The sequence below is a fragment of the Pelotomaculum sp. FP genome (assembly GCF_004369245.1).
Lineage (GTDB): Bacteria > Bacillota > Desulfotomaculia > Desulfotomaculales > Pelotomaculaceae > Pelotomaculum_C > Pelotomaculum_C schinkii.
On sequence record NZ_QFGB01000002.1, the window covers coordinates 115,344 to 173,014 of the forward strand.

The window sequence follows — 57,671 nt, forward strand, 5'->3', positions numbered from 1 at the left end:
TATGGCTGGTCTACCTGTCTTCCCGGTACAATATCGGTATTATCATTGTACCGGCATCTTTTCTCCTGGTCTTTCTGTTGTTTTACCCGGCCATCTACGTCTTAAAAAGCCTTCATTGGGAATGGAAAGTGACACCTCACCTGTGGCTGCACTGCCCCCAACCGGCCTGGATGCTGTTGTCGTCCAAGCTGGCTGTCGCCCTGCTGCAAATGCTGGCCATCATGCTGATAGCAGCGGCGCTGTTGTTGCTGGGGTTTTCCGTCAGCCCTATCCCGGAAGACGTGGGAGGCATTACTCTTTCGTCATGGCTTCCCTTTATTATCGAAGTAGGTTTTTACGCTGCTGTTTTCACATTCGCCGTGAGCATTTACATCGGGGCCTGGGCAACCCTGATCTCTGTGGTAAATGCCCTGGCCGGGAATATCCTGGGCAGGTTCCGCTGGCTGGCCGGCGCAGCTGCTTTTGTAGTCGCTGTAGTGGGCTTCGGACAGCTGCAGGAAACCCGGCTTTATGAACTGATTACCCGCTGGGGACTGATCAATATTCCACTGCAGAGCCTTCCGGAACTACCTGATTTTGGAACGCGCCTGTCAGTTAATGCCGCCATAGGTCGGCTCTATGCCGGTGAAATACTATTCTACCTGCTTCTGACCGCGGCTTTATATGCCCTGTCGGCCTGGCTCATCGACCACAAGGTGGAGGTTTAGCAATATGAGTCAAACCTTCAACAACACCCAACCGATTTACCTGCAAATTATGCGGCGCCTCTGCCGTCAGGTGGTGCGGGGCGAACTGAAAGCCGGGGCCAAGTTGCCGTCAGTACGGGAAATGGCCTTACAAACCGGGGTGAACCCCAATACCATCCAGCGGGTTTACACGGAACTGGAACGCCTGTCGATTGCCGAAACCAGGCGAGGGCTCGGCTCTTATATTACGGAAGATACCTTCCGGCTGAAGCAGTTGCGGGAAGACTTAAAATGTGAGCAGATCGGCAGCTTTATCGCAGACATGAGGGAAACGGGCTTTAGCCCGGAGGAAATTGTGGACGGTGTGCGTAAAGAGCTGTCCAACCCTAAAGCTTAGGAGAGGAGTTTCATTATGTCCAAACATATTGCAAGCTTTTCCAATGTGACCAAAAAATATTTGGGGCAGATAGCCTTAAACAACGTGAGCTTCGACCTGCCTCGCGGGAAAATAATCGCCCTGGTGGGCCCGAACGGCAGCGGCAAATCGACAATTTTAAAACTGACGGCAGGCTTGGTCCATCCCAGCCAGGGTTCGGTAACTGTTAACGGAAAAACTGCCGAACGACGTATAGCCGCGGAGGTGGCCTACCTTTCAGAATTGGACGTTCTTTATCCTTTTTTTACCGTAGCGGAAACTATCAAGTTCAACGCCGGTCTCTTTGCTGACTTCGATGAACAAAAAGCACAGGAGATCCTAAGCTTTATGCAGCTTGACCCGAATAAAAAGGTCAGGCACCTTTCCAAGGGCAACCGCGGCCGGTTAAAAATCCTGCTGGCTCTCTCACGCCGGGCGCCGCTCATCCTTCTGGACGAACCCCTGGCCGGGCTGGATCCTGTGGTGCGGGATTCCATTATAAAATCCATGATCTCCTACCTGAATCTGCAGGAGCAAACGGTGTTCCTATCGACACATGAAGTGTCCGAGGTAGAACCGGTGCTGGATCTGGTCATCTCAGTACATGAAGGGCAGATTAAGGGTATGGACGAAGTGGATCACATCCGGGAACAGTACGGGCTGAGCCTGGTGGAATGGATGAAAGAAACATTGGCAAAATAGCATGCCTATGTTGAAACCAGCCCATGTGCAATGCAAATCAAAATGTGTATAAATGTGATATACTAAAACAAAATGAAAGGAGTTGAATTTTTATGTTTATAACATATAGCGCCGAGTCGGCATCATGCGGGGAGGTGCTTGCAGAGTAGAATATACCCTCTGCCCTCCCCGCTAGTTCACCACAAAAATATGGGAGGACAGCAAAAAATGGCTAAAGCCAATTTATATAAAGTAGGACTGACCGGCCGCTTTGAGCAGGAAGCAACCATGTATGAAGGTTTGCACCTGGCCAGGGTATCGGTACAACATAAAAATTTATACAAGGTAGTTACAGAAAACAGCGAGATACAGGCCGAGGTTTCCGGCAAGATAGACTTTAGCGCGAGGGACAGCTCGGATTATCCCGTTGTCGGCGACTGGGTCATGGTCGACCGGATCGATGACAGCGGCGGCAATGCCATCATTCACCGCATCCTGCGGCGCCAAAGCGCTTTTGAACGCAAGGCGGCAGGCACGTCCAATCAAACGCAAGTAGTAGCCGCTAATATTGATACTGTTTTTATCTGCATGTCCCTTAATAACAACTTTAATCTGCGCCGCCTGGAAAGATACCTGGCAATCGCGTGGGACAGTATGGCGACCCCTGTTGTCATACTGACAAAATCAGACCTCTGCGATGATATCTCGGCCAGACTATCGGAAGCGCATTCTGTTGCCCCGGGTGTTGATGTACTGGTGACCACGAGCATGGGCGATGAGGGGTATGCCGCGGTAAACAGATATCTCGGCCAAGGCAAAACAGCAGCCTTCATCGGTTCCTCCGGCGTCGGGAAATCCACCTTGATCAACCGCCTGATGGGGGAAGAAATACTTGTGACCTATGAAACCGGTGATGACGACAAAGGCAGGCATACCACCACCCACAGGCAGCTGATCGCTCTTCCAAACGGCGGTGTGGTCATAGACACTCCCGGTATGCGTGAGCTGCAATTAGAAAATGCCGACCTGTCCAAGTCATTTGCCGACATAGAGGACCTGGCAAATTACTGCCGCTTCAATGATTGTAAACATCAGAACGAGCCGGGCTGCGCAGTAAAAACAGCGATTGAAAAAGGGATTCTCTCAGCAGAACGTCTTGGCAGCTACCAAAAGCTACAGACCGAGCTGAGCTATCAAGGGTTGAACTCCCGCCAGCTTGAGCATGAAAAGATCAACCGGATGTTTGGCGGCACGGGCGGCATGAAGCAAGCAAGATCGTTTTTCAAGGAAAAGAACAGGCAGAGGTAGAAAAAGACGAGGATTACTGAGGCATAAAGCTTGTCAAAGAAAGCATATCTGCCCTTGGCAACAAACTCCTGCAAGAGTTTCCCTAAACCTTTGCAGGAGTTTTACTTATGTCCGATATAATTTCGTTATTCAGACTCAATGCTTACGGTCATCGTGTCCTGATTCCAGTCAACTTCAGCCCCCAGTGACTCGGCCACGTACCTTACAGGCAGCATGGTGCGGTCATTGCGAATGACCGGGCAGGTATCCATCGAGACCCTCACTCCGCTAAAGACCGCCGTATTGCTGTCGATCGTAAAGAGGCTTTCCTTATCGTCCCTCCGGATGGTAACAACCCTGGTTTGACCGTTCCAACCCACTTCGGCGCCCAACGCTTCCGCGATCGCCCGCAGGGGAACCATGGTACGGTCATGCTCGTCAATATACGGGGCGGAATCAAATGGGATTACCCTGGCGTTGACCACGATCTTGATCTCTTCTCTGTTTTTATCAGGAAGCAAGCTGTCTCCGTCTCCATAAATAAGGTATTGCTTGCGTTCTTCAATAAAGCGTTGCAAGTCTGGTTCGTACGCCGCCTTGATCTGCTGGGGGGACAACCCCTGCTCCAAAAATTGGCCGATTTTATCCGTACCCATTATCTTATCAAACATCACTACCGTTTCACCACTTTTGGGAACCTCGAATCCGTTTAAGCCATGGGCATAGGTAAGGGCGTAAATCCCGGTCAGGGCCGGGTTAAACCTGTGATAATCAGTAATCTTCAGCCGCACCCCGCCGGACGCTCCTCTGTCTTCGGGAATAAAGGTCACGCCAGGCAGACCGGAACCGTTCAGTAAACCGGCAAAACTTTGAGAATCCACACCTTTTCCGCCAATCCATTTAAAGTTGTCCGCCTGAGAAATCCCCGTACCCTCCCCCAAACCGGTGGCCATATAGCCAAAAACTGCATCCAGGTCAGGGATATGCGGCGACGTGGGAACCCACTGGAGTCCGGTATCCTGGAAGACCATCGACCGGTTGTAACCATCCATGGGGACCACGGTGAGTTGGGCGCCGATTTTGCGGTTAAAAAATTGCGCCAGTTCCCCAGCGGTCATTCCGTGCGCCATGGGCAGGTTATCCACCCCGACAAAAGTGCGATATGCCTCTTCCAAAACAGGCCCCTCAGCGATTACCCCCCCGACCGGGTTTGGCCGGTCCAGGACAATGATGGCTTTACCGTATTTTTGGGCCGCGACCATACAGTAATTAAGGGTGGACATGTAGGTGTAAGACCTGGCTCCGATGTCCTGCACGTCAAACAGGAGGACATCGACGCCTTCCAGCATCTCCTCCGTTGGCATCCTGGTCTGGCCGTACAGGCTGTACACCGGAATCCCCAATGCCGGGTGGACATATGACTCCACATACTCACCTGCCGGGGCTTGCCCGTCAATGCCATGCTCCGGCCCGTAAAGGGCTGCGAGCTGAATGGTTTGATCCCGTGACAGTACCTCAATCGTGCTTTCACCCCGGCTGTTCACACCGCTTTGATTGGTAACCAGGCCCACTCTTTTCCCTTCAATTAAGTCATGTTGAGAGCTCATCAGGACTTCACTGCCGAGCTTCACCGGAGCAGCTTCCAGCGGAGCGGTAAATTGCAAAACCAGCAGCGGTATCACCACCAGCAGCATCAGGGTAATCTTTTTTACCACAACATCAGCTCCCCTTTTTACCCAAAATCTGGTCCGCCACAAATTATGCGCATGAAATTTTCACTAATCCAGCGGACAAGTTTGGCCCAGATTACCACACAACCTACCTTTAATCAAGCTCCAGAAATGTCCAAGACTCTGCAATATGAGGAGCATTGTTGGGCCGGCGTCTTTTCTCTGTACGACAGGCAGGTTATATAAAATATATGTCTCTATTGTCCTTGACTTGTACAATTATACTCGATTTCTTTGATCTCAGCCCTGGCATAACAGTAATCACCCTCGGGGAAAGACCATATGGCTTCTCCGCCAGCTGAAATCTTTATCCCGTTATAGTCTTTATACTCTTTGACCGGAGTTGACCATCTAACCTTTTGATAGGATTTTCCAGTCGGCGAATAATACCTGTCGTCTGAAACAAAGTTTACTAACGCACCTTTTTCATTGAAATACAATAACGCAGATATTTTGCAGCCGTTGTTATTGAAGGTTGCTTTCACTGTCGACGGATCAACGGTTTCCCATTCTATTCTCTTATCGATGAGACTGGCGGGCGCCAGTATACACATGTCATTGAATACCGTCACTGTTTCACCTTGATTCATTTCCTCGCCCCTGCCATCGGCAACTGTAATCAGGCCTGCCAATTTAACCAGCATCGTAGCTTTTGCATCGGCGTATTTATGCAAGCCAATAACCGGGAGCCCAAACATTCTCATCTGTAAAAAATAAAGTCGTGTAGTATGATCCAACTCACTAAACTGCATGGCGGCCATCTTAGCCCAACTTTTCTTCGGGTCGGTTTTAAACTCTCCATCAAATGCAACCCTGAAATTCCTTACTTTTTCCTTACCTATCGCCCCGACATATATAAGGTATTTTTGAACAGGCGCAGGCAAGTGTTTTATATCCTGGTGAGTTAGAATACTGCTGCTTGTTTCCGAAGCACCTATTAAAGCCTTTGACGCCTCTGCTTTATACATTCTCTTGAGATCCTGTGCTTTATAGATTAGAAATGAGATAACCAAAATTAGGAAGAATAATATTATTGTAAAAACATACTTTTTGGCCATTAAATATACCCCTTACAATCATATAGTTTGGATTCTATGAATTAGCGGGTTGAACCGTAATACTACACCCATTAAGCGCTGAAACGCAGGTATCCGCATCGACCACTCCGTTAACTGCAATTGCCACTTGTGAGCCGACACCGGCAGTCATGTTGACATTATAATCTATCATATAAACACCTGTGGTATCAACTGTAAGAGTGGCGGTCCCCGCAGTGTGGCTGACGCCGGTTAATGAACCGTTATTGCTAAAAAGTATGTCGGCTCCCCCAAGGACGGTAGCATCCAGTACGGTGGCAAGTTGATAGGATCGAATAATTTATATATTTCAAAGCAAAAAGCCATCGTTTTCTTACGATAGCTCAGTGGAAATCAACATTTATTTTTGGCTAGAATGAAGGAATGTCCTGCGATTATACTTAGTCCTGTTTCCCCGGTGCCATTCTCGGTGCCAGGACTAGAACAAAATCTCGAATTGCTTTTGCGCTGTTTAGTGCTTGCCACATATCTTGCTCTTCCAGCATCATCTCCATTGGATACCTCGAATGGACACCATATGCAGTCAGGTCGGAGCAGTTGTCGGCTATATTTTTAAAGGTTTCGGACAATCGCGTACAAAGCTTGCACAATTCGTCTAGATCATGTATCTTAGGCGGGTTTTGGCCGCATAAAACAAGATATCCTTTTAGATACTTTTCAGCAGATTGCTGGCAGTGATAACAAATGATTTCAATTGGAACAGGATGCATTTTGAGAAGATATTCGGCACTGTCTAAATCCATTGCAGCAAATCTCTGCCATTCCTGTGCTTGTGTTACGTTATCCATACAGCATCATCCCCTCCCTCACAATTTGCCGCTCAATACTAGGGGTAGATTTGAGCTGATTAAACTTATCTTTTTTGCCTACCATAACATCCACAGGCATTGTTTTTTTATCCCGAATCGCTTTGCGAATTAGTCTCATCGCATCAATTTCTCTAATGTTAACATTATCCGACATTACAACATAAAGGTCTAAGTCCGAATCAGCATGCGGCGTACCGCCTGCATAGGAACCAAACAGGAATATCTGTTCTACAGGAACAGTTTCTACTATGATATCTTTTAGGATATTCAACTCATCCTGTATTCGTTTTTCCATATTGGCACCTCCATCTATTTCAGCAATATCTTTGTCTTTTAATAAGTAATTATATCATAAAATTTTCCATCTAGCTATAACATTCACCAGTCAAAATCCGTCAGATAATCAACCGGCTGCGTGATATCATCTTCAATCTCTTTTGAGCACTCAAGGGTTACCCAAGAACAGCAAATTAATAAAGAGCAGCAAACCCTCTATCCATCAGCCTTTCGCCCTCTCCAATTTCACAACTGCCTCTACATGGTGCGTATGCGGAAACATATCTTACAAAAAACGCCGTTACTTGTGGTACGGTTCACCCCTGGAAATCTTGAACCAGCGGTAAATCTGCTCCAAGAGGATTACCCGCATCAGTTGGTGGGGAAAGGTGAATCTGGAGAAAGCAAGCTTCAGGTCGGCCCGTTCCAGCACTGCCTTGGCCAGGCCCAGGCTGCCACCGATAACAAAGAGCAACTCGCCCCGGCCTTCCAATGCCAGCTTGTCCAGCATTTTGATAGAATTTTTATCTGGTAAATAATACCTGTCGTCTGAAACGAAGTTTATTAATTCCGCCATAAAATACCGTATTACAACTTTTTGCCGTATTTCTCAATGTCAACCCGCCTTAAGGGGTGTGCTCTGTATTTTGCGCCGGGGTTGCTTGCGCATAAAAAAAGAGCTGCAAGGTTATCGCCTCACACCTCGTTTCCCCTGGTTTGTCTGCTAAACAACTGAAAAAATATATCCGTCAAAATTAATGGGATTCCATTCTGGATACCCGATGTTGCCTTATAAAGAAAAGCAGGAATATAAAGGGTGCTGCTTCTTTGTGATGGAATATGAAACATTCCCTTCTACCTCGTATTGATATTCGGAAATAAGCTCTCCGGTTTTAAAATCAAACAAGTAATTATATTTTTTTTGCTCTTGCTGAACCAATGCATACCAGCATATTTGATTCAATTCCTTGTTGTTTATCGCCAGGTATAAGTCTGTGACATCCTCCCGTTTAACTCCCTTTTCCTGTAAGATTGCATAAATTTTCTCCTCCGAAACTCCATCCTGCAGAAGCACAGAACCGTCCACTTCTATAGTTTCTAAATAAGGGTCCTTAGATAGCCATACAGCTTTGCTATTGCCCTCCCAATCATATCCTGTAACCATCGTGTCCGCTGGTCCATATTCAGCAAAGCGAATATAAACGACGCGAATATTCTCGGCATATTTTAAAAGGTTTTGTTGCAAAACGTATTGTTTGGCTTCTTCGGGAGAGCAGTAATCTTGTCCTCCTACTTTAACATCAAATAATTTATAATATTTTTCGGTTGATTGAAAGCTGTCAGAAAAATTCCCCTCCGATAGTATCAATACCGTTTGGTTTGCTTCGTCCCAATCCACTTTTGCCCCCAGTGCCGGAGCGACGAAACGGACGGGCACAAATGTGCGGCCGTTCAGAAGGACCGGCACCTGGTCCCAAATACCATAACATTTATGGTAACAGGTATTCCGAAATTGGAGCGTCATTGCTAATTTTTATTACTTTATGCAATTTGTAGTAAAAATGTTCAATTTTTATTTAGTAGTAAATGTTGACGGCGAAAGCAGCAAAAAGCTGACGGAATTTTCTGACCGGTGCTGCCGGAATAGATGACCGCTGTTCCAGAAATGCAAAAATGGTAAGATGACTGTAAGATGCCGGAACATCAGAGGAAGCTGTGGAGAAATACAGAAAAATTGACGGGAAGATCGGTCAGGGGTACTTCAAAGCGGCCAAACAGTGAGGGGCTGCGATATATTGCTGGATGCCTGGGAAGATATTAAGGACGTTATGGCGGATAACAATATTAAAGATTTACCTGCACTGGAACAGAAATATAAGTGGACCGAATTTGTAATGAATTATGTACAGACAATATAATAGCGAAGTATCGAACCGGCAAGTTTACCTGGTCTGCGGCAGCACCGACTTAAGAAGATCCATTGACGGGCTGGCGGTATTGATTAAAGAAGCATTCTCGTTGAACCGTTACTTGTGGTACGGTTCACCCCTGGAAATCTTGAACCAGCGGTAAATCTGCTCCAAGAGGATTACCCGCATCAGTTGGTGGGGGAAGGTGAACCTGGAAAAAGACAGCTTCAGATCGGCCCGCTCCAGCACAGCCTTGGCCAGACCCAGGCTGCCGCCGATCACAAAGATCAGTTCTCCCCTGCCTTCCAGCGCCAGCTTGTCCAGGATTTCCGCCATCTCTTCGGAGGTCTTTGCGCTCCCCCCCGGATCCAGGACAATCACAAAGGCGCCCGGACGCAGGCGGCTTACAATACGCTCGCCCTCTTTCTGCTTAACTTTTTCCAGGCCATGCCCGGTCAGGTTTTCACTAAAACCCTCGTCTTCCACTTCAACGACGTTGATGCGGGCATAAACGGACAGCCTTTTTAAGTATTCGGCTGCCGCCTCGGTCAGGTACCTCTCCTTCAGCCGGCCTACGGCCAGGATGGTAATATGAAACATGATTTCCCTCCAAAAGAACTAATTCGCGCCTGGTGACCTATAGGCTTACGTTAGCAATGATTTTGAGTCCCAATTAAAGAGTAAGTGAATCCGAAGCAAGGCTCGGGAACTGTTCGAGTGACGGAGTGCCGGTAAGTCCCCCGGCTTAAGGGGGAATTCGCTCATACAATTATAAGGGTCGGACATGAGCCGCTGGCATAAGCTCACAGAGCACTCATGCAGAACATAAATTTATTACCAAAAAACAAAAAGCGTGTTGCCACGCTTTATTTTCTCCAGATTGTCGCTCCCAGTGAGGTTAATTTTTTTTCCAGGTCGTAATAGCCCCGGTCAATGTAGCCGGCGTTGCCGATTTCCGTTTCCCCGTTGGCCATCAGGCCGGCCACAATCAGGGCTGCCCCGGCCCGCAGGTCGGTGGCCTTGACCTGCGCCCCCTGCAGGGAGGGCACTCCCTCGATGACCGCCATGCGGCCTTCCACTTTGATCCGTGCACCCATGCGCTTGAGTTCGTCGGCAACCATAAAGCGGTTCTCAAAAATATTTTCAACCACTACGCTGGTCCCCGGCACCGTGGAAAGCATGGCCATCAACTGCGACTGCAGGTCCGTGGGGAAACCGGGGTAAGGCATCGTTTTAATGTCAATGGAACGCAAGGGCTGGTTCGCGCATACCCGGATGGTATCCTCCTCCTCATACACTTCGACTCTTGCCTCCCGGAGCTTGGCGGTCAAGGGCTGGAGGTGAATTGGAATGAGGTTTTCCAGTACGACGTCACCGCCTGTGGCCGCCGCCGCGACCATAAAGGTCCCGGCCTCGATCCGGTCCGGTATGACGGAGTAGCGGGCGCCCCCCTCCAGAAAGGGTACCCCGTCTATCTTAATCACATCCGTACCGGCGCCCCGTACTTTAGCTCCCATGGTGTTAAGAAAGTTGGCCAGGTCGACTATCTCGGGCTCCTTGGCCGCGTTTTCAATCAGTGTCTGCCCCTCGGCCAGGCAGGCGGCCATCATGATATTTTCAGTGGCTCCGACGCTGGGAAAATCAAGGTAAACCCTGGCCCCCCTGAGCCGTCCGGGGGCATTACCGCGGATGCAGCCGTGTTCCAGGGACAGTTCCGCGCCAAGCCCGGACAGTCCCTTAAAATGCAAATCCATAGGACGGATGCCGATATTGCAGCCGCCCGGCAGCGCCACTTCAGCCTCGGAGAAACGGGCCAGCAGAGGACCCAAAAGAAGGTTGGAGGCCCGCAGTTTCTTGACCAGCTGGTAGGGCGCCTCGTCATTAACCTGTTCCGGAGGAGTTACCCGCAGGGTATCCGGCCCGTCCCAGCCGGCGGAGGCCCCCAGGCTCTTGATAATGCCAAGCATAAACCGCACATCACTGATGTTCGGAATATTTTCGAGCACAACTTCATTTTTACATAGAAAGGTGGCGCACAAAACAGCCAAAGAAGCGTTTTTGGCGCCGCAAATTTTCAAGCGGCCACGGAGGGGCCTGCCTCCGGCTATGACTATACTGTCCATGAAGTCCTCCTGTTTATGTTGCTGCCTTTCAACCACTTATTTAACTATTCGTCTCAACTGCCGTTATTCCTGCGCCGCTTCAGGAGGAGGGCATCAAAATAAATCCCGCCGGGGCGCCTTAGTCATAGCCCAATCCTGCCAGCCGGCTTCAAACTGGGCCTCATCGAGACGCAACACCTTAGCGGCCGCCTGGTTGAAATCCAGGCACTGCCCCAGTTCAGCTATGAGCTGGTGAAGAGCTGGTTCCCCGGCATAGCTCACAATAAAACGCACCGCTGCCAGTGACTCCCCGTAGGCCTTGGTTTGATTGGGCAACTGGTCAAAACGCCCGGTAAGATCGCGCATACTGTAAAAAGGCGGCTTCAGAGAGCTGGTCGCGTCTTGTAATTCAAAGCCGGTTAGCTTGTATTCCTCATACTGAGCGACTCCTTCAGTAAACCAGCGGGGGTAGTTGCCCCCGGTCAGGTAATCCACCACCAGGTGGGTCAATTCGTGGGCCATAGGTCCGGCAGTTTTAAAGACTTCAGCAATACGCCCGGCCTCTTGTTGTTCCACCCAGACCCCCGGCGACAGGACCCGGATCGCCCCGGCCCAGTAAACACCCATGGCGCTTTCGTCAGCTTCCCAGCCAAAGCTTTTGTTTAAAGCTTCGCGGGATGAATAAAGGATAATAGGGATCCTGCCGCGCGGGGTAAAGTTAAACTCCTCCGTAACCGGCCGGTAAAAAAACTCCGCCGTGTCCAGGACTAACTCAGCCTCGACACGGTCCTCCGGCCTGAACTTTATATAATAGTGCTCGGAAGTTAATTTTTCCAAATGCCAGGTCCCGAGGATGGTATGGACCTTGACCAGCTCGCGGATAGCGGCATAACTGTAAGATTTTATACCGGCCGGTATATTCCAGAAAAGAGCGGCCAGTAAAATAAAAGCTGCAGCCAGAGCCCTCATCACTCGAAACCAGGACGCTCCCCAGGGGCGGCCGGAAGCACGATCGATATTATCCTGCGCTGCAAGTTTCATAGCCGGCCTCCTAATTAGTCATTTAATCAGTCTAATTATAAAGCCGGGGGATAAGCCCGTCCAAGCGGAAAATACTTCATAATGCAGGGAGTACCGCGGCAACGGCATGATTGTCTAATAAATAATTACGGCCTGACCCACTTGTTTTTAAGTAACGGGTCGAAAATTTCGTAAAAAAATCACGGCAGAGAGCGTTGGGCCAACCCTGCCGTGGTCGGTTACATAGTGAAACTTACTGGGCCGGTGCGGTTTTCCATTCATTGATAATCTGTTTGGCTTTCTCTACATCGGGACCTTCCTTCGCCAGCTCAATAAATTTCTCAAGCTCCTGTATGCCGCTTTGATAATCTTTGACTCCCGTACCCAGGACGATCCCGTAGAAATAGCGGGCGTCTTTGTTGTCCGGTTCATTTTTCAACAACTCCTGCAGTTGCGCTACAGCAAGGTCATATTCGCTGCTGTAATAGTAAATAGTTGCCATATCGTAACGGGCTTCGCTATTCTGGGCATCCAGCGCCAGCACCTGTTCGTAGGTCTTCGTGGCCTGGTCGGGAGCACCGACGTAAAAATAGGCCTGGGCCAGTTCCAGCAGAACATTTACATCCCCCGGATTTTCCTGGGCCTGTTTTTCCAGCTCGGACAACCTCTCCTGAAGCGTCTGGTGTGCAGTGTCGGCGCCCTGTACACCGCTATAATCAGGCTGACTGGAAAATAGTCCCGCGAGTGGTATGACCAGACCAATGGCGATAAGTATGGTTACGAACAGAAAAATCCCTTTGTGGAATTTTTTTCTAAATGTTTTTTTATTAAACAATTCCATCACCTTACTAACATTATAGCATTGACGCATTTAAAGACAAGTATTTTTGGTTGGAAACCAATTTCCCGGAAGGATACTGGAGCTTTCCAATTTTAAACCGCCAGAGCAACCCCCTGGCGGTTTAAGCTTAACATATTTTAAGGCAAGTAATTGACCGGGTTGCGTGGCTGTCCAGCCATCAGCACCTCAAAGTGCAAATGCGGCCCTTCGGAACTTCCGGTTGACCCCACCAAACCTATCAACTCACCTCGTTCAACCGTCTGTCCATTGCTGACCTCAATTGAAGAAAGGTGGGCATAATGTGTGACCAGGCCTCCCCCGTGGGAAATTTGCACGGCCTTGCCATAGCCGCCCTCCCAACCGGTGGAAATCACTGTTCCTCCGGCTGCAGCCACCACCTTGTACCCGTAGCCGGCGCCGATATCAATGCCTTCATGCATTCTACCCCACCGCATGCCGAAGGGGGAGGTAATGCCGCCGGAACAAGGCCAACTAAGCCTCCCGCCGCCACGTGACGCCAGCATGGTTACGGAGCCCATGGCTACCACCTCAGTTGTGGCCTCACGTATGATTTTTTGATCGAGCACCTGTCGCCCTGTCTCAAACCCGTTTTCCCTTGTAATCAAGTATGTAACTGTACGCTCACCCGGTTCACCCGCCGTGAGCACTTTCTTCTCACCCAGCAGCAGCTGGTCGTCCTTTTTCACCTCGACCTCATATGGTATCTCTTCGTTCACGGTTACCTGCCGGGTGGCCACCACCGTAAGCAGGGGCGCCGCCTTGCTGAGATAAAGCGACTGTCCGATGCTGATATTATCGATGTCGATGCCCGGGTTTGCCATCGCAATCTGGTCCACATCGATATTGACCGCGCGGGCAATATCCCACAGGGTATCCCCGTCTTTGATAACGTACTGCTCGATCTTATTGGTTCCCAGTAAGACCGTTTTTTTGGCTGTCTCGAGGTCCAGGACGCTGTCTATCGCAGAGCTCGTTTTAACCAGCTCGACATTTTCTTTGATGGACGGATGTTCACCTGCTTCCACCGGGTATAGCGTCTGCAACCAGGCCAGCAAAGTTTCGGCATCTTCCTTTTCTTTGATGAAAATCTTTTCCTCGCCGTTAATGACTATGGCCGTGCATTCGGTGCTGAAAGTAAGCGTCTCGTTCAGCCTTGCTTGCAAGGTTTCCCGCTCAAGCAACTCTTCAGGTTGAACTTTAATTGCCTTATATGATATCTTGCCGGCTACCTTGACGGATCCACCGATCTCACCGGACTTCTGTTTAAGCACTTCACCCAGGGCTTGCCTTGCGGTTTTTTCGTTTGCAGCCACTGCAACGGTCTTGCCGTCCACCATCACAGCGCAAGCGTTACCTCCAAAGATGGCATAGGCGATGAGCGCCAGTACCAGGTAGCCCGCCACACCCATTACCACCCGGCGAAATATGCTTTGCCTTGCTAACCACTGCCTAAAAACACCGCTAAAAGCTTTATTATTTAGCCCCGGAAGGCGCCGCAATCCTTCAAACCTTGGCGGCAAATCGGTCAGCTCCTTTCTGCGCAATTAGTAGCATATATTGTAAAAAATTGCAGATTATAGCGACTACATGAGGAAAAAAGATGTTTCATTATAACATGGTAACGGCGCCAGCGTAAAACATCTTTCTTTATAGCAAACGGCTCAATCAACACAATATTGCAGGGAAACATGTTGTATTTGGTCTAATTGGCAAATAAACCGTCCAGCAGGAAAAGGCTGCATATTTCTCAGCCCGCCTGACTGCTTTCCATGACTTTCAAATACAGAGCGCACTCAAGTCGTTTCTTCATTAATGCGCAGCCCAGGCGGTAAGGCTGGAAAATAGAGCCGTTAAAAAGCTCGGCGTTGGCATGACAACCCCCGCTGCAGTAAAACTTAGCCCAACAATCTGCGCAGTCTTCCATGTTATATACATGGGCGTTTCTGAAAACGGCTTCAATGTCGCTGTTAACCAGTCCCTCCCTGACGTTTCCCATAAGAAAGCCTGGCCTTCCGACAAACTGGTGGCAGGGGTACAGGTCGCCGTTCGGAGCCACTGCCAGGTACTCATACCCCGCCCCGCATCCGGTCAGACGCTTGGGTAAGCAAGGACCGCCTTCCAGGTCGATGTTGAAGTGAAAAAAATCCACAGGCCTGCCTTCTTTCCGGCGCAGCAGGAGTTCTCGCGCCAGCTGCTCATACTGGCTGAAAAGGGCAGGCAGGTCCTCTTCACGGATAGCGTAGTCTGCTTCACCGGTCGCTACCACCGGTTCCACCGACAGATTTTTGTAGCCGAGGTCGGCCATGTGCAGAACGTCAGCGCAAAAATCAAGGTTGAAACCGGTAAAGGTACCGCGGATGATATAGTTTAAACCATCCCGCGAATTCACGAAACTCCGGATCCGTTTCAGCACCAGCTCATATGAGCCTCCTCCAGCGGGCGTCGGGCGCATTTTATCATGTACCTCACGCCGTCCGTCCAGGCTCAGTACCGCGCTGATCCCTTCCTGGTTGAGGTAATGGGAGATTTCACTATTGAGCGGCAGGGTATTGGTAGTCACCGTGAACTGTATTTCCTTGCCTTTTTCCCGGCCACGCAGCCTCCCGTAAGCAACCAGTTCCTTCAACACCTGAAAATTCAATAAAGGCTCTCCACCAAAAAAATCTATGTTCAGGTTCTTACGGCTGCCCGACCTGCCGATTAGAAAATCTATGGCGGACCGCCCGATCCCGGCCGGCATCAGCTCATCAGCCCCACCAAAACGCCCTTGCCCGGCAAAGCAGTAGCGGCAGCTCAGGTTGCAGGAATGTGCCAGATGCAGACAGAGGGCCTTGGTAATGCCTCCCGCCGGCGGGTTATATTTACCTTCGTAGGGGTCCGGGCTGAACAGCAAGCCGCTCCGTTCCAGCTGTTCAATTTCTGCAACCGCCATATCAACTTCATCACTATCGTAACGCCTGCAAAATTTTTCTAAAAACTCCGGCCTGGCCAGTGCCTTGTATTCATCCAGCATCAGCCAGGCCAGTTCATCCACTTCATGGACAGCGCCGCTATGCACATCCAGCACTATCTTCGTTCCGTCAAATTCAAACTTATGCAGCAAAAATTTCAAACCTCCCAAAAAAAAGCCTTATCCCCGGGGACAAGGCTTTTTAGCTACTTATCTGTTTTCTTCGCACATGCCTGATTTCCCACCGTACACGAGGTCTTGCAGGCGGACTGGCAGGAAGTCTGGCATTCACCGCAACCGCGACCGGCAACATCAGCCGCGAGCCTGGCGCTGTTGATTGTCCTGATATGCTTGCCCAATTTTACCTATCCCTCCTTCCTAAACATTATAATGGATCGGGTTGGCCTGCGCAACAGGGTGAAAAAGTAAAATAACCACAGATGCAGGTAAGAAATTCAAATTTTCCAGCGAATATTGTATATGCCTGTAAGAAATGATAAAATAATAGCGGGTGGTAGTAATGGTAATTTTTAGAATCGGCAACCTGAAACTGGTTAACAAACTGCATTTCTATCTGGGCTACCTGGTTTCCGGGTTTGTCAACGGAGGCAGTTGGAAACTGGAAAGGATCACGGAGTTAACCGCCAAGGAAAAAAGAAGGATATTAATCCGCAACATGTCTACCTACGAAGAGCTGTTCTCAAGGCAGGAACAGCGTTTAAACGCCAACCCTTAAGCCTCCTGAAACAGCTTCTGATCTCCAGCCCCGGGGCAGGCAGTTCCGGGTTAATCTTGTCCCCGGCAACCTTAACCCCAAAAGCATAAAAACTAGAAAAAATCTTAAAGGCGTATCTATGGTACGGCTTTTTCTTCATTTCCACTTAGTTATTATACGGTTTTAATAATGAAACCTGGCACTGTTGCTTTTTAAAAATTCACCCCGGCAAATTCCATTTTAAATGGATATGTGAAATAAATAATCATCTCAAAAACATTACATGGTGCTATAGTTTGACTAAACCTTATCAAACATGGTTTACTAGATCAAAGTGTTTTTTAAAAGGAGTCATGCGACATGCCCCTGCAAAAAGATAGCATAGTTAAGAACTGTGCCGATAGCCTGGTCAATATCCTGTCATCTCTGGAAGATTTACCCATTCTCAAGCTCGACGGGCTTGAACCGCAAAAAACAGCGCTGGTGGTAGTAGATATGATCAACGCCTTTGCCAGAGAGGGGCCGCTCCAGAGTCCCCGGGTTAACGCTCTAATCCCTGCCGTAGCAAAGCTGGTAAGGCTGTGCCGGAGCCGAGGGATTACGGTCCTGTCCTTTGCTGACTGCCATACCACTGAATCGCCCGAATACGATGCCTTTCCAGTCCATGCCCTGACTGGAACTTCAGAATGCGAAATTGTCGACGAGATTAAGGAAATCGGAGACTATACCCTGATTCATAAAAACTCGACCAACGGCTTTTTGGAGGAATCATTTCAGGAATGGCTGATAGATAACCGGCAGATAGAAAATTTTATCATTGTGGGCGACTGTACCGACATCTGCATCCAGCAGTTCGCCACCTCACTGAAAGCAGATTTCAACCGTAAAAACCAGCGCAGGCTGGTGGCTGTCCCCGTGGACGCTGTGGATACCTATGACCTGGGACCTCACAATGGTGATCTGACACACATGATGGCGCTTTATTTTATGCAGGAGAGCGGCGTGAAACTCTATAGTTCAGTTGAGGATTGAACCATCGGCTGCATATTTTTGATGATTGTGGAGGGGGGAATGGAACTTGCAGTACGATAACATGTCTCTTCACACCGATAAGTACCAGGTCAATATGATGTACGCTTACTGGAAACATGGTACGGAGAACAGAAAGTGTGTCTTTGAAGCTTTTTTCAGAAAGTTGCCTTTCGGCAACGGCTTTGCGGTTTTCGCAGGTCTGGAAAGGATTATCAGCTACATCAACAATCTCAGGTTCACCGAAGAGGATATCGCCTATTTGGCCGAGCAGGAGGAAAATTACGAGCCCGGTTTTTTCGACGAGCTGAGAAAATTCAGGTTCAGCGGCAATTTGAAAGCGGTCAGGGAGGGCACGCTGGTCTTTCCCAACGAACCGCTGGTCCAGGTGGAGGCGAGGATTTTTGAGGCTCAGCTGGTAGAAACCGCCATCCTGAATTTTATTAATTTCCAGACCCTGGTTGCAACCAAAGCCGCCAGGATCAGACAGGCGGCCCCCAACGACGTCCTGATGGAGTTCGGCACCAGGCGGGCACAGGAAGCCGACGCCGCTATCTGGGGAACCAGGGCCGCCTATATCGGCGGCTTTGACTCCACCTCCAACCTCCTGGCCGGGAAGATGTTCGGCATTCCCAGCAAGGGCACTCACGCCCACGCCTGGGTCCAGGCTCACGGCACAGAGGCAGAGTCCTTTATCAACTACGCCAAGGCTTTACCTGATAACGTTATTCTGCTTGTGGATACCTACGACACCCTGAAATCAGGCCTCCCCAACGCGATTAAAACCGCCAAATACATGGAGTCTGTGGGCAAGAGGATGAAAGGAATCCGCCTCGACAGCGGAGATCTGGCCTTCCTTTCTATCGAATGCCGCAGGATGCTGGACGAGGCCGGCCTGAATTACGTCCAAATCGTTGCGTCCAACGACCTGGACGAAAATAAAATATGCTATTTAAAAGCCCAGGGAGCCAAAATAGACAGCTGGGGAGTTGGCACCAGGCTGATTACCTGCGCGGACGACCCGGCGCTAACCGGCATCTACAAGCTGGCCGCCAAGGAAGAGCGCGGAGTTTATGTCCCGACCATCAAGATCTCGAGCAACCCTGAAAAAGTTACCATACCCGGTTATAAGACAGTGTACAGGATTATCAAGAAGGATACGGGCAAGACTGGGGGCGATTACATCGCCATGGCGGATGAGGACGTACGGAGCCTGGGCCGCATTAAAATGTTTGACCCTGTACACACCTGGCTCTATAAATATGTAACCGGTTTCGAGGCGGTTGAACTGCTCGAACCTATATTTATTGACGGGGAGCAGGTGTTTGACCCGCCGTCCCTGAAAGAGATTAAAAACCATCACAAAAGCCAACTGTCCCTCTTCTGGCCGGAGTACCTGCGCAGTCTCAACCCCGAGGTTTATCCCGTCGACCTGAGCGAAAAGGTCTGGAATACCAGAATGGAACTGATTAAACAGTACACCAAACAGAGAAATTAAGTTATTAGCTGCGGCCGGAGGTCGACCAGGCTGCCAGGTGACCCAAAATACAATGTAAAGATGATGTTTTTAGTTCTTAAGTCAGACGAAAATGATGCTCAGGCGTAAAAAAACCCTCACAAAGATTAAATAATCTTTATGAGGGTTAAATTTTCTTGGAGCGGGTGACGAGGATCGAACTCGCAACCCTCAGCTTGGGAATTTGAGGAAACAAGAAAAATGTAAGAGTCACAAACAGAAGACACCTTAAATAACGCGGTTTTACGGGTTCTATGAACGCAATGTACAACTCATTATAAAAGCAAAAATTAAATCGCGTTGTCGTCACAGTTGTTGTCAGAACATTTGTTTGCATATTTAAATTCATCATGAACGAGTAAAAAAATCATTTGGAGACAAGTTCTAATTTAGTGTCCAGAGCATCGGCGATTTTAACCAGGTTTTTGTAATTCGGAGGGTATTCTCTTTTTTCTATACGGGATACCATCTGTTGGGTCAAGCCGGATTTATCAGCAACGTCTTTCTGCGTCAATCCTTTTGCTTTCCTGGTTTTAATTATTTGAGCAATTAAATCAAGCTCTGCACTTGCTTCCCGGAACGCTTCTTTAAATTCCGGGTCTTTCTCGCTTTTTTCTTTTATTATTCTGCTAATGTCTATTTCCTTGAACGGCATCACAACCACTCCTTTAATATTTCTAACTTAATACTTCCTTCATCCTTTTTTCAGCCGTTTCAATCTCGAATAACTCTGCTTTTCCTTTCTGTTTTTTGCAAGCGTGAAGCAGATAAACGCTTCCCTGTTCAACCACAACGTAAAAAATCCGGTTTTTCGTGCGGAACTTAATCTCCCATAACTTGACTTTAATTTGCCTTGTAGTTAGGCCCTCCAGAGCGTCAAATCCTTGATTTGAAAGCCTTTTGATTATAGCATATCCGAGCGCTGATTCGTCCTTGGGTAAGCTGTCCAGGTATTCTAGGATTAAATCTTTACCTCCGCTTGTGTGGTAGGTAAATACTCTCATTGGGTAGCCTCACAATATATTATATTTTCAATCTAAGAAAAGTATACATCATCCATGATGTATACTCAATAAATATTGCGCTAATTATATGAACTATTTCGCTAAAAAGGCTTTGGCCCGGTCCGGATCGTACCGGTCTGGTCTGCACCGGCCTGTTTTGGAACCAAAACCGTGATTAGAAAACAGGATAAAAAAACCACTTACGGAAAACCGTAAATGACTGTTTTTATTTGGGGTAGGGATAATAATTTTTCTCTCTTTTATCGTAGATTCCTTATCTTAAATTAAACGGTAAACTTTTATGATAAAGTACATCTGGATCTAGCGTAGCTCCGTCAGGCCATTCTATGGTCCTGCCCGACACGTACACCTGTTTAAATAACCCAGGGTCGTTTGCTATTCCCTCAAAAACGCTTCCTACTTTAAAAAGTTGACTCATGTCCATTTTTTCGCATTTTACCTATTTATCCGGTTATTGAAAAAGCAGATGGCCTTGTTAAGCTTTTATTGATCCCAGGCCATCTGCTCTGAGTTATTGAATTAAATTTTAGTAAACCTTTGTTTTTTGGTTTACAATTGTCTTACCAGTCTTTGAACTTTTAATTAACAGGGAATACACATCCGGAACTGTTTTTGCTGCATTGACAGGTTTTAATGCCTTATCTGTCCATGCATGCATAGTTTCGCCCGTGGCTAAAAGCTTATGATTTACGGCATTTACCACCTGATACGAAAAATACAAACGAACGCGGGAAATTTGCTTAAGGCTTGTGAGAACCATAATTTCATCTTCATATTTTGCGGGACTTTTAAATTGACAATTCATTTCATACAAAGGAAGAAGAATACCCTTCGCCTCGATGTTTGTATTGGAAACCCCGGCCTTTTTTAAAAAGTCCGTTCGCCCGGCTTCAAACCATACCACATAATTGGAATGATGAATAATCCCCATCTGGTCCGTTTCCGCATATCTTGCTATAAATCTGGTTTCTGTCTGCATTACCTGGCGCCTCCTCCCAGATAGTTCTGATAAAGTTGGATAGAATCGGGTTAAACTCTCCGACCATGCCGAATATATTCGATTCGTGAAGCGTAAAAGCATTTAATACGTTTCCAGTATCCCAATTTTTTCCCGGATCGTTTATTACGGCATTGGCAGCGGCAAGCCCGATCGCAGCTTTAAGCCGGTCACTTTCCTTTGCCCACGGTATGATTTTATCAGCGTTCATTCCGATAAGATTGCCGGCAACGTCCAGAATCACGCAACAGCTTCCGAGTTCATTCCTAAAAGTATACGCAAGCCCGCAGGCACCGCCTTCGAGCATAACGCAGGTATATCCCCATCTATAACCTTTCTGCTTTGAACCATAGCAAGAGCTTGATCAATTCACTCATCAACAATCATGATTTATTCCTTGCTGGTTGCATAAACATATTTACAACCGTTTAAAGAAATTTTATCTGCGAAAAATCAATATTACCTTCAATGTCCGTAAGCTTTGCATCAGCATGAACATATTCAATTCTGCCAATGAACATTTCATGCGAACCTGTTACAATGGAATCAACCACTTTGCATTCGATATTAACAGGGCAATCGGGCAGGATAGGGGCATTGACTTTCTTGCCATCCTGGAGCCGAACATTCATAGCTGACAATTTATCCCCGTCCCGCTTGCTGTGGCTTCCTAGATAATCAAAGGTTTTCTGATAGCTTTTGTCAACAAGGTTTACTACAAAGCATCCGGATTCTTTGATCATCTGATAGGAATACCTTGTCGGAACAATGCCAACCATGACCATAGGCGGGGCATAGCTGCAATTACCGCAATATCCCACTGCCAATACATTGTTTTCTCCGTTTAAACCCCGGCAGGAAACGAGCACCTTCGGCATTGGCTGGAGGCAGGATTTCATATTGGCCTGTTTTTTCGTCATTTTACAAGAATCCTTTCTAAAAGATGTTTTTTATGTAATTAATAATTTAAAACCGCTTAATTTTTAATCAAGCTTCTTCAAGCTTTGATGTCCGGGCATGATATTTTTCAATTGCGTTTTTCAGCGCCGTCGACCCAAGCACGGAACAATGCATCTTGTGCTCAGGAAGCCCGCCAAGGGCGTCTGCAATATCGGTATCAGTGATCTTCAATGCTTCTTCCAAAGTTTTCCCTTTTGCAAGCTCCGTTGTCATACTGCTTGTTGCTATAGCTGCGACACATCCAAACACTAAAAAGCTAATATCCGTAATCACGTTATCTTTCACTTTAATATAAATCGTAAGACTGTCGCCGCAGCCGGGGTCTCCGCAGGTTCCTTCACTGTCCGCGTCAGGCATGCTTCCAACATTCCTCGGGCACATAAAATGCTCCATTACCAAATCTGTAAATACATCGCAACACATATCACGTCCTTTCGTAAAAAGTTAAATGGCCTTATCGCCCTTTAATACCTGTATCATAATTGCACATTCAATCCTTTTCTTTTGGAGAATACAGGAAAGCTCATTGGGCTCTGAAATACTGCTGTTAGAAAAATATGCGTTTGCGTGACATCCACCAGAACAAAACAGCTTCGCCCAGCAATCCCTGCATTTTTCTTTGCTAAGGATATTATTTTTCATGAATTCATTGCACTTTTTACTGTTATTGATACCGGAATACACATTCCCGATAACAAACTTATCCTGTCCGACAAACTGGTGACATGGATACAAATTCCCCTCGGGGGACACTGCCAGATACTCATATCCGGCTCCGCAGGCGGTTACTCTTTTAAACAAACATGGTCCGTCGTAAAGGTCGATATTAAAATGATAAAAGCGGAACTTACGATCATCGGATAACCGCCCGATATATTGAAATGCCAGATTTTCGTATTCTTTTAAGATTTCCGGGATATCGGATTCCTTGAAATATAAATCTTCCGCTGAGCCTACCACAGGTTCGACGGATATCTCCTTAAAACCCATATCTGCAAGATGCATGACATCTTTTGAGAAGTCTTTATTCCTTGCCGTAAAGGTGCCGCGAATAAAATAGCTTTTACCGTTTCTTCCGGCAACAAGCTCTTTGGCCAGTGGCATAACCTTATCGTAGCTCCCACGGCATGCCCGGTCGTGGCGAACCGCATCATGGACCTCTTTTCGCCCGTCAATGCTTATTACAACGTTATCCATGTTCTCATTGATATAATTAATTTTTTCTTTGTCGAGTAAGGTGCCGTTTGTTGTAATCGTAAAATAGAAATGCTTACCGGTGATCTTTTCAACCTTCCTGCCATAGGCGACGGTTTCTTTCACCACATCGAAATTCATCAACGGTTCACCGCCGAAAAAATCAATCTCTATGTTACGTCTGCCTTTTGAATTCCGGGCAAGATAGTCTAGGGCTTTCAGCGCGACGTCTTTGCTCATTAACATGCGCCCGCTGTTATAATCTCCGCTTGATGCAAAGCAGTATTCGCATCGTAAGTTACAGTCATGGGATACATGCAGGCAAAGGGCCTTCAAACAGTTATTCATCTGCTTTGAGCCTACAGCCTCTTCCAGACTTTTTATAGAAGAAAAAAGCATACCCTGTTCATTCAGGGATTTTATTTCATTGTAAGCTTCGCTGATTTCATTGACGGTGTATTTCTTTCTAAGTTTTTCTTGTACGTTTACCAGCGAAGGCATTTCATTTGTATCTTTCAGCATATGATAGGTTATATCGTCAAGCATATGAATGCTTCCACTGTTTCCGTCTATTGCAATGTTATATCCGTTAAGCGAATAAGTATGAACCACAAAAATCCGATCTCCTTTACAACTCCAAAGAATCACCCGCACACAAGGGAAGGCACCGATCGCCCAAAAACCGTTTCATTTCACAGATAGCGAATATGCCCGTACAGTGCAAGGGGATAATCCTTTGTATATTTAAATCAAGCATTGCTTGCATAGTCATTTGCAGGCGCAGCGGGCTTACGCTGTTCAAATGCATCCCGGCCACCAATGTATCAATTTTTTTGCCGGGAAACTGCTTTATAGCGTAATTCAAGCAGTTTACAACACCGGGATGACTGCACCCGAGAAATATACAAAGCCCTTTACCGGTATCAAAGATAAGCATCTGTTCATCTTTCATCATATCAACAGACTTATCCACATCATCCCCGGTATAAAATCCTTCAGGAACTCCTTCAAAAGCTAGGGTGCTTGGTATTTCTCCACAGAGATTAACACCGGGAGCTATCTGCAAATTCTTTCGGGTAAACACTATATTGTTTTTTATAAAGCTATAATCATCAAACGACCAGGGGATGCCAACCTCTCGACAGCTCTTTCCGTCAGCGTTTTGTGCATACCTTTTTGCGAAGACAAACTCATGCACATAAACCTTCGGGAACCTATCTGTCTTCGGAAAATGAATCAAGCCGCCGCAATGGTCATAATGGCCGTGGCTGAGCACAATACAGTCGGTTTTATTGAAATCCATATCCATTTGTGCAGCGTTACGGCAATACACATCGGACTGGCCTGTATCAAACAAAATATTGGCTTTTTCATGCTCAATATAGATGGACAAACCATGCTCCGCAAGAAAGCCGCGTTTATTCGTCCTATTATCCGTAAGGATATGCATTTTCATATATTAAACAGCTCCTTAGCCATCAATAAACATAAATTGTGGGCTTATGCCCACAACAATTATTTTAGTACAATTATGATCATATGTCAATATCTATACTTAAAACATATCTTAACTCAAAACAAAGATAAATAAAAAAACAAGGCCAAAAAGACTATAATGTCTCTTTGACCTTGACACCATTCCTGTTTGGTTTTTATTCATTCCTCCAGCCGTGCCGCCAGCAGTTTCTTCGACAAAACTTCCCTTTGCAGTTTTGTTCACAGGTAACCTTAGTTGAGCCGCAGGAGGGACATGAATATTCTCCGTTTTTTATGGATTCAAGATTTTCAAAGCTTTCCATCCATTCCTTGCCGCAATCCATACATCTCACCGGACAGATATTCCGGGTGAAGTTGCCGCCCTCTATGTGAATAACCTTTCCGTTTACCAGCTATCGGCGATTTTTTCTCTTGCAGACAAAAGGATTCGCTGAAAGGTGGGGCGGGATACCTCCATCTTCTCGGCGCATTCTCCCTGCTCCAGACCCTCCAAATCCTTTAGGCGTATTGCCTCCAGTTCTTCAAGCTTTAATATATTTTCAGGAACCTCTGCAACATCCTTATCCGACGGGATGAAGTAGGTGATAGTGGGAATATTCTCAATTTTCCTCCATTTGTCTTGCCAATCACATCACCATAAATGTTAATTAAATCCGATGAAAATAAGTTTATTATTTATACTCAGAAAGCTTCTCAAGCTGCCGATCAATCTTATCCGTTGTCTCGGAACTAATTAAATGTTCGATACGACATGCGTCCCCGGCAGCCGTGGCAGCTTCCACGCCAAGAACATCGTTAAGAAACCTTTTGAGTAACTCATACCTTCTTTTTACGTTGACAGCTATATTTCGACCGTTCTCCGTTAATGTAACGGTGCCATACTTCTCCTTAGTAACGTATCCTTCGTCCTTAAGAACTCCCATCATACAACTCACGCTGGCTTTGGAAATACCAAGGGCGTTTGCAATGTCAATTGAATGTATGCCTTCATCGTTTGAAAGCTCCAGCATAACCTTCAAATAATCCTCTTTGGACGGAGTAATTTTCCCTGTATGGCTATTTTGCTTCATTTTTCAAGAGCCTCATATCATAGCAGTTCCGCACCTCGTGTATTTTATCGCTGCTGAACTGCTTGATAACACCAGACATGCCGGGTTCCTTGATTTCCTTGTTAAAAGACATTTTTGTGATTGCACTGTCTACAATACGTGCAATTTTTATACATCCGCTTTTTAATAATCTCTGTTGGTTCTGAATTTTCGCCTCTTGTACTTCCGGAGGAATTACTTTGCATTGGCTGGCATCAGAAAAAATCTTCCAGCCAGGTCTCGTAATTTTTATTGCTTTATCCCAATCGCTGTTGAAATCGGGCACAACGGACATGTCTTTCCAAAACCCTTTCATTACCCAATAAATGCAGTTATCTGTTCCATCATAAGTCATTGTATAGTAATCATTTTTTGCAATTTCAATCATACAAGACCTCCTCATGAACTTATAAACTTATTGCTTCACTTGGACATTCTCCAACACATGCACCGCATTCAACACATTCGTCACTTATGACTGCTTTACCATCTTCAAGTTTGATTGCCCCTACAGGGCACACATCCTCGCATCGGCCGCAGCCAATGCATTTTTCCTTGTTTACCATAGCTGCCATAGAGCTCATCTCCTTTAATAATTTTGCTGTTACAAACCAACATAAGTCTTTTTTTAAATAATTATTGACATATGCTCATAACTACCATAACCCTATTATGGGCATATGTCAATAACTATATGAAAATTTAATTAAATGATTTCTGCAAAAAAAGAAAGAGAGCCGTAAAGCCCTCTTCCAAAAACCAAATCCCGTTAAAGAATTTATAGAAAATAAAATAAGTTCATTTCTTTTCTGAATGTCTTATTTTATACCAAGCCGTTTTTCTCCAGAGCAAGGCTTGCGACGGGGAAAGGCTTCAGCGCCCTTGGGAGGATTCCCATGACATAGGCGATGAGTATACCGTAATTCGTGATGTAGACGCCTTGCTCGCGCGCCTTTTCGACGCGATACTGCATTTCCCTCCGATTTAACATGCAGCCGCCGCAATGGACGATAACCGCGTATTCCGAAATATCTCTGGGATAACACGCGCCGCTTGCCCATTCAACTTGATATCTCCGCCCGCGATCTGGCGTATCCAACGGGGAATTTTTACTTTGCCGATGTCATCCGACTGCCTGTGATGGATGCAGCCCTCCACAATCAATACCTTGTCCCCCGGAGAGAGACGTTCAATGCGTTTGATGCCCCGCACCATTTCATCCAGATCAGCGTAGGGCCGTCGTCAATTGGCATCTCGCCGAGCATATCGTGTTCCGTTCTCATGTCGGCGCACCTCCTTTTTGTAAGTCCACATGATCTCCACGTGAAAAGTCGGCGTAAGACCCATGGATTCAATATGACGGGCAAGCCCCGGCAGATACTCGGCAGCTTCCCAGCCTTTACAAAGCTTGTTATCATATAGTGAATAATCTGATCGATGTTTTAAGGGTGACAAATTCGGCATTACGACATTTGCGCCCGCCATAAGCCCTTTTTCCCGGCCCATGTCGTCTACGGTGCCAAGCGCGGTGGTAGCCGGAAGCAGGGTTTTCGGCAGCATGATTCTGATAAGCGACAGCAAAATGAGTGTATGGCGGGAGGAGGGATGATAAAATCCGGTGAACCTTGTATCCTTATGCGGGATAAACGAACCGATCTCGATCATATGGGGGTCCAGTTCCCACAGGAAAAGGAAATCCTCCGCCAGCGTTTCATAGGTCTGATAAGGAGAATCCACCATAAAACCGGCTCCGACCTGGTATCCGATTTCCTTTAGGTTATATAAGCACCGCTTACGGTTGTTCAGACTCAGCTCCGGCGGATGAAGTTTCCCGTAATGGTCTTCATTCGCCGTTTCATGTCGGAGAAGGTAGCGATCGACATCTGCGTCAAACAGCTCTTTATAAAATGCCCCAGGACAGGGGGGAAATTATCTGGTAGGATTTGTATTTGTAACACTTTAAAGCCCCTTCTATGCCCGTTCTATGGTTTCAGAGATAAAACCAACTTTTTAATTTAATGGAACGTTGGCGAAAATGATTAAAAGCTCAGGTCAAAAACCTAAGCTTTTTTCATTCAAAACGTCTGGTTGTCGTCAATATTGTCGTCAAATTCATCCTGTCGTAAACCTATAAGCTTCGGAACCCTTGATTTTCTTGGAGCGGGTGACGAGGATCGAACTCGCAACCCTCAGCTTGGGAAGCTGATGCTCTACCGTTGAGCTACACCCGCTTAGTTCTATTATTATAGCCTGATCCAGATGAAAATGCAAGTTATTCAGACTTGTTGTTTGATGGTAAAAGCAGCCTGTCCAAGGCTGCTTCGTTATACGTCTTGGTGACCCCACCGGGATTCGAACCCGGGTTACCGCCGTGAAAGGGCGGTGTCTTAGGCCGCTTGACCATGGGGCCGTATATTCGCAAGGATTAAATTGGTGAGCCATCCGCGACTCGAACGCGGGACACCCTGATTAAAAGTCAGGTGCTCTACCGACTGAGCTAATGGCCCAACAAGCCTTACAGATAGATATATTACTATAACCCCGATGGGGTGTCAACCACTAAAAAATATAAAACTTAAAGGATTATCAGATAAAAAGCATTAACTAAATATTGAATAGGTTCCTTTTTTGGTTGGATCGTTCTTATACAGCGGAGGCGCCGGCAGAACAATAGTATATGCGCCCGTATTATAATTCGTTATGCTGGTTTAAATTGCAAAGGGGATCACTGGGCATAACCTCCTAGCGTTTCAGGAATTAATGCCAATCCTTTAATAACATGCATTTCTGTGGGGTCATTGTGCGAATGAATTCACACCCACATACTAAACCCCCGGCCGGGCCGGGGGTATTTAGATTATTTGTATAGTTCGGTTGTTAGAATGGTCTGGCTGCGCCTGCTGCCGACGCCAACCAGGGCTATGGGCACACCGGCGACTTCGCTGACCCGTTCCAGGTACTTTCTGGCGGAAGTTGGGAGATCCGACAGTGTTTTGGCTGAAGTAATATCATCCTGCCAGCCGTCAAACTCCTCGTAGACAGGCACGCACTCTTCTAAAACCCTGAGGCTGGCCGGAAATTCTTCAATAATTCTCCCGCGGTAGTTGTAACCGGTACAGATTTTAACCTTTTCCAGACCACTCAGGACATCCAGCTTGGTGATGGCAAGATAGTCCAGGCCGTTGATGCGCACGGCATAGCGGGCCACTACCCCGTCAAACCAACCGCAGCGGCGTGGCCGGCCGGTGGTGGTGCCGAACTCGCCCCCTTGGGTGCGGATGTACTCGCCGGTGTCGTCCTCAAGTTCCGTGGCAAAGGGACCTTCCCCGACCCTCGTGGTATAAGCTTTGGCAACGCCGATGACACGGTCAATCTTGGTCGGTCCAACCCCTGCGCCCAGGCAGGCGCCCCCGGCAGTCGGGTGCGAAGAGGTGACATAGGGATAGGTGCCATGGTCAATATCCAGCAGGGTGCCCTGAGCGCCCTCAAAGAGCACGTTCTGCCCCTTCTTGAAGGCCTCATTGATAAGCAAAGAGTCATCAGCCACGTACTTGGCCAGGTTCTCGGCGTAACCGCGGTATTCTGCCAGGATGCTGGGGTAATCCAGCGCATTCATCCCGTAGACCTTGGTAAGCAGGTGATTTTTAACTTCGATGTTGGCTTCCAGTAAAGAAGCGAATTCATCCTGATCCAGCAGGTCAACCATACGGATACCGACACGCGCCGATTTATCCATATAGGCAGGTCCGATGCCGCGGACGGTAGTGCCGATTTTATTATCTCCCCTGCGCTCTTCTTCCACCTGGTCGAGTCGCTGGTGATAAGGGAAAATGACATGAGCGCGGTCACTGATTTTCAAGTTATCAATACTGATCCCTTTATTCTTAAGGGCTTCCATTTCTTGGAGCAGAACCCCCGGATCGATAACCATACCGCTCCCGATGACGCAAATTTTTTCGGGGTAAAGTATGCCCGAAGGGATCAGGTGTAGCTTAAACTCCCGGTCACCCACCACAACCGTGTGTCCGGCATTGTTGCCCCCCTGGTAGCGGACCACCAGGTCGGCCTTTTCGGCCAGGAAATCCGTTACCTTCCCTTTTCCTTCATCGCCCCACTGGGCGCCGACTAGAACCACTGTAGACATCAGGTTACCCCCTAAATCCTATTAATAATTTCCCTGGCCGCCACCACACCGGCCGCAGAGGCCTGGGCCAAGCCCCTGGTGATACCGGCGCCGTCCCCGGCCGCGAACAGGTTTTTCACCCGTGTTTCCAGGGAACCTGTAAGGGCCAGGCGGGAAGAATAAAACTTGACTTCTACCCCGTAGAGCAGTGTATACCTGGAATAAACCCCCGGCGCCAGTTCATTGAGCGCCTTGAGCATCTCTACGATGCCCATCAGGTGGCGGTACGGCAGGACCAGGCTTAAATCACCCGGCGTGGCCTCCGCCAGGGTTGGTACGGTCATGCACTTGGCCAGCCTTTCCCTGGTGGAGCGGTGGCCCGAAATGAGGTCACCCAGGCTTTGCACAATAACTCCGCCACCCAGGAGGTTAGCCAGGCTGGCAACGTACCTGCCGTAAGCAATCGGCTCTTTGAAGGGCTCGGTAAAGGTCTTGCTGACCAGGACGGCAAAATTGGTGTTTTCCGTCTTATTATATGCGTGGCTGTGCCCGTTTACCGTAACGAGCCCGTCATTATTTTCAAGCACCACTTCCCCGTTCGGGTTCATGCAGAAAGTGCGTACTTTGTCGTTGAAGGTCCTGGAGTAGTAAATGAATTTAGCTTCGTAAAAAATACTGGTCAAGGGATCCATCACGGCTGCCGGCAACTCCACCCTGACCCCGATATCTACAGGATTGATGGTGGTCTCGAGTCCCAAACGTTGAGCCTCGTCACAGAGCCAGCCGGCGCCCTCCCGGCCAGGCGCCAGAACCACCTGTTTGGCTGTGATCACCTGCCCGTTGCGGCAGGTCACACCACGCGCGACCCCGTTCTCCACCAGCACCTCTTCCGCCGAAGTGGAGGTTCTCACTTCAACCCCGGCGGAAACCAGGCTTTCGTACATTCTATGGAGGATTTCCTTACAGCGGCCTGTTCCCATATGCCTGATCCTGACCGGCACCAGCTTCAACTCTGCAAGTACGGCGCGCCGCTGGACCTCCTGGATTGCCTCTTCATTCTCCAGGCCGTAGACCTTTTCAGGAGCGCCAAAGCTCAGGTAAGTACGGTCCACATAATCAATGAGTTCAGCCAGGCGACTTTCCCCGATGTATTGCTCCAGGCTGCCGCCTATCTCTGTGGAAAGAGTAAGCTTGCCATCGCTGAAAGCTCCGGCGCCACCCCAGCCGCACACCGTCGAACAAGGAGAACAGTTGCTGCACGGGGCGTTTTGGACGCGGGCTACGCAGGACCGGTCGCCGATCGCCCGGCCTTTATCGATAATTAAAATTTTTAAATCCTTGCCGGACTTGACCAGCTCCAGCGCCGTGAAAATCCCGGCCGGTCCGGCGCCTACGATGACAACATCATACAATTTACTCAAAAATATTCCCTCCCCCTTTTTTGGGTAGGAAGCTTTATGATATTTTTCCCTGCCGGCATAAAAATAACCCAAACAACAAACCTTATACCAGTTGCCATTTGAGTGCTTCAGTGTGGTCCCCGAAAATGTAGTTGTAGTAGTGAGTGAACCTTTTTTAAACAACACAAAGATCTTAACAAACCAAAGAAATCTTGTCAAGACAAAAAATCCCGGCCTGCGGCCGGCCAGGGACGATTTAACACCTGTATAGAGCCCTGGAGAGGGCTGTCAATGGTCTGATGTGTTTTTTATAATGGAGACAAACTTGGTATATTCTTTCAGGAAAACCAGTTCGACGCTGCCGACCGGTCCATTGCGGTGCTTGGAGATAATGACCTCTGCGATGCCCTTTTTCTCCGATTCGGGGTTGTAGTATTCATCGCGGTAAATAAACATGACCAGATCGGCGTCCTGCTCCAATGAACCCGACTCACGCAGGTCGGACATCACCGGGCGCTTGTTGGGACGCTGCTCCACAGACCGGCTGAGCTGAGCCAGAGCCAGTACAGGGATTTGCAGTTCCTTGGCGAGTCCCTTAAGGGAACGGGATATCTCTGAAATCTCCTGCTGGCGGTTTTCGGAGCGACGGCTGCCCTGGAGCAATTGAAGATAATCGATCACGATCAGCCCTAGCCCCTTCTCAGACTTGAGCTGTCTGGCCTTGGCCCGCAGCTGGCGGATGCTGATACCGGGGGTGTCGTCAATATATATTGGCGCCTTGGCCATTTTACCGGCCGTCTCGTGCAGCTTCAGCCAGTCCTCCTCATCAATGGTACCATTGCGAAGTCGCTGCTGGTCGACTTTCGCCTCCGCGCAGAGGATCCTCTGCGCCAGTTGCTCCTTTGACATTTCCAGGCTGAACACCGCCACCGGGATATTGTGCTTCATGGCGGCATTATAGCCTATACATAACCCTAAGCTGGTTTTGCCCATGCTGGGACGCCCCGCCAGGATAATAAAGTCGCTTGGCTGAAATCCGCAGCAGATCTGGTCCAGGTCCCCAAAGGATGTCGGCACGCCGGTTACAACGCCGCGATTATTGTAAAGGAACTCCAGGTGCGGGAAGGTCTGCAGGAAGATTTCCTTGATTGTGAAAAAGGCCTGGCTGGTACGCCGGTTACCGAGTTCCATGATCATCTGCTCGGCCTCGGCGATCAGTTTTTCAGGCTCCTCGTGTTCTTCGTACCCCATACCGGCAATGCGCGTCGACAGGTTGATCAGGGTGCGCAGGAGCGATTTTTCCTCGACGATGCGGGCGTAGTACTCCACATTGGCGGCAGTTGGCACCATTTCCGCCAGAGTGGCGATAGCCGCTACGCCGCCCACTTTTTCCAGGTCACCCTGCTGCCTCAGCTGATCACTGAGCGTGATCAAATCCACCGGGCTCCCTGCTTCATTCAGGAAGAGCATGGCCTCGTAGATGGTACGGTGGCTTTCCCGGTAAAAATCGCCCGGCTGGAGCACCCGCATCGCCTTGTAAATAGCCTCGCGGTCGATAAGGATGGCGCCCAGCACGGACTGTTCCGCATCTATATTCTGGGGAGGAATTCGGTCTAACAAAATGATCTCCTTTTTAACAAATGAAAGCCGTACGTTTCAATAAACAATCAGCTGACCAGTTCATCAACATCCGTGGGTGGAAACACGTGCCTGATGATATCTTCAACAGTGTGCGCCAGCACCACCTGAATGCCCTTTACCTCGGAAGGCACGTCATTTTCATTCTCCGCCGGCAGCAGGATGGTTTTGATGCCGGCCTGCCTGGCGCCATATATTTTTTCGCATACTCCTCCAACCGCGCGGACCTTGCCCTGGATGGACACCTCGCCGGTGACGGCTATATCCTGGGGTATGGGGCGCCCCTGAATAGCGCTTAAGATGGCCAGGAAAATAGCTACACCAGCTGATGGGCCGTCTATTCTGCCGCCACCCACCACATTAACGTGCAGGTCATAATTGCTGAGGTCTTCGCCTGTCAGTTTGCGTATTACAGAGGCGGCGTTGAACACGGAGTCCTTGGCCATACTGCCGGCGGTATCGTTAAAGCGGATGGCCCCCTGGCCCTGGCTGCGGGCGGGAAAAGCCACTGCTTCGAGTTCTAAAACTGACCCCAGGTAGCCCAGCACGCCCAGCGCAAAAATTTTCCCCACTTCCCGCCGGCTGGAAACCTTGCAGGTTGCATAGGGGCTGAGACGGCTTACCTGAGCCACTTCCAGGACATCTTCAAGGGTTATCGCGGGACATCCGCAATCCGTCTTATCACGATAGCAGGCCAGTCCGTAGGCGTCTGCCAGGATGCTGATGGCCTTACGGCCCTCAATGGTGTACTCGCTGATAGCCTCGGCCACCCTGTTATCTAAAAACACACCCAGTTTTCCGGCCGCCTGTGTCAAAATGGCCTGGATGTCTTTTGGCGTTAGCGGCTCGAAGAAAATCTCGGCGCAACGCGAGCGGATGGCCGGGTTAATATCTTCAGGCTCGCGGGTGGTCGCCCCGATTAAGATAAAGTCTGCCGGGGCGCCTTCTTCAAAAAGCTTTTTAATATACTGGGGTACGTTGGGTTCATGCGGGTCGTAATAGGAGGAGTCAAAAAAGACCCTCTTATCCTCCAACACTTTTAAAAGCTTATTCTGTAACAGGGGGTCCATTTCCCCGATTTCGTCAATGAACAACACACCACCGTGGGCGTCGGAGACCAATCCCAGTTTGGGTTCCGGCACACCCGTCTCAGCCAGATCCCGCTTTGCTCCCTGGTAAATAGGGTCGTGCACTGAGCCCAAGAGCGGGTTTGTAGCTTCACGGGGATCCCAGCGCAAGGTGGCGCCATTTACCTCCACAAAGGCCGCTTCCCTGGCAAAGGGCGTCCCCTTGGCCGCTTTAGCCACTTCCAGGGCCAGCCTGGCTGCAGTGGTTTTGCCTACACCCGGCGGTCCATAAAGGATAATATGCTGTGGATAGGGAGATGCCAGCCTGGCCAATAAGGCATTAATTGCGCGCGACTGGCCAACAATTTCTTCAAAGGAAGCCGGGCGCAGAAACTCCATGGCGGAGGTGGTCAGTTTTTTTTGCTCCATCTTTTCCAGGAGGGCCAGCTTCTTTAAAGTGTGGGCGTTTTCCGGACCTGCGTTCTCCTTGATAACCTGCATTTTTATTTCTTTGACATACTCCTCGTGGCGCTGCTGCAGCTTTTCGCTGATTTTCTTTTCCAGCTGGTCTTCGACCGTGCGCCGGGCAATATTATCGGCAATCTCTTCTTCTATCTCTTCCAATATGCCCGGGATGGCTTCCTGCTCGGGCGGGGTATTAAAGGTTGGATCCTCGAAAACCAACTTCTGGAGGGCCAGTACTCTTTCCTCCATCCTTTCGGAGCGCATGAACTGCAGGGCATCCAACTTGCCGGCCCGCAGGACCAGCTTGTCGGAGCCGTACAGGTCAGCCAGGAGGCCAAACATAGCCGTAACCTGGCGTTTAATTTGCTCGTTGCCTTTCAGTTTAACAGAGGTTTCGTTTTTGTTCCCTCCGATAAACTTTTCGAGGAATACTTTCATGTTGTGCTCCTTTCAGTGCTACCCTAAAAATAAGAGTCCGGCATAAGAAGCGATAACCCCAAAATGTGGGGGCGATTCATTCGACAAGTGCTGCATTCGCTCCCTACAAGTTCGGCGCCAGCGCGCCGTGTGCGAAAGAAAATCGCACGGCTCAAGTCGCCGCGATAGAGGCATAGGCAAAACCTGAAAGACCCGGTGTTACCCACATTGCTGCGTTTTCCTACTCTGCCGGCGCCGCGTTATGGTTGTGAACTAACTGAACAACCCGGCGTTTACAGTTTACGGGCACAAACAACCGGACCAAACCCAGCAAAAGATGATGGTTAATCAAACCTGCTCCCCAACCACTTTGACCTTAATCTCGGCATGTACATCCGGATGTAGTTTGGCCACCACAGAATACTCTCCAAGCTGCTTGATGGGCTCCTTCAGAATAACCTTCTTTTTGTCAAGCCTGATACGATGTTGTAAGACCATGGCGTCGCAAACATCCTTGTTGTTGACAGAACCGAAGAGCTTGCCGCCCTCACCGGCTTTAGTCTGCACAACTACTGTAATCTTTCCCAGGCGGGCTGCCAGTTCTTCCGCCTCCCGCCTTATCTTTTCCCCTTTTAACGCATTCGCCTGCTGTCGCTCGGCCAGTTCCTTCATCTTTCCCTGGGAAGCCTCGCTGGCCAGGTTGCGCGGCAGCAGATAGTTGCGGGCGTAGCCTTCCGCTACGTTGATTACGTCCCCCCGCTTGCCCTGGCCGGGTACATCTTTTAGCAGTATTACTTTCATATCCATTACCTCCTGGAAAGCTAACCTCAGCCTGTTTGCATGAAAAACACTTGGACGGCCCCTATAAGGGATTATTCCTTCGCTTCCGGCAGCTGACGCATGTTTATCAGAGGGTCAATCACTCCCAACATCAAAAAAACAGAAACACTGAAGGGCAGGTAGACTAAGACCAAGGCCAAAAGCGCCAGTTTGAAAGGCCTGGCCAGTTTGATGCTGCGGAAAAAATACGCGGCGACAGAGGCTCCCAACACCAGGTGAAAATAAAACAAGACGAAAAGGATGTTCTTTCCTATCTTCCCCACCAGCGGTATTGATAAAAAATCACCCGCCAGGGTCATCCCCAATCCTGAAATAAGACCCCAGATGACATACCATGGAACATATACCCTGCTGAAGGCGGGGACCGGCGGCAACTCATACTGCATCCGTCTGAGCACGGTTCTGGCCGCAAAATACGATAAAACTGCGCCGGAAGCCGAAGCTACAATATACTGACCCGGAATGAATAGTTCAAAAAGGCTCGTAACGTTCTGATTTAAGTTTCCCTGCATCTCAGGGGGCAAGTCGCTAAAAACATTCACACTACTGTTCGCTTCCAGCCACTGCTCGACAAACAACCGGCTGTCCTGGTCCAGAGTAAACAGCTTTATGCCTGTAATGACATCTATGAGCAGAGCTGAAAGGAGCGTAAGAACAGCCGCCCCGGCCAGTCCCGCAAAAATACTGATACCGGGGGATACCTGATTTTTAAACAGTAAACCGTACAAAACACCCAGCAAACCTGCCGGTAAAAGCATCAGCAAGGCCGGAGTTTGGCCGGGAACCAAAATAAACAGGCTGGTTCCAACCACCGCCAGGCTTAGGCCGGCGTAGCGGGTGTCAAGCCGTAAAACCAACAGTATCAACGGCAGGGGGAAAACTACTGTGGCTAGAAGACCGAGAAACGGTACATAAAGACCAGCCAGAACAAACAGAATCGCCAGGGATGTAAAAAAAGCCCATTCCGACAGGGCTCTGGTCTTATTGCCGGTCAGCAAAGAATCACCTCTTTTTTTCGGCCAGATAATTTAACAGACCCGAGAGGTCGCCGTACCATTTTTCAACCTCATGCTCCTGGTCGATGCCCTTACGCAGTTTTGCTTCCACTTTCAAGTCGAGTCGGTTAAAATTAATACCCAACCGCCGGCCTAATACATAGCAAGTGATGTGCAAGCTGGCCAGCGCGTCCATGATTAACTCCTCATTGCTTCTAAGCATGGCCTTGAAAAGCGCAGAAACGGAGGTAATCAAATCTGCCTTTAACCAATCGATTATTTTAATATTCTTGGCAATACCGCCCTCCTGACTGCCGGGTAACATGGGTATCCTCCTTCGGTAGACTTGACACTTGACCTTTAACTATTCTTCAGGAGCGATTTCTTTTCCTGCCCCTATCATGGCCGATTTGCCTGTTATTTGTTGCCCCAAATGTATTGGCCTAGAAGCTTTCAATATAATTTCACAAAAGAGGTCATGGTCTACTATTCATCATACCTGCCGCTTTGCAGGCAGCCCCCAGTTCACTACGCTTCTATGCAAGCTTCATAAACATGCTTGCACGCGCTACGGAGAACGCGCCCAGGCGCTCCGTAGCGCTTTCGGCCGGCCCCCCTGTGCCCGCGAAAAGACATGTTTAATTAAAAAAGGAGGCCTTGGCCTCCCCGGTAGCTACTATTCCGCTGTAAACGGCAGGAGCGCTATATTACGAGCCCTCTTAACCGCTGTGGTCAGCATGCGCTGGTGTCCGGCGCAGTTTCCAGAAATGCGGCGGGGTAGAATTTTGCCCCGTTCGGTGATATATTTTTTAAGGCGAGGTATATCTTTATAATCAATTGCTTCCATTTTATCCACACAGAAACTGCAAATCCTTTTTTTACCGCGACGGCCTCTTTCACGTTTCACGATTTATTCGCGCACCTCCTCATACCGGCCCGCTGCGCTGGTACCGGTCATTTATTAAAACGGTATATCATCCTCATTAAAGCTAATTTCGCTCCCCATGCCCTCGTCGGCGTGGTTGGGGTGACTGGCGTTATATGAAGATCCGCCTTCTTTGGCGCGATCCAGAAAACGCACATTCTCGGCAATTACCTCGGCAGCTTTGCGTCGTATACCCTGGCTGTCGTCGTAAGAGCGTATCTGCAATCTACCGTCGACCGCCACCAGCCTCCCCTTGCCAATATAGTTGGCACAGTTTTCGGCCTGTTTCTGCCATACCACGATGTCAATAAAGTCGGCCTCTTTTTCCCGGTCCTTGGCCTGACGCCGGTCCACGGCCAAGGTAAACCTGGCTACCGCAACACCGTTAGGTGTGTAGCGAAGCTCTGGATCTTTGGTAAGCCGGCCTATTAGAATCACCCGGTTTAGCATTTTTCTCACCGCCTTAAGTTAATCTTTTTCCAGCGGTCAGCGCTAAAGGTAGTTATGCTCTACCTGGCGCTACTCGTCCTCCCGGACGATGATATGTCGCAGCACTTCATCCGTAATCTTAAAAACGCGATCAAGCTCTGCAGCCACTTTGGTTTCTGCATTCATTTTGACCAGGATGTAAAAGCCTTCTCTGAAGTCTTTCACCTCGTAAGCCAGCCTGCGCTTGCCCCACTTGTCGAGTTTTGTAATCTCTCCACCGTGGCTTTCAATTAAAGACTGGAATTTATCCACTACCGCCGCGTTTTTTTCCTCGTCCAGATCCGGACGAAGCACAAAGACTACCTCATACTTGCGCAAACCATTCACCTCCTCCCTTTGGACTATCGGCCCTACACCAGGGGTAGAGCAGGGTGGAACGTCAAATGCAAATTTTGACCTATAGATTATAGCACAAGGACTTAAAATTGACAAGGATAATGGGAAATTTGTCCTCTTCCGCTTAGCTAATATTACAAAGGCCTTCGGCGCACAATAATGCTGGTGAATATATTGGGAGGTGCTTTTGTGAGCTCAATTAAGCCTTTTACCTACTCTCATTCCATCCAAGGCGTACAGGTTAAACCGCTTTCGGAAGACGGACGGCATGTAAGCATACTTTACAAGGGTCTCCTGGCAAACCAGGGCGCTGCCAGCGTTTACCTGCACTACGGGTACGGGGAACAGCAGGATTGGCTCGAAACAATCGACCAGCCGATGGAGCAACGCAACGACGGATGGGAAAAGGCTGTACGGCTAGAAAAGGGCAACCAGCTAAACTTTTGTTTCAAAGACAATTCCAACCACTGGGACAACAACAACGGAACGAACTGGGCCTACCGAATTTCCGAGTAGTCCGGCGCGAATAATTCTCCACCCACAATTTCTCGTGTTATAGCTTATCAAATGATGCAACTTATTTTCATGATAGCTACCCACGCCGCTAGCGCGGCGCCACGCATGATGCAGGTGCGAATTTCAATCGCACACGGCGCGCCAGCGCCGAACTTGGGCATCTAAAGTAACTTTTGTGCGAATGAATTCGCACCTGCATTTTCAGGACAGCTGTTCCGGGGGGCTTTGTGTTCCCTGTTGGACCACCGCTTTAACCGCTTTTTCAAATTTAGGCCGCGGCAGCAGCAAAACCCGCCCGCATTTCAGGCATTTAATCCGGAAATCCACGCCAGTGCGAATGACTTCCCACAGGTCGCCGCCACAGGGGTGGGGTTTTCTCGTCCTGACCACATCCCCGACAGTATACTTATGCAAATCGTCGACCTCCTCACAAGCGGATGGTCTTGAAGCTTGTCATTGTAAGACAGCCAGAAAAGCCCGGTAGCCCTGGTAGGCCATGTAGATATCCGCCTTGCTGGCCACCTCAAGGGGAGAATGCATACCCAGCAGGGGCACCCCGCAATCAAGGACATCCATGCCGTGCTCTGCCAGGAAGTGGGCGATAGTCCCGCCCCCGCCCTGGTCTACCTTACCAAGTTCTCCAGTCTGCCAGGTTACTGCGGCGCTGTTAAACAACCTCCTGATCGTGGCCACCACTTCAGCATGAGCGTCGGAGGAAGAAGATTTGCCGCGGCTTCCTGTATATTTGGTTAAGACCACACCACAGCCCAAGCGGGCAGTGTTCATTTTCTCAACTACATCCCCGAAATTGGGATCCAAACCTACATTTACATCGGCTGAAAGGGCAAAGGAGTTAGCAAGTACCCGCCTTACAAGGAGATCGCTGTAAGATGGCGTGCAGCGTGAGACGATTTCCGCAACCGTATGCTCGAAAAAAGCCGAATTCATCCCGGTGTTGCCGAGAGAGCCTATTTCTTCCTTATCGGCCAGCAGCAGCATGGATGTCCGTATAGGGTTGGGTGTATCAATTATAGCCCTCAGAGCAGTGTAAGCGCAAACACGGTCGTCTTGACCGTAAGCGGCGACGAAACTCCGGTCCAAACCGGTGTCCCTGGCAGACCAGGCCGGGACGAGTTCGAGTTCAGCGCTGATCAGATCCTCTTCGTTAATCCCGTATATGCGATGGAGGTATTCGAGGACATATAATTTAAAACGTTCCTTCAGATCAACCCCGCCCAGCGGCATGCCTGCGGCCAGGACATTCAAGCTTTCACCGGGTACGGCGTCAATCATTTTTTTCTCCATCTGGTCCTTGGCCAGGTGAGGCAACAGATCTGTAATAGTGAAAACCGGGTCTCCTGGCGCCTCTCCTATTACCACAGGAACGGCGTTACCGTCGCCCTTGACGACCACCCCGTGCAGGGCCAGGGGGAGCGACAGCCACTGGTACTTTTTAATTCCACCATAATAATGGGTTTTCAAGAGGGCCAAACCTTCTTCTTCAAACAGAGGTTGTGGCTTGAGATCCAGTCGCGGGCTGTCTACATGCGCCCCCACCAGGTTCAGCCCGTACTCCAGTGGTTTGCTGCCAATGACTGCAGCGATGAGAGCCTTTTGGCGGTTGACTGCAAATATTTTGTCCCCTGCCTTTAACCGGACACTCCCACCCAGGGGTAGAAAACCGGCGCCCCGCAGTTGAGCAACAGTTACATCAACCGCTTCTCTTTCTGTTTTACAATCGTTTAAGTATCTCTTATAGTCTTCACAAAAGCCCATGGTCGTAGCTTTTTCCTGATTAGACATCCTGTCCCAGACATTGCGCCTGCTGTAAGCAAGTGTTTGAGCAGAGTACTCCTTATCGACATGCATTGTTTAGGCCTGGTTTCTAAAATCCAAACAAAGGCCTTTGTTTGGATTTCGCTCCTGCCGACTAAACAGGAGGCAGTTGCAAAAGGATTCCACTTCGTAAGCTAATATCCTCGCCGCTTACATTCATTGGATGTAACTGCTGAGAAACCCTTTTCCCTTTCACTTATATTCTCACTCAGTTATATATAGTTTACCTGCTAACCGTTACCATTTTATCACAGAACTTGTGTTCGCATCAATAGATGTTTGATGTTTTTGTTATGGACATTGGCGGCATGTACTTCTATTATACCCCTTAAACGTGATGGAATATATTAGTTTTCTTTGAGTTCCCCCGGTTCTTTACGGAGCACGGTGGCGCCGGTGGGCAGCGATCGTCCGATTGCGCTAAACAGAGGTTCAAAATATGGCAGCAGCATGGAGTCCTCAAAGGCGCCGCTGCGGCGCTGGGTAGCGCCGGGCGTCCCGTGCTGGCTGTCAGGAAAAGAAGTGGCGCTCTGAAAGGGTGTAAGCAGAGCCAACAAGATGACTACAACGGCCAACCCCCGGACGGTTCCGAACAAAAGACCACCGAGATGGTTCGGCGCTCCCAGCAGACTGAATTGAGCCACCTTGGTCAAAACTATCCCAGCCAGGTTAATAGCCCAGGTGGTGGCCAGCAGAAGAGCTAAAAAGCATAGGGCGTCCAGCGCCACGGAGGCAAAGCTTCCGGCCAGGTAATCACCGATATCAGACAGTTGACTTGGAGCCGCGCTCCCTGCGGATATAAGCTTGCCCGGCTGAGCGGCGCCGGGAACAGGGCTCTGGGAAGGCATCCAAATTTTAAACAACTGCATGATCAGAGGCTTAATCTTTTCTTCCACATTCCAGTTTATGATAAGGTAATCCGCAAGGGGACGGTGATAGGTGTAGGCGACAAACAGGCCAACCAGGGTGCCGGCCAGTCCTGCCAAACTTGCCAATAGACCACGGCGCAAACCCTGGAAAGCTGAAAAGGATACAATCACAACGATTAACCAATCCAGCCAGTTCATCTCAAGTCTCCCTGTCTAATCATATTTTCCTATTAATTATATTGAATCTTTTAATAATGTGAAGCATTTTTTCCGGTCTCCGGAAAAATTTAGCAAACGGCGCCGCCAGCAAAGCTAACAGCAACGCCAGCCCGACACAACCAAAGAGAGGGTAGAGTAACCTGACCAGCGCAGCGAAGCTGAACCCGGATAGAGGCAAGGCCAGCAGGCAGGCTCCAACACCAAAGATGCGGTAAGGCTTCAACGCTCCTCCGGCCAACCTGCTGGCAAAGCCGTGGGCCTGGGCGATAGCAGTGGTGAGGATAGCCAACCAGATCAGAAGGCCCAGAGCCAGTTGAAAGCCGTAACCCAGGCGCCCGGCCAGGTAAAGCAGCGGAATTTGGTAAGTGGACGCCTCCGGAAAGTGCCGCAGTCCGGCCAAGGTAACCAGGCAGACCGCGGCTCCCAGCAGCAGGCCACCCAATACCCCCCCGGCCACTCCAATTTTGCGAGGAACCATCCTGCCCAGTGAGGAAAGGACTGCCAGCGGCACCACCATGTTATAGGATACATAGAGCAAGCCCGCCACAGCCCAGTGCCCGGCCACCCCGGCCGCCGCCGGTACAACCGGCTCCAGGTTTACCGGCCCTCCACCCAGGCGCAGAGCAGCGAGCGATATAAGAGAAACCGCCAAAAATTTTAAGGGAACCATGAACACATTCGCCGTCAACACTCCATCCAGCCCCCCCAGGATAACCATTGCGGTCAGGGTGGCCACCACCAGGACCCCGGCTCTGGCAGGCAGGCCAAACTGCTCGCCGAAAACAGCCGCGCTGCCGGATAGCATCACACTAAGTCCAGCGAGAAGCATGCATAGATTTAATATATCTATAACCTTTCCAACCCGCGAACCCAGCAGCAGAGTGAGAATTTCCTTATAGCCGGTTGATTTCAACGAGGTACAGAGAAACATAACATAGCCGCCTAGATACGCAAACAGTGCGGTTGCCAGAGCTACACCTTTCAGCCCGCTTGCTCCGTGCAGGATAAAAAACTGCATTATTTCCTGCCCGGAGGCAAATCCCGCCCCGATTACAGCCCCGATGTAAGCGGTGACAACCTTGGCCAGCAGCCACACCTGTCCCTTCAAGCTGATTAGAGCCCCCTTTGGGCCGCTCCCGGATACCAACGAAAGCCGCCTGATGCAATACTATGCCGGGAAGGACAGGAGCTGACCATAAAAATTATTTAACAGATTGAAGAATATCCCTCCTCCACTTTGGCAATAAATATATTATTGGAGAAAAATTGCTTGTGTCGCGTTGGGGGGAAGGCGCATGACCACTACTGGCAATCCTGGTACTGTGGTTTTATCTGAAAAGACTAAAATAACTATAGAAGATCCGGTGGCCGTCAGCAAAATTGCAAGTGACCTGGTTAAGCGCATGCAGAGATACGGGGTAACCGGAGATACTGCCAAGATGTTGCTGTGTATCGGCACCGACCGGTCTACCGGGGACTGTCTGGGACCACTGGTTGGCTCAAAAATTGATTTAATGCAGCAAGATTTCTTTGCTGTTTACGGCACCCTGGACCAACCGGTACACGCCAGCAACCTCAAAGAGACCCTGGAACACATCAACAACCTCTATCAAAATCCTTTTATTATCGCAGTTGACGCCTGCCTCGGACGGCTCGAAAGCGTTGGCTGCATTCACCTTGGCGACGGCTCTCTACTGCCTGGAGCAGGTGTAAACAAAGACCTCCCCCCGGTGGGACAAATCCATATTACCGGCATTGTCAATGTTGGCGGCTATATGGAATACATGATCCTGCAGAACACCCGGCTCAACCTGGTGATGCGACTGGCTGACACCATTGTGGGCGGACTCATCAAGGCTATCCGCGAGTTTGAGCAGCAATACGCAGGGGAAGTATAAACCTGCGCGTATGTTTATTTAGAGATTTATTCCGTATGTGGGGAATGCTCTAATTGCATGACAAAAGGTTTTCGGCAATCAAACACCCGGGAAGCATACCCCCCGGGTGTTGATATTCTCTTCATTTCTAAAAGAGAGCCCGCGCTGTACAAATCAAGCCAAGAAGCAGAAACATTAAAGCGCCACGCCCTTTGCTAAAGCCTATTTCTTAGCTCGTCTATAATCTGGTCCTCAGTTTTTCCTGCCGCTTCCAACACTATGGACCTTTCTTTAATATCCTGCATCCCCATCATGTTATCGTCCATACCTGTCACGATGGTGGCGTCAATTTTGCCGCCGGTGTCAGGACTGACCACCTTGTAACCCACTCGCTCCAATGCATTTTTAATATTGGACAGCCCGTCTTCTACAGCAATTATCCTTTTCAGCTTGAATCACCTCCCTGTACAACAGTTAGTGTTCTGCTAAAGAGGTGTTTTTTATTCTTCAGCCGGATTTAAAGATCTGAAAATCTTCGCATTATTTCCATGACCTCCTCATCTTCAGTTTGTTCAAAATTCTCATAGAACTGCCCAACAGCGTAGAAATCCTCGGGAACCATCAGGCAGACCGTCCGGTCGACCTCTTTTTCCAACAGTTCCAACGTATCCCGAGGAGCTACCGGAATGGCCAAAACCAGTTCTTTTGGCCCATAACTTCTGGCGGAACGCAGGGCGGCCTGCATGGTGTAGCCGGTTGCGACACCGTCGTCAACCACTATCAACTGGCGACCCCCGCTTTTCCCTATGTTTCGTCCGGCGCCGTAAAGCGTCATACGACGCCGGATCTCTTCCAGTTCATAGGCGACCCTGTCTTCCAGTTCCCCCCGGCTTATTCCCAGCAATTCAATCAGGCGTGGCTCAAAGAGAGTGGTTCCGTCCTGGGTGACAGCGCCTATGGCAACCTCGGGATTATGGGGCGCCCCTATTTTGCGGGGTATAATCAGGTCAATATTGAGATTCAGCATCCTGACAATTTCAGCGGCTATAACCACCCCGCCCCGGGGTACAGCCAGCACTAGCGCGTCCCTTTCAATAAAACCAGCAAGTTTTTCCGCCAGTTGCCTTCCAGCTTCGGCCCTGTTACGAAAAATCATGTCGCACCACCTTTTAAACCTGCTGTTACAACCAGCCTTATGTTCTCAATAATTCCCAAACACATCCACTTGTTATACACGACAGTGGAAGCGCTCTGCATGTTTTCATTGTAGTTGTGCATACCGCCGCGGCGCCACGTATCATGAAAATACCAGCCGATGTAGGTGCCATTTTAATCGCACACGGCGCGTCAGCGCCGAACTTGGGATCTAAAGTAACTTTTGTGCGAATGATTTCGCACCTACTTTTTTTGAAGCGCTCTGTGTATAAAAAAAAAGCACTGCTGTTCCTGCTTAAAGGCCCACTGGTCAGGATTTTTGACTAAACTAGTGCCACAATTGATAAATCATTATACACTATCGTTAACAGGTTACATCATAATATACTCGCTAACAGTTTTACAGCCAAAAAAAAATTTTTAATAAATTACTATCGAAGCGTTAAAATTGTTAATAGTTAATGGGAGGGATCTGTATTGAAAGCCATTTATATAGATTGCTCGGCCGGACTCAGCGGCAGCGCGCTCCTGGGAGCGCTGGTTGAACTGGGAGCAAAGCCGGAGTTGCTGGTGGAAAAAATTAAAAGCATTGTGACTATTCCTTTTCAACTGACCTTTCGTAAGAGAAACATAAACGGCGCTACTGCCACGGCCACTGTCCTGAAGGTGGAAGCCGGGCAAGAACCCGTACCGGTTGCTGGCATGCTCAAAAGAATTAGCAACAAGGTTTTTATTGGCGGTGAACTGGAAGACAGGTTACATTCTTTATTCGACAAATTTATTCTGGCTCAGTCCAAAGTTTTCAATTTACCTGTCGCGGAGGTCGTCATGCCGGAAGCGGAAATACTGAGAATGATAATTATAGCCACCGGTTTTTTCACGGCCTTAGAGCAGTTAGGGATTGAGAGAATAAATGCGTCTCCCTTGCCGGTTGGCTCTCAACTTTCCACCCATAACTTGGCGCCCCTCCTCATGGAACTGGCCAGGGGAGCGGCAGTCAAGCAATACGGAGGGACGGACGTCCCCATAACTCCACTGGGGGTGGCGCTGCTGACCTGCCGGGCGGATGAATTCGGACTGTTACCGGAAATGACGCTGTCTGAAACCGGTTATGGCGCCTCAGGTGAAGACCGGCAGGACAACCCCCGGGTGCGGATCCTGTACGGTACGGGAAGAGATGGTGAAACCCCGCTCGGCCAATCGGAAACGATTACGGTAGTTGAAACAGCAATTGACGATATGAACCCCGAGTTTTTCCCATTCCTGGTCGATCGTCTCCTTGCCGGCGGCGCCGTGGATGCTTTTTTGATCCCCATTTACATGAAAAAGAGCCGTCCGGCCCACCTGCTAACAGCCTTGTGCAACCGGTCAAGGCTTGAGGATGTTCTTAGTATTATATTTAATGAAACAACAACGCTTGGCGTCCGCGTGCGGGACGATGAGAGGAGAATCCTGCACAGGTACTTCTTTATGACAAGTACCCTATACGGAGAGGTTGCTGTAAAAGCAGGATGCCTCGCTGAAGGAGGCGCGCCGGTACAATACGCTCCTGAATTTGAAGACTGCAAAAAATTAGCCCTGCAGCATGCAGTTCCCATTAAAAAAGTATACGCCGCCGCCCAGCGGGCAGCCCACGAATATATAAATAAAAGCAAACAAAATTCTAGATAGCATATGGATTGCACGTTGCATTCTAAAATCATTCTGTTGAACATTAATTGTTGCGTCGTAAGGCGTAAGGCGTAAAACTTGTGGAGCGGGTATCATATAAATCTTCATGGTTTTTTTATTGTCCCGATAGTAATACTGGATTAGCCTACGCCCTACGACTTGCAACCTACGACCTAACTATGGGACGTGGGTCGTGGGACGTGAGACGTGGGAATATGCTGTATTCCTTTGGGGTCAGAAATAATACCCTTTGGGTCTATATCGGCGCTAGTATCAACACTGTTTCAAGTATTAAATCTCACGTCTCACGTCCAATCACGCTGGTATAATTCTGGGTATTAGTATGGCCAGGGGAATTGCGTAAAATATCGCCGGCAGCAGGTTGCCGACTTTGATCTCGGTTATGTTTAGCATATTAAAAGCTATGCCCAGAATTAAAAGCCCTCCCGTGGCAGTCATCTCCGAAATCACAGCCGGTCCCAGGTAGTCCTTCACAGTCCAGGCCAGAAGGGTAATGGAACCCTGATACAGAAGCACAGGTATAGCTGAAAAGGCCACCCCCAGCCCCATGGTCGAGGCAAAAACAACCGATGAAACGCCGTCTAAAGCCGACTTAATGAAGAGGATGCGGGGATTGTGATTTAGACCGTCTTCGATCGAGCCCATAATAGCCATGGCCCCCACACAAAAAATCAGGCTGGCGGTGACAAAGGCCCGGCCGACGTCGCCTGTAGATCCGCCAACCTTCGCTTCCAACCATTTGCCCAAGCGGGCCAAACCGCCTTCGATATTCAAAAATTCGCCGGTCACGGCCCCCAGCACCAGGCTCAGGACAACCACCAGGACCTGTTTGGTCTGCAGCGACATACTGACACCAACAAGGAGTACGGCCAACCCTAGGCCCTGCATAATGGTACGCCCGTATCGCTCCGGGATCCCCTTTTTAAACAAAAGACCCAGGACAGAGCCCAGGATAATGGAAACTGCATTGACAATTGTACCCACTGTATAACCAGCCCCTCAAAATGTTTCACGTGAAACATTCACGTCTTTTTCCGCCCGGTGATGAGTTCCACAAGCCTGTTCAGTTCGACCGGATCTCCATAAGTAATTTCGAGCTTACCCCTGCCGTTTCGGGTTGCTCGAACTTTGACCGGAGTCTTTAAAAATTTTTGCAATTCTTCCTCGGCTGACGCCAACAGCATTGCTTTATACCGCTTCTTTTTTTCGCCGGCAGCTTTCTCTGCCATAAGCGCCTTCGCTAAATTCTCAGTCTGGCGGACGTTAAGCTGCTGCCTGACAATTTTTCCGGCTGCGGCAGCCTGCTTTTTGGCATCTTCTATGGCTAACAAAGCTCTGGCATGCCCGGCGCTAAGCTGCCCTGCGGCAAGCATTTCCTTAACCTCGTCGGGCAGTCCCAACAGCCTGACCATGTTGGCAACGAAAGGCCTGCTTTTACCAACCCTTCCCGAGACCTCCTCCTGGGTCAACTGAAAATCCTCCATCAGTTGGTGATAGGCCAGAGCTTCTTCTAATGGGTTCAGATCCTCTCTTTGTATATTTTCAATTAAAGATACTGCAGTAGCCTCCAGGTCGCGGTAATCCTTGACCACAGCCGGAATCGTCTTGTATCCCAGACTTTTGCAGGCTCGCCAACGCCTTTCGCCGGCAATTAATTCGTAGCCGCCACCTGCTTCGGGTCGCACCACCACCGGCTGGATAACACCCAGTTCTCTGATCGATTCCGCCAGTTCAGCCAATTTTTCCGGATCAAACAACTGCCTGGGCTGCCGGGACGCCGTCCTGATCTTGTCAATATCAATTTCTTTGAGCTGTTCTGTGGCGCCGGCGGCTGCCTGATCGGCGCTGGGAAACAGAGCCTGCAAGCCCTTACCCAAACCCCTGCGCTTACTCAATCCCCATCACTTCCTTTGCCAGCTCCTGGTAGGCCTCCGAGCCCCGCGAACGCCGGTCGTAAACCATTACGGGCTTGCCGTGACTGGGCGCTTCACTGAGCCTTACATTTCTCGGGACGATGGACCTGTATACCTTTTCCCGGAAGTGTTTTTTTATTTCGTCAACCACCTGAATGGCAAGATTGGTCCTGCCGTCAAACATGGTTAACAGCACTCCCTCCAAGACCAGGTCGGGGTTAAGCTGCTGCTGCACCATTTGGATGGTGTTCATCAACTGGCCCAGTCCTTCCAGAGCATAATATTCACATTGGATCGGAATGAGTACGGAATCGGCGGCGGTCAGCGCGTTTAAAGTCAGCATTCCCAGAGAGGGAGGACAGTCAATAAATATATAATCGTAATCCTCTTTTATTTCCCCAAGCGCTTTCTTTAATATTTTTTCCCTATCCGCCACGCCGACCAATTCAACTTCGGCGCCGGCCAGTTCAATAGTGGCGGGGATCAGGTACAGTTTTTTGACGGCGCAGGGCACAATCACCTCACGGGCGGGCACACCGTTGATCAGGACATCATAAATGCAAAGCTCTATTTCTTGTTTGTCCACCCCAACTCCAGTGCTGGCGTTGCCCTGCGGGTCTATATCGACCAGCAGCACCTTTTGTCCCATCAGTGACAGCCACGCGCTCAGGTTTACAGCCGTAGTGGTCTTGGCAACCCCGCCTTTTTGGTTGGCGATAGCTATTAACTTGCCTATGGTACCCACCCCCCGCATGGAAAGCCGGTTATTATCCGGCGGTTCCGGTCGTAATTATTCAACATCCGCCGTACCAGTTCCTGCTACCCCAGCCAAAATGAATTTTCCGGGCTTTTTTAGCGCCCGGAAAATGTTTGTTAAGAATTTTTTTACTTATCAAGTGACCTGTCGTCGCCAAAAAATAACGTTTTGGGTTTGCTTCAGAGAGCTGGTTGTTAATTTATTCGCACAATGTTACCTTAACGCCATACAGGTTCGGCGCTTACGCGCCGGGTGCGATTAAAATCGCACCCACATCGCTGTTTTTTATCTTCAACAGTCGTGCACATTAGCGACATGTTGTCTAAGCAATGAGTTATCAAATTTTGTTTACCAGCAACTTTTTAACGCCCTATGCCTTACGCCCTACGGCATATTTAACCTTACTAATTCTTTAGAATAAAAAAGTTATTTTGTACAACCAATGTAACCTGCTTAAGCCACAAGCTACAGCGGTTTTTTTTGCGGCATGCCGGCGCGGCGGGGGTACTTGGCGGGTGAAGAGCTAATTTTTCTTACCATGACCAGGTTCCTTTCGTCTCCCAACAGCGGCAGCCTCAATTTAATCACATTCTCCAGCGCTCCTTCCAGGATTGACAGTGCGTTTTTTGCGGCTTTTGTCTCATCCTCCACTTTGGGACCCTTCATTGCTACAAATAAACCGCCCACTTTTACGGCCGGCAGACAGTACTCGGCCAGTACGGGCAGGCAGGCGACAGCCCTGGCTACAACCAGATCATACTGTTCCCTGTGCTCCCCGTCCCTGCAAAAATCTTCAGCGCGGGCATGTATAACCCTGGTTTCACTAAGACCCAGAGCCTCAACCACGTCTTTTAAAAATTTAACTCTCTTTTCCAGCGATTCTACCAGAGTCAGAATAATACCCGGACGGTATATCTTCAGGGGAATACCGGGAAAACCTGCGCCCGTCCCAATGTCCACAATCCTTAGGCCGTTATTAAGACGAACTGTGGCCTGACAGGTCAATGAATCGAGAAAGTGCTTAATGGCAACCTCCCGTTCATCAGTGATGGCGGTGAGGTTGAAACTTTTATTAACCTCAACCAGCAACGCGTAGAATTTTTCAAATTGTTCGAGCTGTCCGCCTGTAAGCTCCAGATCCAAATCGCCTGCTGCGGCGTTCAGCACAGCCGTTATTTCTCCCACATTTACCACCTTACTTGAGACGCCGTATCTGCTCCAGGTAAATCATCAGCACGGATACGTCAGCCGGAGTTACAGCGGCGATCCGGCCGGCCTGTCCGATCGACGCGGGCCTGATCGTCTCAAGTTTTTCTCTGGCTTCCAAAGACAGTCCGCGGACCATCTGATAATCCAGGTCACCGGGAATTTTTTTATCCTCCAGCCGCCGGAACCGCTCAACCTGAGCCTGCTGTTTTTTTATATAACCATCGTACTTTACCTGAATTTCCACCTGCTCCCGTACATCTTCAGGCAGTCCGGGATTTTCCAAAGGCAGAAGAAGAAGCTGCTCGTAGGTGATTTCCGGCCGCCGGATCAGGCCTGCCAGCGATGCTCCCTGCTGGGGAAGGGGAGCGCTCCCAAGCTGTTCCAGAATCCCTTTCACCTCTTCCGTAACCGGCACGATAGTTTTTTCCAACCTGTTTTTCTCTATTTCTATTAGTTTTTGCTTGCTCTCGAAACTCCGGTACCTTTCCGGTGAGACCAACCCTACCTGGTAACCTTTTTCCGTCAACCTGAGGTCGGCGTTGTCCTGCCGCAAGAGTAGCCTGTATTCGGCTCTGGAAGTAAGCATCCGGTAGGGTTCATCAATATCCTTGGTCACCAGGTCATCGATCATGACCCCGGTATAAGCTTCTGAACGTGTTAGAATGAACGGTTCCCGTCCTTTAACGTAAAGGGCTGCGTTGATTCCCGCCACAATGCCCTGCGCCGCCGCCTCCTCGTAGCCGGAGGTGCCGTTGATTTGTCCCGCCGTGAAGAGACCTGGTATGGTTTTGGTTTCCAGGGTCAGCTTCAGTTGGGTGGGCGCCACGTAATCATATTCTATCGCATAGCCCGGCCGCATTACCTCAACTCTTTCCAAACCAGGGAGGGTACGCAGCATGGCCAACTGGACGTCCTCCGGCAGGCTGGTGGACATGCCCTGTACGTACATCTCAGCCGTATTCTTACCTTCCGGCTCAATGAATACCTGGTGGGCCGGCTTGTCCGCAAAACGCACTACTTTCGTCTCGATAGAAGGGCAGTAACGCGGACCCTGACTTTGAATGGCCCCCGTATAGAGCGGTGCGCGGTACAGGTTGTCGCGGATAATCCGGTGGGTTTCTTCATTGGTATAGGTGAGCCAGCATGGTATCTGCTCCCTCCCGGTGACATCCGAAATAAAAGAAAAGTTATGCAGCTTATCGTCACCAGGTTGGACAGTCATGCGGCTAAAATCTATTGAGTGCCGGTTGACCCTGGCCGGAGTGCCGGTTTTGAAACGACCCAATTTCAGACCAAGATCAGTCAAGCTATCTGATAAACCTACCGACGGAAACTGTCCATTCGGTCCGCCCGGATAGGACAGGTCCCCGATCACGATCCGGCCTTTAAGGTAGGTGCCGGTGGTAATCACCACTGCCGTCGCTGTAAACCGCGCCCCGGTGCTGGTCACCACACCGCTAATTTTTCCCTTTTCGATAACAAGTCTTTCCACCATAGCCTGTTTTAAATCAAGGCACGCCTGGCTTTCCAGGGTTTCTTTCATCCTTCCCTGATACAGACTTTTGTCCGCCTGCGCTCTAAGAGCGTGGACAGCGGGGCCTTTGCCGGTATTTAATAGCCTCATCTGGATCGAGGTGTAATCGGTGTTCAGACCCATTTGGCCACCCAGGGCATCCACTTCCCGCACCAGGTGGCCTTTGGCCGGTCCACCCACAGCCGGGTTGCACGGCATCAGCGCCACATAGTCCAGGTTAAGTGTCAGCACCAGGGTGCGACAGTTCATTCTCGCGGCAGCCAAACCGGCCTCACACCCTGCGTGGCCGGCTCCTACCACAATTACATCGTACCTGCCCGCGTTGTACTCCATTTCCTCACCTCACTTACCAATGCAAAAGTCTGCAAATATTCGATCCAGCAAATCTTCCGTTGAAGTTGACCCGGTTATTTCCCCTAAATTCTCCCAGGCAGATCTCAAATCAATTGACACCATGTCAAGCGGCAGTTTTCCGTGTATACCGTTAATAGCCTCTGCCAGATGCGAGGCTGCTTTTTCCAGAGCTTGCTTGTGCCTCAAACTTGCCACCAGTACCGTGTCAGAAGAGGGCGCCCGGCCGCCCAAAACCATGTCAACGATCGTATCTTCCAGCTCTGAAAGACCGGTCCCCTGTTCAGCTGAAATCCAAAGCACCGGACTTCCCGGAGCAAGGCTCTCAACTTCACCCTGCTCAATTTTTATTTCTGCAACATCAACCTTGTTTAACAGGATAATTGATTTTTTTTCTCCGATGCTCTCAATAATCGACCTGTCTCCGCCCGCCAAGCCCCTGGCGGCATCCAGCACCAGCAGGATCAGGTCGGCCCGGCCTATACTATCCCTGGTCCTTGCCACCCCAATTTTTTCAACTTCATCTTCCGTTTCCCGCAGCCCGGCGGTATCAATTATTTTTAATGGAATCCCCCGGATATTTAGTATCTCTTCAATAATATCCCTGGTTGTACCGGGAATTTCCGTGACAATGGCCCGGTCCTCCCGCAGCATGGCGTTTAAGAGGGAAGACTTCCCTACGTTAGGCCTGCCAATAATAACCGTGCTGATACCTTCCCGGTAGATCTTGCCGGTTTCAGCTCCTTTTATCAATTGCTCAATTTCTGACAGGAGATCCTTACTAATTACCATGATTTCAGCGGCAGCCGATTCTTCCAGTCCCTCTTCCGGAAAGTCAACAACAGCCTCCAGCTGCGCCAACAAACCCAGCAGCTTGTGCTGCAGAGAAAAAATGTGCCTGGAAAGTTCCCCTCTTAGCTGGGACACAGCCAGCTTTAAGCCTGCGTCAGTCCTGGCGCGGATGATATCAATGACCGATTCGGCTTGAGCCAAATCCAGCCTGCCGTTTAAAAAAGCCCTCTTGCTGAATTCACCCGGCTCGGCCAGGCGTGCTCCGCAACCCAATACCAACTCCAGAACCCGGCGCAATGGTACTATTCCGCCATGACAGTTAATTTCTACGATGTCTTCCCGTGTATAGGTATACGGCGCCTGCATATAGCTCAGTAAAGCCTCATCAACGACCACGCCTTCACGGTCAACAATATGTCCGTAAAAAAGGTGGTGGCTTCCGGCAGCAGTCCAATTTTTATTTTTGGCCCGGAAAATAAGTTTGGCTATCTCTACTGCTTCTGGGCCGCTTACCCGTACAATACCGATCCCGCCCTCACCAAGTGGCGTAGCAATAGCTGCAATGGTATCCTCGTACATCGATTGCACCTTCCCGGCACACTATTTATAAACCCAGCGGGCTAAGGCCTGCTGGGTTTTAAGGTGTTATTTTTTTGGGGCTATAATAATTTTGCGTAAGGGTTCTTCTCCCTCGCTGAAGGTGTAAATATCATCCCTTCCCTGCAAGACGGTATGGATGATACGTCTTTCTTGTGAACTCATCGGTTCCAGCACTACGTTTCTGCCCCGTTGCTTGGCTTTGTCCGCAAGCTTCAATGCTAGTTTCTGGAGCGTCTCTTCCCGCCTTCTGCGATATCCCTCAATATCTATAATGATTTTTTTTCTGACTTCCTGGTTCTTATTAACCGAGAGATTTACCAGATACTGAAGGGAATCCAGTGTCTCACCCCGCCTGCCGATGAGGATGCCGAGGTCGTCCCCTTCCAGGTTAATTTGAATTTCATGGTCCTTTTCATTTGCCTTTATGCCCACCTGAATCTGCATGGCTCTAAATATATTTTTTAGAAGGTTGGTGGCCTTTTGGGACGGTCCGTTTTTTAAACTAACCATAACCCTGGCCATTTTAGCCCCGAAAATACCAAAGATACCTTTAGACGGCTCGTCGAGAACGGTTACTTCCACTTCTTCCCTGGAAGCGCCTAAATCTATTAAGGCTTGGCTTACGGCATCATCCACCGTCTTACCAGTTTTTTCGACTGCCTTCAACTGTTCTCGGCCTCCTTTTTTACTACCAGCATCTGCTTATTGATAAAAAACTGTTGGATAATGCCGACTATGTTAAATACTACCCAATAAAGCGCGAGCCCGGCCGGAACGGTGCCGGAAATCCAGGCAATAAAGACAGGCATGGTATAGAGCATCATACGCTGGGTAGGATCGTTTGTTGTAGTTGTCATTTTGGACTGGAAGAAGGTAGTAACACCTGCCAGAACCGGTAGAATAAAATAAGGGTCTCTGGCGCTCAAATTTTGCACCCAGATGAAACTGGCATGAGCTTCGTTGAGATATGGAAAATTAAATAGAGACCTGTACAGCGCAAACAAAATAGGCATCTGAACCAGAAGCGGCAAACAACCGGCAGCTGGGTTGACATTGTTCTGCTTATACAATTCCATGATCATCTGCTGCATTTTTTGTTGGTCTTTATTTTTCCACTTTTCCTGTATTTCCTTGACCTTTGGCTGCAACTGCTGCATGGCCAGCATAGATTTCATCTGTTTGTTGGTAAGCGGATAGAGAGCCATTTTGATAATAACGGTAAGCAAAATGATAGCTATCCCGTAATTCGGCACCCCAACGCTGCCCGTCAGCTGGTACAACCAGTTTAATAACCAGGTCATCCCATCTACAATGGCATTAAAAATCTCCAAATAAAATCTGCCTCCTTATAAGCCCTGCGGTTCCCAATTGATTTTAAACCGGATCATATCCTCCAGGGTGCCATGGATGACACTTTAAAATTCTTTTTAAGGCCATCCATGAACCTTTAAACGGTCCGTATCTCTCTACGGCCTGCAGGGCATAATGGGAGCACGTGGGATAAAACCGGCAGGAAGGCGGCTTTAAAGGTGAAATAACCGCCTGGTAAAACCTGATTAATAATAATACTACTACTCGCAAAGGGTTCAACCCCTGTTTATCTTGATTTTTTTTAAAAGCTTCAATAAACCTTCCTCGATTTGGTAAAAATTAAGCCCAACTATTTCGCGGCGGGCCAGCAAAATAAAGTCGTATCCATTAGGAAACTTTTCCTTATTTAAACGGCATACCTCTCCAAACAGGCGTCTGACCCTATTCCTTGTAACCGCGTTACCAACTTTCTTGCTGACAGTAAAACCAAATCGACAATCTTCTCTATTATTAGACAAAAAATACAACACCATATTGCGGTCTGCAACCGACTTGCGGCTGTTATATATTTTTCTAAAATCACCGTTTTTTTTAATTTTGGTAAGACTGCTCATTTCTTCCCCAAGATCATTTTCCTGCCTGCAAAAAATAGCTTATCCAATACTCCTATCACGTTATACAGTTAGAGAGGCCGCTGTGATGAAGCGGCCTCACGCGGTTAACCTCTTTCTACCTTTAATTCTCCTTCTTTTAATTACATTACGACCCGCACGACTGGCCATCCGGCTTAAAAACCCGTGGACTTTTTTATGTTTGCGGCATTTAGGCTGATAGGTACGCTTCAAAAAACACCCCTCCTTCGAAAAACCTTATTATACAGGATGCAGACCTCTTTTAAAACAGGTAATACACAAGAAATCAAATTTTGTAGATATAGAATATATTAATTCTATATATTGAATAAATTTGATATAATTATTCTACCTGTAAAAAAGCAATACATAGAAAAGTAATTCTTATACATTTAAGGAAATTAAAGTCCGTCCTATTGACACACACTACCAATTATATAATAACCAATTTTCAACGTCAAGGAGCATCCCCGCCCCGCCCTATTACCTCTCTACTGGAAAAAGCCTGTTGATAACTCTAAAAAAATTTGATATGATTTTAACATTGAAAATGTCCACACACAGGTTTTGCACACCCTGTGTACAATATTGTGGATTAATTTGTTGATTTCTCTTAACGACCTTTAAAACACTTCTCGACCAGGAGAGGAATTTAAAGGTTTAATTTTCATAGTACGTTGAAACAACACCATTCGGGAGGGTATGTTAGGTTGACCAGAAATGAATTACTTGAGGTATGGGAACAAACCCTCCATATTTTAGAAAAGAAATTAAACAAGCACTCTTTTGATACCTGGCTCAGATCAATCAAACCAATTGGTTGCTATAATAACAGGCTGATTATCGAGGCTCCCAGTCATTTTTCAAAAAGTTGGCTGAGTGACCGCTATGCCCCAATGATAAAAAACGTTTTTCAAGGACTTATAAAACAAGAAATAGAGGTCCAGTTCGTCTTATCAGGTGAAGTAGAAGATACACAAAGCCCAAATAAAAAAGTAAACAAAGATAATTACGAAGAATTGAACATGACCCACTTGAACCCCAAGTATACCTTCGATTCCTTTGTCGTGGGAAACAGCAACCGCTTTGCCCACGCCGCCTGTCTGGCTGTGGCGGAATTACCGGCCAAGGCCTACAATCCTTTATTTATTTACGGTGGTGTCGGTCTCGGCAAAACTCACCTAATGCACGCAATCGGTCAGTATACCCTGGAACACAGCAATAAGAAAAAGGTTTCTTACGCCTCTTCCGAACAATTCACCAACGAACTGATTAATTCAATACGCTTTGATAAAACGGTAGAATTCAGAAATAAATACCGCAGTATGGATATTCTTTTGGTTGACGATATTCAGTTTCTGGCCGGTAAGGAAAGTACCCAGGAGGAATTTTTCCACACTTTCAACACTCTCTACGAAGCCAATAAGCAGATCATTATATCCAGCGACCGGCCACCAAAAGATATCCCCACTCTGGAAGACAGGTTGCGTTCCCGTTTTGAGTGGGGGCTGATTACGGATATACAACCTCCCGATATAGAAACTCGCATTGCTATCTTAAGAAAAAAGGCGCAACAGGAAAACCTTTCAATACCTGATGAGTGCATCTATTTTATCGCCGACAATATTCAATCCAATATCCGGGAGCTGGAAGGAGCTCTGATCCGGGTCATCGCTTACGCCACTCTTAACCATGAAGAGATTAATGCTGACTTAACCTCGGAAGTCCTTAAAGACATGCTTCCTACCAGAAAACCCAAACAGATAACCATTGATCTGATCCAGGAAGTAGTGGCCTCCTATTACAATATCCGCATTGATGAATTCAAGGCCAAGAAAAGGACCAGGCTTGTAGCCTTCCCCCGCCA

At 48.8% G+C, this 57,671-nt stretch carries 61 protein-coding genes, 3 tRNA genes and 6 pseudogenes (2 of these 70 cut by a window edge); 11 read left to right on the top strand and 59 right to left on the bottom strand.

Annotation, left to right across the window (positions count from 1 at the left end):
• From Psfp_RS01335 to rsgA, 4 genes are all read left to right on the top strand, one after another.
• Positions 1–707, top strand: the 3' portion of a protein-coding gene (locus Psfp_RS01335; RefSeq protein WP_134216755.1) for a hypothetical protein. It extends 91 nt beyond the left edge of the window; 707 of the gene's 798 nt are visible here — the last part of the coding sequence; the start codon falls outside the window, past its left edge; its stop codon occupies positions 705–707.
• A gap of 4 nt (positions 708–711) precedes the next feature.
• On the top strand, positions 712–1,083 hold the full coding sequence (locus tag Psfp_RS01340) for a GntR family transcriptional regulator (protein ID WP_134216756.1): 372 nt from the start codon (positions 712–714) through the stop codon (positions 1,081–1,083).
• 15 nt (positions 1,084–1,098) lie between these two features.
• Positions 1,099–1,803, top strand: a complete 705-nt coding sequence (locus Psfp_RS01345; RefSeq protein WP_134216757.1) for an ABC transporter ATP-binding protein — start codon at positions 1,099–1,101, stop codon at positions 1,801–1,803.
• 207 nt (positions 1,804–2,010) lie between these two features.
• Positions 2,011–3,090 (top strand): ribosome small subunit-dependent GTPase A, encoded by a 1,080-nt coding sequence (gene rsgA, locus Psfp_RS01350; RefSeq protein ID WP_134216758.1) that lies wholly within the window; start codon positions 2,011–2,013, stop codon positions 3,088–3,090.
• 125 nt (positions 3,091–3,215) lie between these two features.
• Here the strand turns inward: rsgA and Psfp_RS01355 are convergent, their stop codons facing one another.
• From Psfp_RS01355 to scfA, 14 genes and pseudogenes are all read right to left on the bottom strand, one after another.
• Positions 3,216–4,784, bottom strand: a complete 1,569-nt coding sequence (locus tag Psfp_RS01355) for an exo-beta-N-acetylmuramidase NamZ domain-containing protein (protein ID WP_243120417.1) — start codon at positions 4,782–4,784, stop codon at positions 3,216–3,218.
• Between the two features lie 212 nt (positions 4,785–4,996).
• Positions 4,997–5,857, bottom strand: a complete 861-nt coding sequence (locus tag Psfp_RS01360) for a DUF6544 family protein (protein ID WP_134216759.1) — start codon at positions 5,855–5,857, stop codon at positions 4,997–4,999.
• A 34-nt stretch (positions 5,858–5,891) separates the two neighbouring features.
• The gene (locus Psfp_RS21420; protein WP_190259578.1) at positions 5,892–6,176 is read right to left on the bottom strand and encodes a hypothetical protein; all 285 of its coding nucleotides are present in this window, start codon (positions 6,174–6,176) and stop codon (positions 5,892–5,894) included.
• Between the two features lie 100 nt (positions 6,177–6,276).
• The gene (locus tag Psfp_RS01365; protein ID WP_134216760.1) at positions 6,277–6,684 is read right to left on the bottom strand and encodes a HEPN domain-containing protein; all 408 of its coding nucleotides are present in this window, start codon (positions 6,682–6,684) and stop codon (positions 6,277–6,279) included.
• Complete coding sequence (locus tag Psfp_RS01370; protein WP_134216761.1) at positions 6,677–7,000, bottom strand: nucleotidyltransferase domain-containing protein; 324 nt, start codon at positions 6,998–7,000, stop codon at positions 6,677–6,679. Before Psfp_RS01370 ends, Psfp_RS01365 begins: the two co-directional genes overlap by 8 nt.
• A gap of 282 nt (positions 7,001–7,282) precedes the next feature.
• Positions 7,283–7,483 (bottom strand): annotated as a pseudogene (locus Psfp_RS01375) (23S rRNA (pseudouridine(1915)-N(3))-methyltransferase RlmH); the annotation flags it as partial.
• Between the two features lie 288 nt (positions 7,484–7,771).
• Positions 7,772–8,506: a copper amine oxidase N-terminal domain-containing protein gene (locus tag Psfp_RS01380; protein ID WP_134216763.1), complete on the bottom strand. Its 735-nt coding sequence runs from the start codon at positions 8,504–8,506 to the stop codon at positions 7,772–7,774.
• Between the two features lie 502 nt (positions 8,507–9,008).
• Positions 9,009–9,491 (bottom strand): 23S rRNA (pseudouridine(1915)-N(3))-methyltransferase RlmH, encoded by a 483-nt coding sequence (gene rlmH, locus Psfp_RS01390; RefSeq protein ID WP_134216765.1) that lies wholly within the window; start codon positions 9,489–9,491, stop codon positions 9,009–9,011.
• Between the two features lie 266 nt (positions 9,492–9,757).
• Positions 9,758–11,014, bottom strand: a complete 1,257-nt coding sequence (gene murA / locus Psfp_RS01395) for a UDP-N-acetylglucosamine 1-carboxyvinyltransferase (protein WP_134216766.1) — start codon at positions 11,012–11,014, stop codon at positions 9,758–9,760.
• A gap of 93 nt (positions 11,015–11,107) precedes the next feature.
• Positions 11,108–12,034, bottom strand: a complete 927-nt coding sequence (locus Psfp_RS01400; RefSeq protein ID WP_134216767.1) for a hypothetical protein — start codon at positions 12,032–12,034, stop codon at positions 11,108–11,110.
• A gap of 232 nt (positions 12,035–12,266) precedes the next feature.
• Entirely contained in the window at positions 12,267–12,854 is a 588-nt protein-coding gene (locus tag Psfp_RS01405; RefSeq protein WP_192895223.1) for a tetratricopeptide repeat protein, read from the bottom strand.
• Positions 12,855–12,991: 137 nt separating this feature from the next.
• On the bottom strand, positions 12,992–14,395 hold the full coding sequence (locus tag Psfp_RS01410) for a peptidoglycan DD-metalloendopeptidase family protein (RefSeq protein ID WP_134216769.1): 1,404 nt from the start codon (positions 14,393–14,395) through the stop codon (positions 12,992–12,994).
• 227 nt (positions 14,396–14,622) lie between these two features.
• Complete coding sequence (gene scfB / locus Psfp_RS01415; protein ID WP_134216770.1) at positions 14,623–15,978, bottom strand: thioether cross-link-forming SCIFF peptide maturase; 1,356 nt, start codon at positions 15,976–15,978, stop codon at positions 14,623–14,625.
• Positions 15,979–16,031: 53 nt separating this feature from the next.
• Complete coding sequence (gene scfA / locus Psfp_RS01420) at positions 16,032–16,184, bottom strand: six-cysteine ranthipeptide SCIFF (RefSeq protein ID WP_134216771.1); 153 nt, start codon at positions 16,182–16,184, stop codon at positions 16,032–16,034.
• A 161-nt stretch (positions 16,185–16,345) separates the two neighbouring features.
• Between scfA and Psfp_RS01425 the strand changes: the two genes are divergently transcribed.
• The 3 genes from Psfp_RS01425 (at position 16,346) to Psfp_RS01435 (ending at position 19,067) form a co-directional block, all read left to right on the top strand.
• Positions 16,346–16,561 carry a hypothetical protein gene (locus Psfp_RS01425; RefSeq protein ID WP_134216772.1) on the top strand — a complete coding sequence of 72 codons (216 nt, stop codon included), beginning with the start codon at positions 16,346–16,348 and terminating at the stop codon, positions 16,559–16,561.
• Between the two features lie 339 nt (positions 16,562–16,900).
• Positions 16,901–17,572 (top strand): isochorismatase family cysteine hydrolase, encoded by a 672-nt coding sequence (locus Psfp_RS01430; protein WP_134216773.1) that lies wholly within the window; start codon positions 16,901–16,903, stop codon positions 17,570–17,572.
• Between the two features lie 46 nt (positions 17,573–17,618).
• Positions 17,619–19,067 (top strand): nicotinate phosphoribosyltransferase, encoded by a 1,449-nt coding sequence (locus Psfp_RS01435; RefSeq protein ID WP_134216774.1) that lies wholly within the window; start codon positions 17,619–17,621, stop codon positions 19,065–19,067.
• A gap of 385 nt (positions 19,068–19,452) precedes the next feature.
• Here the strand turns inward: Psfp_RS01435 and Psfp_RS01440 are convergent, their stop codons facing one another.
• The 27 genes and pseudogenes from Psfp_RS01440 to rpsF all read right to left on the bottom strand — a co-directional run bounded on the left by Psfp_RS01440 (position 19,453) and on the right by rpsF (position 38,523).
• Positions 19,453–19,740, bottom strand: a complete 288-nt coding sequence (locus Psfp_RS01440; RefSeq protein WP_134216775.1) for a helix-turn-helix transcriptional regulator — start codon at positions 19,738–19,740, stop codon at positions 19,453–19,455.
• A 22-nt stretch (positions 19,741–19,762) separates the two neighbouring features.
• A complete protein-coding gene (locus tag Psfp_RS01445) occupies positions 19,763–20,089 on the bottom strand; it encodes a type II toxin-antitoxin system RelE/ParE family toxin (RefSeq protein ID WP_134216776.1) in 327 nt (108 codons plus the stop codon).
• Between the two features lie 547 nt (positions 20,090–20,636).
• Entirely contained in the window at positions 20,637–21,089 is a 453-nt protein-coding gene (locus Psfp_RS01455; RefSeq protein WP_134216778.1) for a thioesterase family protein, read from the bottom strand.
• A pseudogene (locus tag Psfp_RS01460) lies at positions 21,001–21,417 on the bottom strand (DUF4213 domain-containing proteins); the annotation flags it as partial. The gene Psfp_RS01455 and the pseudogene Psfp_RS01460, both read right to left, overlap by 89 nt.
• 118 nt (positions 21,418–21,535) lie before the next feature.
• Positions 21,536–22,027 carry a flavin reductase family protein gene (locus tag Psfp_RS01465; protein WP_134216780.1) on the bottom strand — a complete coding sequence of 164 codons (492 nt, stop codon included), beginning with the start codon at positions 22,025–22,027 and terminating at the stop codon, positions 21,536–21,538.
• A 67-nt stretch (positions 22,028–22,094) separates the two neighbouring features.
• Complete coding sequence (locus tag Psfp_RS01470) at positions 22,095–22,490, bottom strand: iron-sulfur cluster assembly scaffold protein (protein ID WP_134216781.1); 396 nt, start codon at positions 22,488–22,490, stop codon at positions 22,095–22,097.
• Between the two features lie 21 nt (positions 22,491–22,511).
• Entirely contained in the window at positions 22,512–23,915 is a 1,404-nt protein-coding gene (gene scfB / locus Psfp_RS01475; protein ID WP_348981096.1) for a thioether cross-link-forming SCIFF peptide maturase, read from the bottom strand.
• Complete coding sequence (locus Psfp_RS01480) at positions 23,890–24,717, bottom strand: MBL fold metallo-hydrolase (RefSeq protein ID WP_134216783.1); 828 nt, start codon at positions 24,715–24,717, stop codon at positions 23,890–23,892. Before Psfp_RS01480 ends, scfB (Psfp_RS01475) begins: the two co-directional genes overlap by 26 nt.
• A gap of 196 nt (positions 24,718–24,913) precedes the next feature.
• A pseudogene (locus Psfp_RS01485) lies at positions 24,914–25,362 on the bottom strand (DUF134 domain-containing protein).
• A 67-nt stretch (positions 25,363–25,429) separates the two neighbouring features.
• Entirely contained in the window at positions 25,430–25,828 is a 399-nt protein-coding gene (locus Psfp_RS01490; protein ID WP_205079435.1) for a metal-dependent transcriptional regulator, read from the bottom strand.
• Positions 25,815–26,234: a hypothetical protein gene (locus Psfp_RS01495; protein WP_134216784.1), complete on the bottom strand. Its 420-nt coding sequence runs from the start codon at positions 26,232–26,234 to the stop codon at positions 25,815–25,817. Before Psfp_RS01495 ends, Psfp_RS01490 begins: the two co-directional genes overlap by 14 nt.
• Before the next feature lie 19 nt (positions 26,235–26,253).
• Positions 26,254–26,439 (bottom strand): annotated as a pseudogene (locus tag Psfp_RS01500) (4Fe-4S binding protein); the annotation flags it as partial.
• Between the two features lie 230 nt (positions 26,440–26,669).
• Positions 26,670–27,076: pseudogene (locus Psfp_RS01505) on the bottom strand ([FeFe] hydrogenase H-cluster maturation GTPase HydF); the annotation flags it as partial.
• Positions 27,077–27,125: 49 nt separating this feature from the next.
• Positions 27,126–27,751 (bottom strand): annotated as a pseudogene (hydE, locus tag Psfp_RS01510) ([FeFe] hydrogenase H-cluster radical SAM maturase HydE); the annotation flags it as partial.
• A 251-nt stretch (positions 27,752–28,002) separates the two neighbouring features.
• Positions 28,003–28,077: transfer RNA gene (locus Psfp_RS01515), tRNA-Gly, on the bottom strand.
• 103 nt (positions 28,078–28,180) lie between these two features.
• Positions 28,181–28,256, bottom strand: a tRNA-Glu gene (locus tag Psfp_RS01520).
• Positions 28,257–28,277: 21 nt separating this feature from the next.
• Positions 28,278–28,353: transfer RNA gene (locus tag Psfp_RS01525), tRNA-Lys, on the bottom strand.
• 350 nt (positions 28,354–28,703) lie between these two features.
• The gene (locus tag Psfp_RS01530; protein ID WP_134216787.1) at positions 28,704–29,990 is read right to left on the bottom strand and encodes an adenylosuccinate synthase; all 1,287 of its coding nucleotides are present in this window, start codon (positions 29,988–29,990) and stop codon (positions 28,704–28,706) included.
• Between the two features lie 11 nt (positions 29,991–30,001).
• A complete protein-coding gene (locus Psfp_RS01535; protein ID WP_134216788.1) occupies positions 30,002–31,390 on the bottom strand; it encodes an NAD(P)/FAD-dependent oxidoreductase in 1,389 nt (462 codons plus the stop codon).
• A 267-nt stretch (positions 31,391–31,657) separates the two neighbouring features.
• The gene (gene dnaB, locus Psfp_RS01540) at positions 31,658–32,989 is read right to left on the bottom strand and encodes a replicative DNA helicase (protein ID WP_134216789.1); all 1,332 of its coding nucleotides are present in this window, start codon (positions 32,987–32,989) and stop codon (positions 31,658–31,660) included.
• A gap of 47 nt (positions 32,990–33,036) precedes the next feature.
• Positions 33,037–34,977 carry a Lon family ATP-dependent protease gene (lonC, locus tag Psfp_RS01545; protein WP_134216790.1) on the bottom strand — a complete coding sequence of 647 codons (1,941 nt, stop codon included), beginning with the start codon at positions 34,975–34,977 and terminating at the stop codon, positions 33,037–33,039.
• Between the two features lie 327 nt (positions 34,978–35,304).
• Positions 35,305–35,757 (bottom strand): 50S ribosomal protein L9, encoded by a 453-nt coding sequence (rplI, locus tag Psfp_RS01550; RefSeq protein ID WP_134216791.1) that lies wholly within the window; start codon positions 35,755–35,757, stop codon positions 35,305–35,307.
• 71 nt (positions 35,758–35,828) lie between these two features.
• Positions 35,829–36,794 (bottom strand): DUF2232 domain-containing protein, encoded by a 966-nt coding sequence (locus Psfp_RS01555; RefSeq protein ID WP_192895224.1) that lies wholly within the window; start codon positions 36,792–36,794, stop codon positions 35,829–35,831.
• A gap of 4 nt (positions 36,795–36,798) precedes the next feature.
• A complete protein-coding gene (locus Psfp_RS01560; RefSeq protein WP_134216793.1) occupies positions 36,799–37,116 on the bottom strand; it encodes a MazG-like family protein in 318 nt (105 codons plus the stop codon).
• 351 nt (positions 37,117–37,467) lie between these two features.
• Positions 37,468–37,698, bottom strand: a complete 231-nt coding sequence (gene rpsR, locus Psfp_RS01565) for a 30S ribosomal protein S18 (RefSeq protein WP_134216794.1) — start codon at positions 37,696–37,698, stop codon at positions 37,468–37,470.
• Positions 37,699–37,752: 54 nt separating this feature from the next.
• Complete coding sequence (ssb, locus tag Psfp_RS01570; RefSeq protein WP_134216795.1) at positions 37,753–38,166, bottom strand: single-stranded DNA-binding protein; 414 nt, start codon at positions 38,164–38,166, stop codon at positions 37,753–37,755.
• 69 nt (positions 38,167–38,235) lie between these two features.
• Positions 38,236–38,523 carry a 30S ribosomal protein S6 gene (gene rpsF, locus Psfp_RS01575; protein WP_134216796.1) on the bottom strand — a complete coding sequence of 96 codons (288 nt, stop codon included), beginning with the start codon at positions 38,521–38,523 and terminating at the stop codon, positions 38,236–38,238.
• Positions 38,524–38,730: 207 nt separating this feature from the next.
• Here rpsF and Psfp_RS01580 point away from each other — a divergent pair, with 207 nt between their 5' ends.
• Entirely contained in the window at positions 38,731–39,057 is a 327-nt protein-coding gene (locus Psfp_RS01580) for a carbohydrate-binding protein (protein ID WP_134216797.1), read from the top strand.
• A gap of 201 nt (positions 39,058–39,258) precedes the next feature.
• Here the strand turns inward: Psfp_RS01580 and Psfp_RS01585 are convergent, their stop codons facing one another.
• From Psfp_RS01585 to Psfp_RS01600, 4 genes are all read right to left on the bottom strand, one after another.
• Complete coding sequence (locus tag Psfp_RS01585; protein ID WP_134216798.1) at positions 39,259–39,471, bottom strand: DUF951 domain-containing protein; 213 nt, start codon at positions 39,469–39,471, stop codon at positions 39,259–39,261.
• Positions 39,472–39,510: 39 nt separating this feature from the next.
• Positions 39,511–40,926: an aminopeptidase gene (locus Psfp_RS01590; RefSeq protein WP_134216799.1), complete on the bottom strand. Its 1,416-nt coding sequence runs from the start codon at positions 40,924–40,926 to the stop codon at positions 39,511–39,513.
• Positions 40,927–41,240: 314 nt separating this feature from the next.
• On the bottom strand, positions 41,241–41,960 hold the full coding sequence (locus Psfp_RS01595) for a CvpA family protein (protein WP_134216800.1): 720 nt from the start codon (positions 41,958–41,960) through the stop codon (positions 41,241–41,243).
• Between the two features lie 19 nt (positions 41,961–41,979).
• Complete coding sequence (locus Psfp_RS01600) at positions 41,980–43,089, bottom strand: hypothetical protein (protein WP_243120418.1); 1,110 nt, start codon at positions 43,087–43,089, stop codon at positions 41,980–41,982.
• Between the two features lie 187 nt (positions 43,090–43,276).
• Here Psfp_RS01600 and yyaC point away from each other — a divergent pair, with 187 nt between their 5' ends.
• Positions 43,277–43,879 carry a spore protease YyaC gene (yyaC, locus tag Psfp_RS01605; RefSeq protein WP_134216801.1) on the top strand — a complete coding sequence of 201 codons (603 nt, stop codon included), beginning with the start codon at positions 43,277–43,279 and terminating at the stop codon, positions 43,877–43,879.
• Positions 43,880–44,073: 194 nt separating this feature from the next.
• On the opposite strand, the gene Psfp_RS01610 is transcribed toward yyaC, so the two are convergent.
• From Psfp_RS01610 to Psfp_RS22425, 3 genes are all read right to left on the bottom strand, one after another.
• Complete coding sequence (locus Psfp_RS01610; protein WP_134216802.1) at positions 44,074–44,307, bottom strand: YkuS family protein; 234 nt, start codon at positions 44,305–44,307, stop codon at positions 44,074–44,076.
• A gap of 68 nt (positions 44,308–44,375) precedes the next feature.
• Positions 44,376–45,014, bottom strand: coding sequence for a phosphoribosyltransferase family protein (locus Psfp_RS01615; protein ID WP_134216803.1), 639 nt, complete (start codon positions 45,012–45,014; stop codon positions 44,376–44,378).
• Positions 45,011–45,136, bottom strand: coding sequence for a hypothetical protein (locus Psfp_RS22425; protein ID WP_282434314.1), 126 nt, complete (start codon positions 45,134–45,136; stop codon positions 45,011–45,013). The genes Psfp_RS01615 and Psfp_RS22425 overlap by 4 nt, the downstream gene beginning before the upstream one ends.
• A gap of 354 nt (positions 45,137–45,490) precedes the next feature.
• Here Psfp_RS22425 and Psfp_RS01620 point away from each other — a divergent pair, with 354 nt between their 5' ends.
• Entirely contained in the window at positions 45,491–46,684 is a 1,194-nt protein-coding gene (locus tag Psfp_RS01620; protein ID WP_134216804.1) for a LarC family nickel insertion protein, read from the top strand.
• Positions 46,685–46,999: 315 nt separating this feature from the next.
• Here the strand turns inward: Psfp_RS01620 and Psfp_RS01625 are convergent, their stop codons facing one another.
• The 11 genes from Psfp_RS01625 to rpmH form a co-directional block, all read right to left on the bottom strand.
• Positions 47,000–47,689, bottom strand: coding sequence for a DUF554 domain-containing protein (locus Psfp_RS01625; RefSeq protein WP_134216805.1), 690 nt, complete (start codon positions 47,687–47,689; stop codon positions 47,000–47,002).
• Between the two features lie 38 nt (positions 47,690–47,727).
• Complete coding sequence (locus tag Psfp_RS01630) at positions 47,728–48,600, bottom strand: ParB/RepB/Spo0J family partition protein (protein WP_134216806.1); 873 nt, start codon at positions 48,598–48,600, stop codon at positions 47,728–47,730.
• Positions 48,593–49,354 carry an AAA family ATPase gene (locus Psfp_RS01635; protein ID WP_134216832.1) on the bottom strand — a complete coding sequence of 254 codons (762 nt, stop codon included), beginning with the start codon at positions 49,352–49,354 and terminating at the stop codon, positions 48,593–48,595. The genes Psfp_RS01630 and Psfp_RS01635 overlap by 8 nt, the downstream gene beginning before the upstream one ends.
• Positions 49,355–49,840: 486 nt before the next feature.
• Positions 49,841–50,560, bottom strand: a complete 720-nt coding sequence (gene rsmG, locus Psfp_RS01640; RefSeq protein ID WP_134216807.1) for a 16S rRNA (guanine(527)-N(7))-methyltransferase RsmG — start codon at positions 50,558–50,560, stop codon at positions 49,841–49,843.
• Positions 50,561–50,570: 10 nt separating this feature from the next.
• Entirely contained in the window at positions 50,571–52,451 is a 1,881-nt protein-coding gene (gene mnmG, locus Psfp_RS01645) for a tRNA uridine-5-carboxymethylaminomethyl(34) synthesis enzyme MnmG (protein WP_134216808.1), read from the bottom strand.
• Between the two features lie 9 nt (positions 52,452–52,460).
• Complete coding sequence (mnmE, locus tag Psfp_RS01650; RefSeq protein WP_134216809.1) at positions 52,461–53,840, bottom strand: tRNA uridine-5-carboxymethylaminomethyl(34) synthesis GTPase MnmE; 1,380 nt, start codon at positions 53,838–53,840, stop codon at positions 52,461–52,463.
• 66 nt (positions 53,841–53,906) lie between these two features.
• Positions 53,907–54,527 carry an RNA-binding cell elongation regulator Jag/EloR gene (gene jag / locus Psfp_RS01655; protein ID WP_134216810.1) on the bottom strand — a complete coding sequence of 207 codons (621 nt, stop codon included), beginning with the start codon at positions 54,525–54,527 and terminating at the stop codon, positions 53,907–53,909.
• Positions 54,524–55,192 carry a YidC/Oxa1 family membrane protein insertase gene (locus Psfp_RS01660; protein WP_134216811.1) on the bottom strand — a complete coding sequence of 223 codons (669 nt, stop codon included), beginning with the start codon at positions 55,190–55,192 and terminating at the stop codon, positions 54,524–54,526. Before Psfp_RS01660 ends, jag begins: the two co-directional genes overlap by 4 nt.
• A gap of 43 nt (positions 55,193–55,235) precedes the next feature.
• On the bottom strand, positions 55,236–55,442 hold the full coding sequence (gene yidD / locus Psfp_RS01665; protein WP_205079440.1) for a membrane protein insertion efficiency factor YidD: 207 nt from the start codon (positions 55,440–55,442) through the stop codon (positions 55,236–55,238).
• 5 nt (positions 55,443–55,447) lie between these two features.
• A complete protein-coding gene (gene rnpA, locus Psfp_RS01670; RefSeq protein ID WP_134216813.1) occupies positions 55,448–55,786 on the bottom strand; it encodes a ribonuclease P protein component in 339 nt (112 codons plus the stop codon).
• A gap of 96 nt (positions 55,787–55,882) precedes the next feature.
• Positions 55,883–56,017 (bottom strand): 50S ribosomal protein L34, encoded by a 135-nt coding sequence (gene rpmH / locus Psfp_RS01675; RefSeq protein ID WP_134216814.1) that lies wholly within the window; start codon positions 56,015–56,017, stop codon positions 55,883–55,885.
• Positions 56,018–56,514: 497 nt separating this feature from the next.
• Here rpmH and dnaA point away from each other — a divergent pair, with 497 nt between their 5' ends.
• Positions 56,515–57,671: the 5' portion of a chromosomal replication initiator protein DnaA gene (gene dnaA, locus Psfp_RS01680; protein WP_134216815.1), read on the top strand. Its footprint extends 184 nt past the window's final position; 1,157 of the gene's 1,341 nt are visible here — the first part of the coding sequence; its start codon is at positions 56,515–56,517; its stop codon lies beyond the right edge, outside the window.

Excerpts from the sequence above, each read along its gene's own strand:
- Psfp_RS01340 (WP_134216756.1), top strand. The coding sequence starts at position 712 with ATGAGTCAAACCTTCAACAACACCCAACCGATTTACCTGCAAATTATG.
- Psfp_RS01345 (WP_134216757.1), top strand. The coding sequence starts at position 1,099 with ATGTCCAAACATATTGCAAGCTTTTCCAATGTGACCAAAAAATATTTG.
- rsgA (WP_134216758.1), top strand. The coding sequence starts at position 2,011 with ATGGCTAAAGCCAATTTATATAAAGTAGGACTGACCGGCCGCTTTGAG.
- Psfp_RS01360 (WP_134216759.1), bottom strand. The coding sequence starts at position 5,857 with ATGGCCAAAAAGTATGTTTTTACAATAATATTATTCTTCCTAATTTTG.
- Psfp_RS01365 (WP_134216760.1), bottom strand. The coding sequence starts at position 6,684 with ATGGATAACGTAACACAAGCACAGGAATGGCAGAGATTTGCTGCAATG.
- Psfp_RS01370 (WP_134216761.1), bottom strand. The coding sequence starts at position 7,000 with ATGGAAAAACGAATACAGGATGAGTTGAATATCCTAAAAGATATCATA.
- Psfp_RS01380 (WP_134216763.1), bottom strand. The coding sequence starts at position 8,506 with ATGACGCTCCAATTTCGGAATACCTGTTACCATAAATGTTATGGTATT.
- rlmH (WP_134216765.1), bottom strand. The coding sequence starts at position 9,491 with ATGTTTCATATTACCATCCTGGCCGTAGGCCGGCTGAAGGAGAGGTAC.
- murA (WP_134216766.1), bottom strand. The coding sequence starts at position 11,014 with ATGGACAGTATAGTCATAGCCGGAGGCAGGCCCCTCCGTGGCCGCTTG.
- Psfp_RS01400 (WP_134216767.1), bottom strand. The coding sequence starts at position 12,034 with ATGAAACTTGCAGCGCAGGATAATATCGATCGTGCTTCCGGCCGCCCC.
- Psfp_RS01405 (WP_192895223.1), bottom strand. The coding sequence starts at position 12,854 with ATGGAATTGTTTAATAAAAAAACATTTAGAAAAAAATTCCACAAAGGG.
- Psfp_RS01425 (WP_134216772.1), top strand. The coding sequence starts at position 16,346 with ATGGTAATTTTTAGAATCGGCAACCTGAAACTGGTTAACAAACTGCAT.
- Psfp_RS01430 (WP_134216773.1), top strand. The coding sequence starts at position 16,901 with ATGCCCCTGCAAAAAGATAGCATAGTTAAGAACTGTGCCGATAGCCTG.
- Psfp_RS01440 (WP_134216775.1), bottom strand. The coding sequence starts at position 19,740 with ATGCCGTTCAAGGAAATAGACATTAGCAGAATAATAAAAGAAAAAAGC.
- Psfp_RS01445 (WP_134216776.1), bottom strand. The coding sequence starts at position 20,089 with ATGAGAGTATTTACCTACCACACAAGCGGAGGTAAAGATTTAATCCTA.
- Psfp_RS01455 (WP_134216778.1), bottom strand. The coding sequence starts at position 21,089 with ATGCAGACAGAAACCAGATTTATAGCAAGATATGCGGAAACGGACCAG.
- Psfp_RS01465 (WP_134216780.1), bottom strand. The coding sequence starts at position 22,027 with ATGACGAAAAAACAGGCCAATATGAAATCCTGCCTCCAGCCAATGCCG.
- Psfp_RS01470 (WP_134216781.1), bottom strand. The coding sequence starts at position 22,490 with ATGTGTTGCGATGTATTTACAGATTTGGTAATGGAGCATTTTATGTGC.
- Psfp_RS01480 (WP_134216783.1), bottom strand. The coding sequence starts at position 24,717 with ATGAAAATGCATATCCTTACGGATAATAGGACGAATAAACGCGGCTTT.
- Psfp_RS01490 (WP_205079435.1), bottom strand. The coding sequence starts at position 25,828 with ATGAAGCAAAATAGCCATACAGGGAAAATTACTCCGTCCAAAGAGGAT.
- Psfp_RS01495 (WP_134216784.1), bottom strand. The coding sequence starts at position 26,234 with ATGATTGAAATTGCAAAAAATGATTACTATACAATGACTTATGATGGA.
- Psfp_RS01530 (WP_134216787.1), bottom strand. The coding sequence starts at position 29,990 with ATGTCTACAGTGGTTCTAGTCGGCGCCCAGTGGGGCGATGAAGGAAAA.
- lonC (WP_134216790.1), bottom strand. The coding sequence starts at position 34,977 with ATGAAAGTATTCCTCGAAAAGTTTATCGGAGGGAACAAAAACGAAACC.
- rplI (WP_134216791.1), bottom strand. The coding sequence starts at position 35,757 with ATGAAAGTAATACTGCTAAAAGATGTACCCGGCCAGGGCAAGCGGGGG.
- Psfp_RS01560 (WP_134216793.1), bottom strand. The coding sequence starts at position 37,116 with ATGTTACCCGGCAGTCAGGAGGGCGGTATTGCCAAGAATATTAAAATA.
- ssb (WP_134216795.1), bottom strand. The coding sequence starts at position 38,166 with ATGCTAAACCGGGTGATTCTAATAGGCCGGCTTACCAAAGATCCAGAG.
- Psfp_RS01590 (WP_134216799.1), bottom strand. The coding sequence starts at position 40,926 with ATGCATGTCGATAAGGAGTACTCTGCTCAAACACTTGCTTACAGCAGG.
- Psfp_RS01595 (WP_134216800.1), bottom strand. The coding sequence starts at position 41,960 with ATGAACTGGCTGGATTGGTTAATCGTTGTGATTGTATCCTTTTCAGCT.
- yyaC (WP_134216801.1), top strand. The coding sequence starts at position 43,277 with ATGACCACTACTGGCAATCCTGGTACTGTGGTTTTATCTGAAAAGACT.
- Psfp_RS01615 (WP_134216803.1), bottom strand. The coding sequence starts at position 45,014 with ATGATTTTTCGTAACAGGGCCGAAGCTGGAAGGCAACTGGCGGAAAAA.
- Psfp_RS22425 (WP_282434314.1), bottom strand. The coding sequence starts at position 45,136 with ATGCACAACTACAATGAAAACATGCAGAGCGCTTCCACTGTCGTGTAT.
- mnmG (WP_134216808.1), bottom strand. The coding sequence starts at position 52,451 with ATGGAGTACAACGCGGGCAGGTACGATGTAATTGTGGTAGGAGCCGGC.
- mnmE (WP_134216809.1), bottom strand. The coding sequence starts at position 53,840 with ATGTACGAGGATACCATTGCAGCTATTGCTACGCCACTTGGTGAGGGC.
- rnpA (WP_134216813.1), bottom strand. The coding sequence starts at position 55,786 with ATGAGCAGTCTTACCAAAATTAAAAAAAACGGTGATTTTAGAAAAATA.